Consider the following 55,919-nt stretch of genomic DNA (forward strand, 5'->3'; position numbering starts at 1 on the left):
GCCCTGCGCGGGTCACATCCTCCACCGACCAGCCGGCCACCGCAGCCACGTCCTCAGCGTTTCGAGGGTTGTGGCTGGGCGGCAGCCGTGGAGGGCTGCCGCCTTCTCATGGTGCCCGAGGTTAGGCGGCGAGGAGGTGTTCCTTTCCGTATTCGCGAGCGCGTCCAGGTCTGGGCGTTCTTCGACGCCGGCGCGTTGAAGTTCGGTGATGAGGTCTGTCCAGTCTCCGGCGTGGGCGGACATGCGGCAGTAGATGCAGGGGAGGCGTTTGTCGCCGTGGATGCGGCAGGTGCCTTCTGATGGGCGGCGCCTGGCCTTGGTTTGGGCGCGGACGTGGGCGAGGTCGGCGGCGAGCGCGCCCGGGTCGCGGCCGTCGATCCACTTGTCGATGCGGGCGATCGTGGTGCCGCGCTGGGTGGCTTGGGTGCGGATGTGGGTGAGGATGGCGCGGGCTTCGTCCTCGGTGGGGGAGTGGTCGGCGAGGCGGTCGAGGACGACGCGGATGGCGCGGTCCTCGGGTGTCTTGGTGCGGGGTGTCTCTGAGTCACCCCGCTTCTTCTTGTTGGTCGTCTTCTTCTCTTCCTCCTCCTCTTCTTCCTTCTCCGAGGACGGTCGAGGACGGGGCGTCGCAGGCTTCACGCCTGCGCGCGGAGAAGAGGATGACTCTGATGGTTCTTCTAATGGATAGGGGGCACCTGGTTCACCTGGTAGGTGCACGTGGTGCACCTTGGCTGGTCACCCCTGGTGCACGTGGTGCACTTTGGCTTGTCAGACCGGGTTTCCGGCGGGTCGGTCTTGAAGTCCAGTTCAGCGATCACGTCGTCGCTGTAGGACTTCTCGGCGCGGCGCAGCGCTTCGAGACTGGAGAGGTTGACCCGGGTGATGTTGGTCTTGCGGACCCCGTTACGGCCGACGCGGGAAGCGGTCGCCAGCAGGCCGCGGTCGATGAGGGCCGGTTCATCCCCACGTGCGTGGGTCTTGGGGCCGGTAGGTACTGGCGGTCGCGGGAAGCGACGGTTCATCCCCACGTGCGTGGGTCTTGGCCTGGCGCTGCTGGTGTGCCATCGTGGTGGTGCGGTTCATCCCCACGTGCGTGGGTCTTGGATCCCGCCCCCCTGCCCTGGTCAAGGGGGGCGGTTCATCCCCACGTGCGTGGGTCTTGGGCGCCGAGCAGGAACGCGAGCCAGGGGAACAGCGGTTCATCCCCACGTGCGTGGGTCTTGGAGCGTCGCAATGTCCTTATCCGTGAAAAGCCGCGGTTCATCCCCACGTGCGTGGGTCTTGGCGTTTTTGCCGCGTTCCGAGCGCTCCGCACGGTGGTTCATCCCCACGTGCGTGGGTCTTGGTGGTCCAACCTGGACACGGACGCGCGCGCGAACGGTTCATCCCCACGTGCGTGGGTCTTGGGCGAAGCGCCACGGCCCCGGACTCGGCACCTACGGTTCATCCCCACGTGCGTGGGTCTTGGCCGGGTGAGGATCTGCTGACGCAGCATCCGCGCGGTTCATCCCCACGTGCGTGGGTCTTGGATCTCGCGCGCTGGGGGCGACCGGGACCACTACGGTTCATCCCCACGTGCGTGGGTCTTGGGGGGGCGCGTTCGCCCAGGGGTTCAGGAAACGCGGTTCATCCCCACGTGCGTGGGTCTTGGGTGACCAGCCGCTCGGTGTACACGCGCAAGCTCGGTTCATCCCCACGTGCGTGGGTCTTGGCCGAGCCCGCCGACCGCGGGGCCGGTCGCGCTCGGTTCATCCCCACGTGCGTGGGTCTTGGAGCGGGAATCGCGCATTGAACGGATCCCTAATCGGTTCATCCCCACGTGCGTGGGTCTTGGCGGCGGTTCTCGAACGAGTTGCCGCGGCAGGTCGGTTCATCCCCACGTGCGTGGGTCTTGGGGCTACCTGCTGATGCAGCAGAAAGACCTCAGCGGTTCATCCCCACGTGCGTGGGTCTTGGCTGGACCTGTCCGGGACAGGTCTGACCAGGGAAGGTTCATCCCCACGTGCGTGGGTCTTGGAACAGCGGCTCCCGGGATAGCATCGGTGATGCCGGTTCATCCCCACGTGCGTGGGTCTTGGTCGTGCAAATCGTGCCCCCGGGCGGGGTGATCCGGTTCATCCCCACGTGCGTGGGTCTTGGGATCTCGGAGACCGCCTCGACCGCCGGCCGCCCGGTTCATCCCCACGTGCGTGGGTCTTGGTTGTTCGCCGCGGTCTTCGACGGGCACGCCGCCGGTTCATCCCCACGTGCGTGGGTCTTGGATCGGCGCGAGCGACGCCAAAGCCGAGAAAGTCGGTTCATCCCCACGTGCGTGGGTCTTGGCCGGCAGCCCAGCCCCGGACCGTCGCGCATTTCGGTTCATCCCCACGTGCGTGGGTCTTGGGCGAGCTGGTCCGCGACCGGGTCCCCGACCTGCGGTTCATCCCCACGTGCGTGGGTCTTGGCGAGCACGCTCAGCACCCAGTTCGTCGACGCGCGGTTCATCCCCACGTGCGTGGGTCTTGGTACACGATCACGTGGGACGGGGCGCACTGGCACGGTTCATCCCCACGTGCGTGGGTCTTGGGGCCTCGGCACGCGTGGCGGGGAGGTGATCGCAGGTTCATCCCCACGTGCGTGGGTCTTGGCCGATGGCGTTGCCGTCCAGCCATTCGACCAGCGGTTCATCCCCACGTGCGTGGGTCTTGGGGGGGACGGCCGGGCGGCGGCGCGGCGTCCTCCGGTTCATCCCCACGTGCGTGGGTCTTGGGCCGCGGCCGGGATGGCCGTGGCGTGCTACCTCGGTTCATCCCCACGTGCGTGGGTCTTGGTTCATCGGAGTCGTCGGTGCCGAGCAGCGCGGCGGTTCATCCCCACGTGCGTGGGTCTTGGACCCACACCGCGCCGTCGGGCACGTCCCCCGTCGGTTCATCCCCACGTGCGTGGGTCTTGGCAGGGCGGCGACCTCGGCGGGGGTCAGCAGCGCGGTTCATCCCCACGTGCGTGGGTCTTGGCCCGGCGCACGTCCGCAACCGTCTGTCCCCGCCGGTTCATCCCCACGTGCGTGGGTCTTGGATGCGCCGATTTCGACAACCAGCCAGTCCCGGCGGTTCATCCCCACGTGCGTGGGTCTTGGCCTTCGTCAAGGCCACGGGCACCTCACCAGACCGGTTCATCCCCACGTGCGTGGGTCTTGGAGCCGGTCGAGGTCGATGTGTCCGAGGTGCGGCGGTTCATCCCCACGTGCGTGGGTCTTGGTCGGTGTCGATCGGCGCGAACTCGACTGATGCCGGTTCATCCCCACGTGCGTGGGTCTTGGAGGAACGGCGTACCCGCTCGGCGGCGTTGGCGCGGTTCATCCCCACGTGCGTGGGTCTTGGTCCGGAATCGCCTGGCGGGCGCGCGACCCGCGCGGTTCATCCCCACGTGCGTGGGTCTTGGTTAGTCGACTCGGTGGTACTGGGACTGGATTCGGTTCATCCCCACGTGCGTGGGTCTTGGGTTGGGACGGTGGCAGTACGGCAGGGACTCGACGGTTCATCCCCACGTGCGTGGGTCTTGGACCCCGGTCCTGGGGAGCAGCACCTCGACGTCCGGTTCATCCCCACGTGCGTGGGTCTTGGCCGGCACCGGGTTGCCCGTCGATGATGTGGAGCGGTTCATCCCCACGTGCGTGGGTCTTGGAGAAGCTGACCTGCGACTTTGCGGCGCGTTATCTTCGCGTTATCTAACTTGCAGGCAGACTGTCCCAGCCCCACTCTAAACCAGTTTCTCGAAAACACCCCGCCTGTGGCGGTTCGTCCACTACGTTCTGCGCATACGCCAGGACAACAGAGGGGCGGGAGGGAATGTGTCCGAGCACGGCCGCACGGGCGAGAAGTACGACACCCCGTTGGTTGATCTGCGGTTCTGGGCAAAGGAACGCGGGCTCCGAGGGAAGGTGTACCCGCTCGCCTGCCATTCCCTTGATGCTGCTGCCGCAGCACTCGTCCTGTGGCACGAATACCTCTCTCCCGGGCTGCGGGAGACGATCGCCATGGCCATGGAGACGGACGAAGAGCATGCGGGACGCTGTATCGCTTTCTGGGCAGGGCTGCACGACATCGGGAAACTGACCCGCGAGTTCCAGCAGCAGCTCGATATGGACCTGTCCGACTATCCCGGAGAGGAACTCAGCGGCGAACGACGGTCTCACGCCGCTGCCACCGGACAGTGGCTGCCGTTCGTGTTGTCCTCGGTCGGCTATCCGGACGGACAAGTCACGTGGCTGGTCGCCCAGTTGCTCGGCGGCCACCATGGTCGTTTCCACGAACATCCCGCTTCCCATGGTCGTAATCCGCTGGCGAAGCTTGGCTTCTCCTCCACCCAGTGGGAGGAGCAGCGCCGCGCCCTGCTGCACGTGGTCCTCGACGTGGTAGGCCGTCCCGGGCCGCCGAAGGAGCTGGACGGGTTGACTGCCGCGGTTGTGTGCGGACTGGTCATCCTCGCCGACTGGCTGGTCAGCCAGGAAGACTTCATCCTGGAGCGCCTCGGTTCTCTTCCTGCCGACGGTTCTGCGTCCGCACTGCGCAGCCACTTCGAGGAGTCGAAGCGACGAATCCCCTCCTTGTTGGACGCCGCGGGTCTGCGGCCGATCACGGTTCCACCGGCTACGTTCACCGAGGCGTTTCCCCACATCAGCGAACCCAACGGCTTGCAAGCCTCACTGGCCGAACATCTGCCGTCGCTGTGCACCGGCCCGGGACTGGTGCTGATCACTGCCCCCATGGGGGAGGGAAAGACAGAGGCCGCGTACCACGTGGCGGACCTGCTCGACGCGGCGACCGGACGGCACGGCCGCTTCCTGGCGCTGCCCACAACGGCTACCGCCGACCAGATGCACTTCCGTTTCAAGAAGTACGCGCGGCACCGTACCGAAGGCGCTGATCCAGCCCGCCCTTCGACCTTGGCCCTGCTGCACTCGATGGCGTGGCTGAACTCCGACTACGCCCCCGCCGACGTGCCGGGAGTGTCGACTGTCCTCTCCGACGGTGCCGACCACCGCGACCCGTTCGCTGCGACCGAGTGGCTGATGGGCCGCAAACGGGGCCTGCTCGCCTCTTGGGCGGTGGGCACGATCGACCAGGCGCTCATGGCAGTGTTGCGCGCCAAGCACAATGCACTGCGCCTGTTCGGACTCGCGGGGAAGGTGGTCGTCGTCGACGAGGCGCACGCGGTCGACCCCTACATGCAGATCCTCTTGGAGCAGTTGCTGCGCTGGCTGGGTGCGCTCGACACGCCCGTCGTGCTGTTGTCGGCCACCCTGCACCACAGCATCGCAAACTCGCTGGTCAAGGCGTACCTGGAGGGTGCCCGAGGATACCGCTGGAGCAAGTCTGAGCCGCAGCCTGTCCCCGAGATTTCCTATCCCGGCTGGCTGCACGCCGACGCCCGCACCGGAAAGGTGACCCGCAGTGCCGACGTCGCCCCTGTTCCTATCGCCACGACTCCACGCAAGCCGCTGGCAGTGCGGCTCGTCGAGGTGCCGGTCGAGAAAGGAAGACCCGACCGGTCGGAGGCACTGCACAGAGAGCTGACCCCGCTGGTGGAGGGAGGAGGCTGCGCGGCGGTCATCTGCACCACGGTCGCCGAGGCCCAAGAGGTCTACGACCTTCTCGCAGACTGGTTCGCGGAGCGGGGCGGCAACGCCCCAGAGCTGCACCTGTTGCACGCGCGCTTCCCCAACCGACAGCGCACCGAGATCACCGAGACTGTCGTCGACCTGTTCGGCAAGGACGGTGCGAAGAACGGGCGACGGCCGACGCACGGTGCTGTTCTGGTGGCCACACAGGTCGTGGAACAGTCTCTCGACCTCGACCTGGACCTGATGGTCAGCGACATCGCGCCGGTGTCGCTGCTGCTGCAACGCGCGGGCCGCTGCTGGCGGCACGAGCACCTGGACGTCGTCGAACGTCCCGCGTGGGCCGAGCGTCCCGAACTCGTGGTGCTCACTCCCGAGCAGGACGCCGAGGCCGACGGTCCGCCGCGGTTCCCCCGTTCCTGGCAGGCGGTGTACCCGCTGTCGCTGCTCCAGCGCACGCATGCGCTGCTGCGCCGCCGGGACGGGGAACCGGTGCGGATTCCCGAGGACGTGCAGTCACTGGTGGACGACGTGTACGACGACGACTCGCTCGCCGAGGACCTGGACGCCGACCTGGAACGCATGGGGGACGAGCTGGCCAAGCGCGGCCTGGCCCGCAACGCGGTCATCCCCGATGTGGACGAGGTCGAGATTAGTCTGCACGGGCTCACCCAGTTCGACTTCGACGTGGACGAGCACCTGCTTGCGACCCGCTTCGGTGCCGGTTCGGTGCGGGTGCTGTGCTACTACGTCGACACGGCGGGGCAGCGTTGGCTTGACCCCGACTGCACGGTCGAACTTCCTGAGAAAGGGACGGGCAAAGACGGCCGGTTCACCGTAGCGGACTGCCGTGACCTGGTAGCTCGCACGATTCCGGTGCGCATGGGGCTCTGGTTCGGTCGGCTGTCCGATGCCAACCGGCCACCCGAGGCGTGGCGGGAGTCGTTCCACCTGCGCGACCTGGTGCTCATCCCCCAGCAGGTGACGGAGGAGGGCACCGTGCTCCCCACCGAGGCGGGCGGGCGCGAGTGGCTGCTCGATCCGCGTAAAGGGCTGGTCTTCTAGCCAACGATCTTGGCACCGCGGTCAGATTCGCTGGCTTTTCTGACCGCAGCGCCAGAAACGTGCGGGCCCTTCCTCTCACTGTCCTTCCAGCAGACGCGGGGTGGCGTAGACCCACCGGCCGCGGACCTCCTGGTAGAGGCCGGAGACACCATGACGGGTGAGGAAGCAGAAACGTTCGGTGCCGTAGTCCTGGACCAGCGCGGCAAGGTCGGTTGCGGGGATGGCCAGACCGTCGAGCGGTCCGGCATAGAGGGTCACGAGGTCGATGTCGTTGTCCATGCTGTCGGGGGTGGTGGGGCAGGGCTGGGGAAAGAAGAGCCCCTCCCCTGTCTCGGAGCCGGCCGTGCGCGTGTTTGTCCGCGGGCGGCCGGCTGCCTGGGCGGTCAGGGACGCGGGTACCGCCAGTAGCGGCGGTGGGGGTCGCGTCGGGGCAGCCCTGGTCGCGGCTGGGCGCTGAGGATTTCGGCCAGTTCGGTGACGGTGGCGGCGCAGACCAGTACGGCCAGGTCGCTGTGCCGGTAGGAGGGTTTGAGCACCGCTGTCACCTCGGGCAGTCCGGCGGGGTCGTGGAACTGGCAGATCTCGTAGTGCGGGAAGGCGTCGCGGGCGGCGCGCAACTCCTCGGGAGGCACGAGCTGGTACCTCACTCGCCCACCGCCCATTCGTCCCCGAAGCCAGGGCTGGTGGGGTCGTCGTTCCAGGTGAGGTGGAAGTAGACGCCGTCCTCCCAGGGGGCGAGGGTGCCCCAGGTGGTGGCGAGCCGCTCCACGAGGAACAGGCCGCGGCCGTGCTCGCGGAACGGGTCGTCGGGGACGACCACGTGTGGGAAGGAGTTGCAGCGGCGCGGGGCGCGGGTGCGCACCTCGGTCCACACGCCGCAGGCGTCCACGCGCACCCGGACGGTGAACGTCTCACCGGGGTCGCCGGAGTGGGTGTGGCGCAGGGCGTTGGTGGCCAGTTCCGAGGTGATCAACTCGGCCCGGTCCACCACCTCGGCCGGGGCGCTGGCCTGCGGGCACAGCCGGATCGCCGCGACGACGAACCGGCGGGCGGCGGCCACACTGTCGGGGAGTCCGGGAAAGGACGTGAACGCGACGGTCACCGGGCCACCCCCGGCACACGGTACGGCACGTAGGGACGCACCCGGGGAACGCACCGGGGTGGGGGAGTGGGGCGGGCAGTAGCCTGGGGCATGAGTCCTCGACCTGCTCTCTTCAGGTTGGGGGCTAAGGCCTCAACCCAGTGCGCTACCACCGGGTTGAGGCCGCTTGTGTTGCGGCTTCAGGGGTCGCGTGCACTAAGGAACCGCAGACCCGTAGTTACAGTCCCACCACATAGAAGGCCCTGCCAGAGGTTCCACGTGTCTGAACTTTTTGGTCGGAACCGGTGGCTAACTCGGTTGGCTTGTGTTGTTCTGTAGAACATGGTGGAGAAACCGCACCCGGTATGGATCAGGTTCGGCTCCGAGGTTCGACGCTTCCGGCAGCTAGCTGGGCTGTCGCAGGCTCAGTTGGCCAAGAACACCAACATTTCCCCCTCTATGTTCAGTGCTATTGAGCGCGGAACACGCATCCCCAAAAAGGACTTCGCGGAAGCGCTGGACGCCCTCCACGACACAGGGGGCTCGTTCACGCGGCTATGGATCAACCTCACCAACAAAGAAGAGATCCCTGACTGGTTCGCCAACATCCTCGTCCTCGAACAGTCGGCGACAGAGATCCGGGAGTACCAGACGGTCCTCATTCCTGGGCTGCTTCAGGTGGAGGGCTATGCGAGGTCAGTCATTCGTGAAGGCCTGCCTTGGGCCAGTAGAGGCGAAGTGGACCGACTCGTAGAAACCCGGATAAAGCGTCACGAAGTGGTCACAAAGCCTGATAGGCCATTGATGTGGTTTGTTGTGGACGAGAACGCCCTTCGGCGCAGGATCGGGACACCTGAGATTATGCGGGAACAGTTGCGTCGTGTAGCGAGTGCAGTTGAGGACGAACTCATCAGGTTCCAGGTGATCCCAGAGGATGCCTGGATACCTCACCCTGGACTCTCAGGGCCGTTCCGCATCATGGCCTTCCCTGATCGCCCTTCGATGGCCTATGCGGAGCACATGCTGGGAGAAGCCATCATCGACACTCCTGAAGATGTCCAACGGTGCAACCTTGTCTTCGGTGCGCTGCAGGCAGAGGCACTGTCCCGGCGTGAGTCCCTCAAGACCCTTCATGAAGTGATAGGAGAACTCTCATGACTGAGAGGCTTGACTGGCGCAAGTCCAGCTACAGCGGTAACGCGGGAGCCTGTGTCGAGGTGGCTGTCTCCTGGCGCAAGTCCAGTTACAGCAGTGACACGGGAGGCAACTGTGTCGAGGTCGCCGAGACCCTCAGTGCGGTCTTGGTCCGCGACACCCAGCACCGCGACCTGGGCCACCTGGGTTTCGCTCCGGCCGAGTGGGTTGTGTTCCTCGCTGACCTCAAGGACAACCGGCTCTAGCAGGACAGCAGAGCGTCCGCCGAGCCGCGGCCAGGCGCTCTTGTCTGTCCGCAAGCGCGGATTGGTCGGCACTGCCCGGGGGGCGTGAGGTATTCCGCCTGGGAGTCCGGGGCGGGCCGCCCCGGGTTGGCAGCGGATAGGGACCGTCGCGGGCCGGACCGGAATACCTCGACTCGGGAACCGGCGCGCGGCCTCCATGAACCCAACGTCTCATGAAGATCTCCGCTGCCAAAGCTCAGCAGCGGGCCCTCTGCCTCGCGGGGCCTGAACAGGGAAGCTCTCGGGGCCTGTGCAGACAGGGTCCAGCTACCCACAGACGGAGAAACATGAACAAGAAGGGTGATTCCTCGCACAAATAAAGCATCCCCAAAAACGGACGGTCTCGACCCCTGGTCGAGACTGTCCGTTTTCCCGTTGTGCGGAGGAGTGAGGGGGTCTGTGCTACTGTGAGCCCCGCGAAACTGTCTAATCTCGCTTAACTCTTCTTATCTACCTTTGGAGGTGCTCGCTATGCTGCGGGTCTCGCTCACGCTCGAAGCAGTACTGACCTGTGGCTTCCTGCTCTTGGGGGGCATATTCCTGGTTGTGGCGACCAATCTCATCTCCCTCATCCTCAGATGAGGTGCCCTGGGCGCAGCCAGCTTCGCCTGGCTGCGCCCATCCCCACATGCGTGGGGCTCACGACACAGGCTCGCCTACCTGTTCCTGTCTACCGGTACATCCCCACGTGCGTGGGGCTCTCTGGCTGACCAGGCAGCACCTGCTTGGGATCAGACTACCGGATGGATCATCCGGAACTTGACGCACGGTCCTGCCTTGGGGAAGAGCTTCGCGGGAAGTCCGGCGCGTACCCAATTGATGGGATTTTCTCGCTTTCCCGCACCATTCGCCGCCTGCGGTGCCATTCTTGTCACCGCAGGCGGCTACCGTACCGTCCATCTCATCCGATTCAGTCGACCGTGCCTGTCGGCTGCCCTGTTTTTCCTGTTGGAGGAGCCATTCCTTCACCACCGTCATTCGATCTGACCACCGCGCCCTGGCTCGTCGCGCGTGGTCGCGATGTCCCGTCCGCGCCTGAGATGCTGGGGCTACGCGACGTCCTCGTCCGTTCTCACGAACTCGCCGACGTGGAGCTCCCGCTTCCTCCTGCCTCGGCAGTGCTGTGGCGGGTGCTCGCGCTGGTCACCGCCCGTATCACCGGGCTCGACCAGGCACTGGGCAAGAAATCGAAGTCCAGGTGGCTGGCCCGCCGCGCACAACTCCTCAGCGATGGCTGCCTCGATCCGGCAGCGGTCGACGCGTACTTCGCTGAGCATGCGGGCCGATTCGACCTGTTCCACCCGGAACGCCCCTGGATGCAGGACCCCCGCCTGCGTGAGGAGTGCTCGAAGAGCTCGGGCGTCAACAAGCTGGCGTGGGGACGCACCGCCGGGCAGAACCAGGTGTGGCTCGGCGGCCACCACCACGACCTCGACCCGCAGCCGCTCGCCAGTGCCGAGGCCGTCTGGCACCTGCTGGCGACCCTGGGCTACGGGCCGTCGGGGCGCTGCACCTCCCGTGTGGTGCGCGGACGTAACGAGGCGAACGTCACCGCTGGTCCGCTGCGCGGCACCGTCTCCTACCACCCGCTGGGCCGCACCCTGTTCGAGAGCCTGGTCCTCAACATCCCCTATCCCGGCACCGGCGAGGTCGACCTCGCACCGTGGGAGCGGCCCGACCTCAACGACCCGCTCGGCCTCCCGGAGGAGCCCACCGGCCTGGCCGGGCTCCTGGTCAACCAGTTCCGCCACGCCGTCCTGGTGCAGCCCTCGCCCGACGGCTCGCAGGTGGTGGACGCCTGGGTGACCTGGGCGTGGCGGGAGCGCGGCGCTCCACCGGAACTCGACCCCCACTTCATCCACCAGACCAGCAAGGAAGGACGGGTCTACCCGCGCCCCGCCCAGGCCGAGCGTGCCGTGTGGCGCGACCTCGACTCCCTGCTGCGCCACGGTGAGGATGACGGCAACTACCGCCCCCGCATCCTGGGTGACTGTACGCGCATGGCACAGGTCCCCCAAGAAGTGCTGGACGCGCTGCGACTGCGAGCCTTCGGCTTCGACCAGGACGGCCAGACCCGCGACAAGCAGTGGTTCACCGCCACCACCCCGGCCGTGCTGCGCTGGCTGGAGGACAACGAGACCGACGACACCGAGAACGCCCGCATCGTGCACCGTATCGGCCTGGCCCGCAAGTCCGCCGAGGCGCTCGGCCGCCGCTTGGAGAAAGCGTGCCGGGAGGCGTGGAAGGAAAGCAACAGTCCTGGTTCGGGAGGCTCTTCCGGCAAGGGTGTCAAGACCGAGACCGGTGTCGGGCCGTGGGCGCACCACGGTATGAGCCGCTACTGGTCACAGGCCGAATCGGTCTTCTGGGACATCGTCTACGACCGACCCACCCCTGGCTACACCCCTGGCACGGCGGGGCCCGGCAACGCCTTCAACCTGGTGGCACTGGCCGCCTACGACGAGGTGACCGGCCCTTACTGCGAACGCCCGCGTGTGGCCAAGGTCGTGGAGCGGCACCGCAGCGCCCTGTTCGACCACTGGACACCGCGACAGGAGGCCGCATGAACAGTAATTACGTACTCCAACGAGCCGACGCCCTGGTGGAGCGGGTGGGCAAGCTCGTCGCCGAGGAGCCGGCGGCACGGGCCGCACTGCGGCGCGGCGTGGGGCTGACGCCCGACGACCCGCGCATGCTGGCCGCCCACCGTGTGGTCGCGCCCTACGTTCCTGTCACCCGAAGCGACGAGGACCGCCGCGGTTCTGGGACCGAGCAGGAGGCCCAAGCCGTGGAACGCGCTTTCTACGCAGTGGCGGCGATCATGGCCGCCCAGCCCAGAAGCGCCCGGGACCAGGACGCGAAGACCGCCGAGGAGGAGCAGGACGGCGCGGCAGCCGCCGAGACACCTCCCGTTGAGCAGAGCGGTGGCGAGAGCACGAACAGGAAATCGCGGCAGCGCCCCAACCTGGGAGTCTCCCTCGCTGAAGCAGTCTTCAGGCGAGGACTCAACGCAGACACCACCGAGCAGCGCCTGCACCTGCTGGCCCGCCAGAACCTCGACGGCGTCCACCGCCACCTGCCGCGCCTGATACTGCAGCTGCGCGGTGACGACGTCCACGTCGACTGGGGCGTTCTCGCCCGCGACCTGGCCCGTTGGGGACGCACCCCCCGACAGGTCGCCAAGGAGTGGGTGCAGAGCTACCACCGCACCCTGGAGACCCTGCGCCGCGAAGCTGAACGAGCCAAGAAGGACAGCACCACCGAGGAGACCGAAGCCGCATGACCTACCTGGACATCCACGCCATCCAGACCCTGCCCTACTCCAACATCAACCGTGACGACCTGGGCTCCCCCAAGACGGTCGTGTACGGCGGCAGGGAGCGCACCCGCGTGTCCAGTCAGAGTTGGAAACGCGCGGTCCGCCACGAAGTGGAGACCCGCCTCGGCGACAAGGCGGTCCGCACTCGCCGCATCATCAGCAAGATCGCTGAACGGCTTCAGGAACGCGGCTGGGAGGACGACCTCGCCGAGGCCGGGGCACGCCAGGTCGTACTGTCGGTCGGCAAGGGCGGAATCAAGCTGGAGAAGGAGAAGGACGGCGAGCCGCCGGCCACCTCCGTCCTGTTCTACCTGCCGCTTCCCGCGATCGACGAACTGGCCGCCATCGCCGACGAACACCGGGAGGCCGTCGCCAAGGAGGCAGCCAAGAAGACCCCCAAGGGGGTGCTCCCCGCCGACCGCATCACCGAGGTCCTCAAGGGGCGCAACGTCTCGGTCAACCTGTTCGGCCGGATGCTCGCCGAACTTCCCTCCACCGAGGTGGACGGCGCGGTGCAGTTCGCCCATGCTTTCACCGTGCACGGCACAAGCGTGGAGGTCGACTTCTTCACCGCCGTGGACGACGTGCCCAAGGACAACGACCGCGGCAGTGGCCACATGAACGCCGGACAGTTCAGCGCCGGAACGTTCTACCGCTACGCCAACGTCAACCTCGGCCGACTGGTGGAGAACACGGGTGACGCCGACGCGGCCCGCACCGCTGTCGCCGAGTTCCTGCGCGCCTTCGTGAGCACCGTGCCGTCGGGCAAGCAGAACGCAACCGCAGCCATGACCCTGCCCGATCTGGTGCACGTCGCTGTGCGATCCGACCGGCCCGTCTCGTTCGCACCCGCGTTCGAGACCGCGCTGTACGGCAGCGACGGCTACACCGTTCGTGCCTGCCAGACACTCAACGACTACGCGGAGCGGCTCCGCGAGGTGTGGCCCGACGACGCGGTCCGCGGCTACGCGACGGTGGAGACCAAGAGCGACTTCACTGCGCTGGGTGAACGGCACGGCTCCTACCCGGCGCTCATCGAGGCGATGGTCGCGGCGGCCTTCGACGAGGACCAGGCGTGAGCGGATTCCTGATGCGTCTGGCCGGGCCCATGCAGAGCTGGGGGGAGCACAGCGCTTTCGGGGAGCGCGACACCCTGCCCTATCCGAGCCGCTCCGGCCTGGTCGGCATGTTCGCCGCAGCCCAGGGGGTGCGCCGTGGCGACCCCTTGGACCGCTACGCGGAGTTGGAGCTCACCGTCCGAGTCGACCGGACCGGGGTACGGCTCAGCGACTTCCACACGATCGGCGGTGGTCTGCCCAGGGAACGTACCGTGCCCACCGCTGAGGGCAAACGCCGTCCGGAAGGGCAGACGACCATCGTCACCCACCGTTCCTACCTGGCCGACGCCGTATTCACCGTCGCCGTCTCCGGCCCCGGCGCGGACGAGATCGCCGATGCGCTGGCCGCGCCGCACTGGCAGCTCTACCTGGGAAGGCGCGCGTTCGTGCCCGATCCGCTGCTGGTGCTGCGCAGTCGCGTCGCCGACCCGGTACGGGAACTGGTGGAGGCGGTCCCGCTGCCTCACCGCAGGGTGGGGGAGGAAACGGCGACCGTGGTCGTGGACATGATCCACGAACGCGGCGAGCACACAGCCGCGCGCAGTACCGCCGTGCTCAGCGACGTGCCTCTTTCCTTCGAGAGCAGGAGCCGCCGTTACGCCCTGAGGCAGATCAGCGTGGTGCCCACCGAGGTCCCCGCAGCCCTGGTAGCCGGCCCCGGTAGGGACTACCAGGAAAAACTCTTCGCATATGTCAGACGGTACGCCGGGGAGGCGGCATGACGTGGCTGACGAAGATCGTCCCTGACCTGCGGAACCACCAGACACGGGCCGATTTCCGCACGGCCGGGGATCTGCACCGCAAACTGGTCCGCCTCTCCTCCGATCTCGGCGAGGAACGGGTCGCCAACCCCAGCCAGCAGTCGGGCCTGCTGTTCCGGGTCGAGGAGACTCGGGCCGGTCTGCACCTGCTGGTGCAGAGCCGCTCCCCGCTGCGGCTCGACCGGATCGGCCCGGGATACTACGACGTCCAGACCCGCGACCTCGACCCCTTCCTGGCGCGGCTGGAGAAGGGAAACTACGTCCGGTACCGGATCGTGGCCAGCCCCACCAAACGGCTCGGCAAGTCCGAGAAGAACACCCAGCGTCTCGAATTGACGGAGGCGCCACCGAAGCCCAAGGAGTACACTCGGGCGCTTCGCGGTGCGGAGGCCGACGAGTGGTGGCGCTCTCGCGCTGCTGCCAACGGGCTGGAACTACGCAGCGCCTACTCGCAGGCCCTCGACGACGTTCGCGATCCCGGTACCACTTACCGCAGCCGCAAGATCTGGTACCCGGCCGTGCGGTTCGAGGGAGACGCCGTCATCTCTGACGCCGACGCGGTACGTGTCGCCGTGCTCAAGGGCATCGGGCGCGGCAAATCCTACGGTTGCGGGCTGCTCAGCCTTGCCTTGGTCGAGGGATGAGATGAACGTCGACAGCGCTCGTAAGGCGTTGGCCCGTCCGACACTCGCGATGCTGCCGCGAGTGTCGGACGGCCTTTCCTTCCTGTTCGTGGACATCTGCCGAGTGGTGCAGACCGACACCGGGGTGTGCGCGGAGATCGAAACCGACGCCGGCGGCATCCACCGCGTCCCCATTCCCACCGCGTCACTGGCGTGCGTCCTGCTGGGGCCGGGAACCTCGATCACCAGCCCGGCCATGGCAACCTTCATGCGCCACAACACCACGGTCGTGACCTGCGGCGCGGGCGGCATTCTCAACTACGGGAGCTTTCCCGCGCCCAACCGCACCACGAAGTGGATCGACCGGCAGGCCCGCGCCTACTCCGACGACAACCGCCGTCTGGAGATCGCCACCCGGATGTACGAGATGCGGTTCGGCGAGGAAGCGCCTCCCGGTGTGTCCATCGAGAGGCTGCGACAACTCGAAGGGGCACGCATGAAGGCTCTGTACCGGAGCCTGGCGGCCAAGAACCGGGTGAAGCCGTTCAAACGCAACTATGATCCCCACGACTGGGACAACCAGGACCCCGTCAACAAGGCCTTGTCGGCAGGCAACGCCGCCCTGTACGGAGTGGTGCACTCGGTGCTGGCTCACCTGGGATGCCATCCCGCGCTTGGGTTTGTCCACTCGGGCAAGCAGGACGCCTTCGTCTACGACATCGCCGACCTCTACAAAGCGAAGACCACTGTTCCTCTCGCTTTCTCCCTGAGCCGGGCGGACAATCCGGAACGGGAGGCGCGCTTCCGGCTCCGCCAGGATCTGAAGCTGTTCCGCCTGATTCCGCAGATTGTCCAGGACGTGCAGACTCTCCTCTCCCTGGACTCCCCCGACGAGGTTCACGCTGAAGAAGAACCGCAGAGGTCAGGAGGTCCTTGGAAGGTCGTCGACCTATGGGATCCGCTGGCAGGAGCCGTCGCCGGAGGGGTGAACTACGCGGAACACACTGTCGATGACGGGGAGCCCTGATGACCCGGCTCGTGATGATCGCAACGACGGCCGTTCCCGACCACGTACGGGGCGCACTGTCGCGGTGGATGCTCGAACCGGTTGCTGGCGTGTACGTGGGCACGATGAGTGCCCGAGTCAGGGACGAATTGTGGTCTGCGGTGAGTGCCTCGGTAGGGGAGGGAGCCGCCGTGTGCGTCCACCCCGACGACAACGAGCAGGGATTCACCGTACACACGGCGGGAGAACGTCGCCGCACAGTCGTCGATTTCGACGGGCTCCAACTGATTCAGATGTCAGCACTGGAACAAGTCGAACAAGGGATGCCTCCCATTCCGGAAGGATGGTAACGCCAAGATAACGCCCTGCAAATTGGCAGGTCGTCAACTGTGAGCCCCACGCACGTGGGGATGAACCGCCCCACCTGACCCACAAAACCGAGTAGAACAGGTGAGCCCCACGCACGTGGGGATGAACCGCGCGGGTCGCGCGCCCGCCAGGCGATTCCGGAGTGAGCCCCACGCACGTGGGGATGAACCGCCACTGCCTGGTCGTCGCGGTCCACCGCCTCGGTGAGCCCCACGCACGTGGGGATGAACCGGCACTCGCCGCCGCGCTCGGCGTTCCGCAGTCGTGAGCCCCACGCACGTGGGGATGAACCGGAGCCCTCCGTGACGAACCCCGCCCCGTACTGGTGAGCCCCACGCACGTGGGGATGAACCGAAGGTTCCCCCCCTGAACTGGGGGAAGCAGCCGTGAGCCCCACGCACGTGGGGATGAACCGATTCAGACACGGCAGACGAATTCATGCCGCACACAAAAAAGACACCTGGCCTGCGATAAGCACAAAATGCCACGTCTCTCGGGGGCGGCCGTAGGATTTTGGCCGCCCCACACCCCTGGCATAGAGGAGAGTGACAGGTGGCCGTCAGTCCCGCTCTGCGCCGCCGCCGAATAGCCCGGACTCTCCTGCACCTCCGTGAATCCCGGGGACTCACCGCCCGCCAGGCCGCCGCTGAGGCGAAGAGACGCGCACCCGCCCTGTCCTGGTCGGAGTCGAAGGTCACCCGGCTGGAGACCTGCCGGGTTCGGCGTCCCCGCGCCGTGGACGTGGCCGCCCTCCTCGACGTGTACGACGTCACCGACCCCGCCACGCGCGCCGCCTACCTGCGTTACGCCCGCGAAGCCGCGCAGACCGGGTGGTGGGACGGCTACCGTGACGTGCTCGGCGATGCGGCTCTTCACGCTGATCTGGAGACCGGGGCGTCCCGTATCCGCGTGTTCGGGTTGGCTGCCCTCCCCGAGGTGGTGCAGACCGACGGTTATGCGCGGCTGCTGGTGGACGCCACTCTCGACGTTGATGAGGAAACGGCGGAGCGTCACGTCGAGGCGAGGATGCTGCGCAAACAGATCCTGGCCCGTCCGGATGCGCCCCGCCTCACCGTGGTCATCGACGAGTCGGCGCTGCGTAAGATCCCCGAACCGGTCCGCGACGAGCAGCTCCGCTACCTCGTGCAGGTGCAGCGTCCCGGGGTGCGTGTGCACGTCCTGCCGGACCGGGTCGGCCTGCACCCCGCGGTGTCTTGGTCGAGGACCCCGACGAGGTCGAGCACTACAGCCGTCTCCACGACGCCCTGCAGGGGCGCGCGCTGCCCCTGGGGGAAACGCGCGCCCTGCTGCTCAGCCAGACCCGCTAGTCCAGCCTGGGGGCCACGCGAACCACGGCTGTTTCGGGGCGCTGCGGTCCGCCCACCGTTCCCGGCGGTCGCGGCGCTCCAGCAGGACCGCGCACTCGGAGAACGCCTCCGACAGGCGCCGCAGCAGGTCAATGCTGGTGGGACCGTGCTCGGACGGGCGCAGCACCAGACTGCGCATCCCGAAATGGAGCACGATGATGTCGGGGTTGGGCACGTGGATGTGGACCTCCCCCGGCCAGCTGAGCGCTTCCACCACGGACTCGTCGAGATCGACGGTGTCGTCGTAGATGTAGGGCCACCCTCCCCTCGGTGCACTGTGGTCTGGCGGTTCCGGGTTGTCCCGGTCCCAACCGCGCAGCCTGATGAACTCCTCCAGACGAGACGTCCGGTAGACGAATCTTCCGTCGGGTCGCAGTTCGTGGGGGATGTAGGGCCGCCACTTCTGGAGCTGGTGAACGGTAATCCCCAGCATCCCCGCGGCTTTGCGGGCGCTGATGACGTCGTCATCGGTGGTCGTCTGCTCCGTCTCCATGAGGGGGAGCGTAACCCGCGCGACCAGAGTTAACCGCAGTTAACTGCACACGTATGCGCTTAGGGGCGCTGGTCTGAGGTTATCTAGGGTCGCGCCATGGAATGGACTGTCCCGAGTGACCGTTACGGCCCCGACACCGACATCGACGCGGAGGCCGCAGACCCGGTGTGGGTGCAGCTCGCGTCGATCCTCGCGGCGCGGATCGTGGCTGGCCGCTACCAGCGGGGCCGGGTGATTCCGTCGGAGAACCAGGTGATCGGGGAGTTCGGGGTGGCCCGCTCCACGGTCCGTAAGGCCGTGAAGCTCCTCGTGGAGGAGGGCCTGGTGCGCACGGTGCACGGTCGCGGCTCCTACGTCAGAGAGGACCTGGACGTGTGAACCCGGGCGGCAGGCCGTGGTCGGGGACGTGGACCCACTGCCCGTTCACCAGTCGGTAGACGCCGGTGCGTCCGTCCGGGGTGGCGAACCGGATCACGGAGCACCCCGGGAAGCCGGCCTTCCGTACCAGCCGGTCCAGTTCGGCGCGGCCGAGTACGGCCCCGTCCAGCGGGCCGCCCCGCAGCACGATCTTGTCGCCCACGGTCACTCCCTGCGCCGGGACAGTTCGAACCAGACGCTGGTGCGGCCGTCAGCGTGCCGTGCCGTCCCCCACTGGGTGGCGGTGGTGTGCACGAACCACAGCCCGAAGCCGCCCTCGCTGTCGGTGTCCGGCAGCCGCGGGACGGGGAACCGCAGCTCCCCGTCGGGTTGGCCGTCGTCGATGACGCGGACCTGTACCCGGTCGGACAGGGTCACCAGGGTCACGGTGACCTCGCCCCCGGACAGGCCGGAGGCGGTGTGGCGGATCGCGTTGTTGAACAGTTCGCTGGCCAGCAGTTCGATGTTCTCGCGGAGGCCGGCCGGGAGGGCGGCGGTGAGCACCGCCAGGCGGCTGCGCATCTCGGTGGCCTGCTCGGGCCGGCCGGGGAGGGTTACCGAGCGGCCGTCCACGGTCGTGTCGAGCACCACGGGGGCACGGTCGGCCGGGTCGGTGGTGCGGCGGGGCAGGAGCACGGTCACCGGGCCACCCCCGCGGGCAGTGCGGCCAGGTGGGCCGGGGCGGCCTGGGGCAGGCGCCGGTGGGTGATGCCCCAGCGCAGCAGGAAGGCCAGCTCGGCGTCGAGCCGCCGCTCGGGAGGCAGGTGCTGGATGGCCCGCCAGGCCACCCATTCGGTGCAGTTGCGCGGGCAGAGGGTCACTGGGAGTTCTCCTCCCCCGCGTCCTGGGCGCCGTGGTCTGAGGGCGGTTCGGGGGGCTCGTCCGGCCAGGGGCCGTGCAGCAGGTCTCGTTCCTCTTGGCGATCTCGTCTCATGTGTCCACCTCCAGTAGGTGGACGCTACACACCGCTCATCAGGGGTGACAGTAACAGAGTGCACCCGTTCGAGGCAGGTGCGCTCCTGGTGTGTATGCGGCGTACCAACCCGCAGGTCAGAGGTTAGGCGGGGACGCCGAGGAAATCGGCGAGGTCCCGCTGCTCGGCCGAGGGCATGCGGGTGCGGGCGGCGAGGATGTCCTCGGCGACCTCGCGCGCCGCCTGCTGGTGGCGCAGCCACCCGGGCACGGCGGACCGCAGCTCGGCGAGAGTGGCGGTGGCGGCCTCGGCGTCGCCGAGCAGCACCTGGGACTTGGCCACGTCGATGCGGTGGCGGTGGACAGCGAGCGAGTAGGTCAGCCCCACGTCTCGCGGCAGCTGTTCGGCGAGCTGGAGGGCCCGGTCCGGTCGCCCCGCGATCAGAGTGTTCTCGACCTCCTTCATCGCCACGGTCAGCGGCCCGAACGGGCGGCGGCCCGTTACCTCGGCCTCGCGGCCCAGGCGGGCCGCGGCCGCCGCCGCTGCCCGTAGGTAGTCCTCGGCCTCCTCAGGCCGGTTGTTGCGGGCGGCTGCCGCGGATGCCCACAGCAGCAGGTGGCCCCACGCGCCGAGCTCGTCAGGGGTGGCCTTGGACAGCTTGGTGGGCTCCACCTTGTCCGCGGTGCGTTCACACAGCTTCTCGACCTCGTCGAAGCGCGCCTGGCGCAGCAGTGCCCAGCTCTGCACGGGCACCACGGCTGCGGCGAACACCGGGTCGTCCGCGGTCAGCGCGTCGGTGAGCGCGTCCCGTAACGCCATCAGCGCCAGGTCGTGCTCGCGCACCTGGATCAGGTACTGGCCCGCAGACACGAGGATGTCGGCGCGTACCCGGTGGGCGCGCACCTTCTCCTCCCCGTCGAGGGCCTGGACGTGCTGGTGGGCTGACTGCACCACGGCGGGCAGCAGCGACGCCAGCTCGTTGTAGGTGCCTCGGGCGTAGTGCCCGGCCAGGGCGTCAGCGGCACCGGCCAGGACGTCCAGGTTCGGTTCGGCGTCCTCCACGGCGGGGAAGAGCAGGCCGCCGTCCACGGAGACGGGCGGGTTGATGACGGCGCGGATCTGCGCCAGGGCCGTGTCGCGGTGAGGGTCTGCGACCGGCTCGGGGTCCTGGGGTGAGACGAACATCAGGGTGCGCACGCCCAAGGCGCGGGCGAGCGCGTGATAGGTCGCCATGCGTGCGGTGCCGCCCCGCTCGATCTTCGCGATGACTTCCCGGGAGAGGCCGGCTCGGGCGGCGAGTTCCTCTTGCGTCCAGCCGCGCCGCTGGCGCAGGGATCGAATCTTGTCGCTGATTTCCGTATCCTTCACTTAAGCCCCGCTCCTGTTCTGTATGGGTCCCACCGTCAGGATAGGGCGGGGCTGTACGTCTGTCAGGGGCTTTCAACCAGCCAGCTCCACCGTGAAAACACCCTCCCCCGCGTCCAGCAGATCGGTGTAGGTGCACACGACCTCGTCACCGTCCCGGACCGCATGGGACTGCACGACCTCCCACCCGCTACAGGTGCGGCGGATCACTGCGTGCGCCCCGGCACCCAGCAGTATCCACCGGTACCGAAGGGGCACGGACAGCAGCAGGCGAGCGGTTTTAGGCACGACCGACTCCGTCAACAGGGCTCAGGGGATGGGGTGATTGTCGCAACAGGCGGCGACGGTCGACAGGGACGGTGTCACACCTGTGGGCAACACCGTCCGAGACCGGCGGCCACTGCCTCTACGACGCGGGGAACCGGCTACACGTCACACCTCGTGACACGCATTGTCGCAGGTCACGGGCGTGACACGGTGTAACAGCGGGTGTGACGTCACGGCCGTGTCACACCGCATGTCACACCCGGTGTCACAAGGGCGGGGACCAGTCCGCCACCTCGTCGGGCACCCCCCGGTGGCCTTCGCGGATCTCGGCTGCCGCAGCCTCGACGGCCTGACGCGAGTAGCCGCGGCCCGTGCCGCGTCCGGGCATGCGGAACGGGGTCGGCAGCGGGGCGATGCCGACGGCCTTGAACAGGGCCGTGAGACGGTCCTTGTCGCCTCCGGTGAGCCGTTCGGCGAGCACCTGGCGGTGCACCTGGTCGGTGTCCTCCTCGTCGAACACGGCCAGCGCGGCGGTCAGCAGCAGCGGCAGCGTCCCCTCCGGTGCCAGGCCGGCGACGATTTCGGAGAACCGCTGGTCGACGTCGTCGATCTCGTGGCCGTTCTCGTCCAGCAGCGGCCTGCCCGACAGGCGACGCAGCCGGTTGCGGACCTCGATGGCCGCCTGCCTGCGCTCCTCGCTGGAGCGCCGCGGCCGCGTCGGCTCCGGCGGGGTGGCGGGGCGCGCCGCAGGCGAGGAGGGGGCTGCTGTGCCGGGCAGGGACGGCACGCCCAGCCACCCGTGGGCCAGAGCGCGCTGCCACCGCTCCTCGTAGACCCGGCGCACCTCCCCTTCCCCGAGGGTGATCTCGTCCATGGCGGGCCGCCACTCGTCGCAGGTCAACGCGTCCTGGTAGGCGTCGGCGTCCTGGCTGCGGGACGCCTTGTACAGCATCGGCCGCTGCCCGGCGGTGGCGACCGCGTGCCCCCACCCCGGCGCGGGCGCGGCCGTCACCCTCGTGCCCTGCCCGAACAGGCGCTGCAGTTCGCTCTGCGCGTTCACGCGCACGCTCAGCCGGGTCTCGGACTGGGCGAGCAGGTCCGTGGGCAGGCCCTCCATGCCCTGGGCGACCGCGCGCAGCCACGAGGTGAGCATGCTGATCGACGCTGCCCCGCACCGGTCGTTCAACTCCACCAACCGTGTCTTCACCGACCTGGGCAGGGACTTGGACTCGTCGGTGAGCAGCAGGATGTGGGGGATGTCGTGGGACACGGCGAGTTTGTCGTCGCCGCCCTTCTGCCACATGTAGTCGGAGTAGCCGGCGCGGCGCCGCTCTACTGCGCCGATCAGCCAGGTCAGCATGAGCTCGGCCTCCTCGGCGGTGGTGGCGACCCAGTCGATCGCCGGACGCCGGGTGCGGCCCTCCAGCCAGGGCCGCAGGAACGGCTTGAACACCGCACCGCCGTTGGGGTCGATGCCCATGACCAGCACGTCGTTGCAGCGCAGCGCCTGGCGCGCCACCGTCTTGAGCAGGTTCGACTTGCCCTGGCGTTTCGCGCCGACCAGCACCGCCGAGGTCCACCGCAGCGGCAGGCTCACCAGCGACCCGTTGGAGTACAGGCCCACGGGAAGCGGGGCGTCGATCGTCGCGGGCAGCGTCTCGGGCTCGACCAGGGGAATGTCGCCGTCGAGGACGTTGAGGGTGGTGACGTCGACGAGGGCGCGCCCCAGGTCCACGCCCGGCCGCACCTCCAGGCCGCATCCGTGCGGCAGCCTCAGGTCAGCGGCGAGCCGGGTGGCGAACATCGCCAGGTTCTCCCACGACACCCCGCCGAGCGGCAACTCCACGTCCACGGTGTAGCCGGTCTGCCGCTCCCTGCCGGGCCGGTCCGGGTCCGGGTGGATCCACGGCTCGATCGCGACCACCCGCGCGCCCCTGATGTTCGCGACCCGCTCCAGGCGCGCCGTCCACTGCCGGGCCTCCGACCAACGCTGCTGCTCTGCGGTGGCCTGCCGGGCGTGTTCGCGGACGTGGTGCTGGCGCAGGGCCACGGCGAGGGCGAGCAGCCCGGCCGCCAACGCCGCCCCGCCCCCCAGCAGCAGGGTGTTGACGTCCCACACCCCGTCGTGGAGGGCGTACGTCGTCCATGCTCCCGCCCCGGCCCAGCAGAACAGCCGGTAGGCGCGCACCGCCCGGCTGGCGTTCGTGGCGCGGGCGTGGACGTAGGACGCGGCCGCGCCGACCCCGGCCAGGCCGGCCGCCCACCACGGGGAGATACCCCAGGTGAACGCGTCGTTGGCGGCCGTGAACGCGCCGAGGCCCAGCGCGGTGTTGATGCTGCCGGACACGGGGCCGTGCCGCGGCGACCAGTCGATGCGCCTCGCAGCCATCTCAGATCTCCTCGTTGAGGAGCTTGTCCCACTCCTCCTCGGCAACCCGAGGGCTGCGGAGGCGTTCCAGGTCGATCTCGTGCGCCTTCTCGAACACGGGCTCCAGGTCGTCGCCGATCTGCACGGCATCGTTCAGGCCGTTGCCCATCTCCCGGAGGGCCTCGACCACAGCGGGGTTGGCCGGCCGCTCCTCCTCCAGGGTCGCGGCCATCTTGTTCACGCCGTCGCGCATCTGCTCGACCACGTGGGTCAGCGCGGACATCAGCTGTCCGAGCTGCGACATCGGCACGGCCTGGGCGTAGGCGGCGATCTTGGCGGCCAGCTCCTCGCCTTCGCTGCGCAGGTCTTCGATCTCCACGGACATGTCGTGTGCTCCCTCGTCGTGCGGTGTGTGATCAGAGGTGGGGTGGCTGGGGCGTTCGGCCCGGTCGCCGACCCTCCTGGGCGGCGGCTCCTTGGCGAAGACCTCGACGATCGGCTCCCACATGCCGATCAGGAACGCCACGATCCACTGCTCTCGCGGGGAGAGCTGGCCGTACTTGGCCCTCCAGAACGGGTCGACCAGCCGTTCCGCCCAGCCGCGGGGCGTGGTCAGGACGATCCAGGCGCGACGCAGGCGGCGCTTCACCGCCCGGGGGGTGGAGGTGCGGGCGATCCACCAGGTGACACGGCTGAGCGCGCACACCCCCTGCCAGGCCACGCTGCCCGTGGCGAGCAGGACCCGGCCGCCCCGGACCGATCCGATTCGGCGCCTCATCTTCGCCAGCTGCCCGGTGATGACCGGTTCGGCTCGGGCAGCCAAGCCGACCCGGGGCCCCCTGGCCCGGTTCGATCCGCTTCGAGCCGCTCCACCGCCGGCCCGGCTCGGTCCGGTCCGAACCGAACCGCGGTTCGACCAGCCCTCCGAACCGGACCACGCCGATCCGGGCCAGCTCGGTCCGATCCGACCCGAACCGCGCGCCGCCCCGGTCCGAACCGAACCGGTCCGGTTCGATCCGAGCCGAGCCGGGGCCTGGCTCGGCTTCACACTGCTGCCGGTTCGAGCCGATCCAGTCCGGGCCGGTCCGCCGCCCCGAACCGCTGTCCGCCCCCCGAGCGGTAGCCGACCTCCGAGCGGGGGCCGACCCTTCCGGCTCGGCGACGCCGCCCGGGAGCCTCCCCCCGACGAGGAGGCACTGCTCCGTCTCGCCGGTCGGCTGGCCCCGCTGCGGGCCGCTCCCAGCCACCTGCGGCGTGTCCTGCGGCGGCCGCGACGCGCCCCGTAGAGCGCTGCTCCGGTGCCCACCGCAGCCACGACCGCGGCAGCCCCCAGGGGCCCCGCGGCGGTCATCGCCCCGGACACGGCCATGCCGAGGGCGCCTGCGGCTCCCAGGGCAGCGGGGACCGGGCGGAACGGCTGCGGTTCGGGAGCCGGTTCGGGGCGAGCCGATCTGGTTCGGTCTGCCGATTCGGGCCGGTCCGGTCCGGTTCGATCCACCGGTTCGCCCGAGCCCGGTTCGATTCGGTTCGATCCGGTGTCAGTGCGGGTCTGCATGTCTCATTCCCAGGTTGGGGTGGGTCGCTGACGTCTCCCCACCGCCCCGGCCACCGGGGCGGCAGAGGCACCTCAGCGCGCTGTTTCCTGCTGTGCCTGCTTGTCGGGGTCGAACAGGCCCACCTCGTTGGCCCAGTCGCGGAGCTGGCGGCCCCGCTTCTTCCCGATCCGCAGTTCCCGGCAGAACCAGTCGACGACGTTCGCGGTGATCCGCCCGGACTCGACTGCGGCTCGCAGCTCCTCCCGGAGCTGTTCCATCGAGCGGTGGGTGCTGATCGGTGTCGGGGCGGGCAGCGGATTCGACTCGACCCGGTTCGGCTCGGTCCGATCCGGCTCGGGCTGGTCCGGTTCGGTCCGGTCCGCCGGTTCGGGCTGCTCCTCCGACTCGGTGTGCTCTGCCTCGCCCCGGTCCGATCCGGTCCGGTCCGGCTCGGCCCGGTCCACCAGTTCGACCCGATCCGGTCCAACCCGGTCCGGTTCGACGTCCTGGACCGGACCGGACCCCAACTCCAGCGGCTGCAACCGCTCCAGGGTGATCAGCCCAGCCATCGCCCGCCGCGCCTCCGCCGTCGACGAGTAGTCCATCCCCGCGAACCGGGGGGCCAGAGTCATCACCTGCAGAGTGCGCAGCACCTCCGCCACCGTCTCCGGGGAGTCGGCGAGCCCGGCCCGGAAGATCGCCTCCTGGGCGCGGGACTCCCTCCTCCTCTCCACCAGGTCGACCAGCCACCCGAACCCCCACGGGCGGTGCGCCAGCTGGGCCCGACGCAGCCGCCACTCCGCGCGGGTCACCTCCCGCAGCAGACGCTCCCGCCGCGCCCGCTCGGCCTGTTCCCGCACGATCCGCGTGGCCTCCTCCGCCGACAGCGTCTCGTCACGCGCCAGCTCCAGCGCCACCCGCACCCGCTCAACCGGGTGCAGCCACCGCACCAAGGCGAGCCTGCGGTTCGTCCACGTGCCCGCCGCCTCCCGAAGCTCCCGCTCACGGTTGGCCCGCTTGGCGGACATCCGCAGCTCATAGGAGCAGCCGGCCAGCAGAGTGATCGAGGCGTACACCACCCGTCCCGCCCACGTGTCGGAATGGGTGGCGTTCAGCGCCGCGGCCAGGCCGATCACCGCCCAGTACCCCGCGCGCAGCCCCATAGCGGGGATGCCCTGCTCGGCACGCTGGTTGATCAGCGTCATGATCACCAGCGCGAACCCCTCGAACACCGCGAACAGCAGCCAGTTCGCAGGAACCGGCACGTCCGCGTGGACACGGGCCACCGTGGCCATGCCGTAGGCGGAGAAGCTCATCGCGATCACGAACTGGATGGCGATGAGGTGAGCCCCACGCACGTGGGGATGAACCTCGGAGGGCGAGGAGGAGGTCGACGCGACGGATGTGAGCCCCACGCACGTGGGGATGAACCGTCAGCGTTCTTCTCGCTGACCTCGCTCACGGCGTGAGCCCCACGCACGTGGGGATGAACCGGCCGGGCACGGTCCGCTGAGCTGGACGGAGTAGTGAGCCCCACGCACGTGGGGATGAACCGCGGACCTGGAACGCGACGTTCCGCCGGTGTGGGTGAGCCCCACGCACGTGGGGATGAACCGGAGACAACCATGACCGTCACGAACCCCCACCTGTGAGCCCCACGCACGTGGGGATGAACCGGGGGTGGCTGCCCCGGCACTCCTCGCACTCCAGTGAGTCCCACGCACGTGGGGATGAACCGACACAGGACCTGGAGGAACCTACTCTCGCCTTGTGAGCCCCACGCACGTGGGGATGGTCCGACCTCGCCTCAGCCCTGGCCGCGGAGGCCAGGGTGCTCCCCATGCACGTGGGGATGGTCCGGAGATGTACCTGAGCCTCGAGCGGCCCGGGTGGTGCTCCCCACGCACGTGGGGATGGTCCGGAGGGCCGCCGGTGACCCAGCACGACGAAAACGTGCTCCCCACGCACGTGGGGTGAACTGTTCCTGGTGATTTTCGGGAGACAGCAGTTCGCCGCTTCTTGCGTGCGACGGGAGGCAACAAGAACCGGACGACTTTAAATTGTGAGAAGTCGGGGCTTGTGTGTCTGTGAGGAAAAACTGTCTCGGGGCAACAGAACCGTCCATCGGTGGGTAGGGAACTGTGCGCCGAACCGCTTCTGCAGAAGGAGTTTCCTTGCCTGCCTCAGTGCCGAGAATTGCGCTGGACGCCGACGGCGGTGTCACCGAGAGCGACATCCACACCCTGGCTGCTCTGGGCCCCGTGGTCCGGCTCGACGTGATGGGGCTGGACGTGTGGGCCGTGACCGGATACGAGGAACTGCGGTCGCTCATGGCCGACCCCACGGTCAAACGCGGTGTCGAGCACTGGACCGCCGCGGCCCGGGGGGAGGTCCCCGCCGAGCACCCGTTGGTGAAGCTGGTCTCCATGGGGTCGATGCTCAGCAAGAACCCGCCCGAGCACACCCGGTTGCGCCGCCTCGTCCAGCATGCGTTCACCGCCCGCCGGGTCGAGGGGCTGCGCCCTGCGGTGCACGACCTCACCCGGGCCTGCCTGGACCGGATCGACGCCACGCAGCCGTTCGACGTCGTCGCGGCCCTGGCCCACCCGGTGCCCACGGGGGTCATCGGCTCTCTGCTGGGCGTTCCCGAAGCGGACCGGCCCGCCCTGGACTCCCTGGTCACCCGGCTGCTGTCGGGCACCGACACCACGGTGCACGAGGAGCTGTACGCCTACGTCGCGGACATGGTGGCGGCCAAACGGGAGAACCCGGACGACGGGCTGATCAGCGCCCTGCTGCGGGTCCACGACGAGGACGGCTCCACCCTGTCGGAGGAGGAGCTCGTCTGGACGTCGGTCCTGCTCGTCGACGCGGGATTCGAGACCACGGTCGGGCAGATCACCAACTCCGTCCGGCTGCTGCTGGAGCATCCCGACCAGCTCGCCCTGGTCACCTCCGGCAAGGTGCCGTGGGAGCGGGCGGTGGAGGAGTGCCTGCGCCACAGCGCCTCGGTGGTGATGCTGCCGTTCTGCTTCCCCACCCGCGACTTGGAACTGGGCGGCCAGACCATCGGCGCGGGCGAGCCGGTGATGATGGTCTTCCTGGCGGCCAACCGCGACGTCCGGATCCACGCCCTCCCCGACTTCTTCGACGTCACCCGGTCCGACAGCCGCCACGTGGCGTTCGGGCACGGTCCCCACCACTGCCTGGGCGCTCCGTTGGCCCGGCTGGAACTCAACGTGGTGCTGCCCGAACTGTTCGCGCGCTTTCCCCGTCTGCGGCTGCTCGACAGCAGACCGGAGCCGGTCACAAGCCTGTTCGTGAACCGGCCCCGCGAACTGTGGGTGACCGCGGCCCCCGAGTGAGCCACGGCCGGGGCACCCACTCGGGCAGGACGACCGGCTCTCCCGAGGCCGCGCCAATGCGGCAGCCCGGTGGAGGGGGCGGGAGGCGTGCTGGCGTAGGGTCGGAGGCCGGGCCGGTCGGCGGCCGCATCCGCCGGAGTCCGAACCGCACCGTGATCCCCCACCCCCGAGGAGACGGCGATGCCGGTCATCTATCTCGTCCGCCACGGTCAGGCGTCCTTCGGCGCCGACGACTACGACGTGCTGTCCGACCTCGGCCGCCGCCAGGCGGAGGTGGTCGGCGCGGAGCTGGCCCGGCGCGGCCTGCGCTCCCCGCTGGTGGTGTGCGGGACCCTGCAGCGGCAGCGCGAGACGGCGGAGATCCTGATGAAGGCGGCCGGGCTGCCCGGGCGGCCCCGCACCGACGCCCGGTGGAACGAGTACGACCACGTCGCCCTGGTGGAGCGCTACGGGGGCGCGTCCGGGGCGGGGCCGGTGGACTCGCGCGTGATGCAGGTGCTGCTGGACCGGGCGCTGCGGGCGTGGATCGAGGACGACGCCGAGGACGGGTGGCGGCGGTTCGCCGCGCAGGTCGCCGGAGCGCTCGACGCGCTGGTGGCCGACCTCGGCCCCGGGCGCGACGCGGTCGTGGTCACCTCCGGCGGGGTGCTGGCCGCACTGTGCGCCGGTCTGCTGTCGGCGCCCGCGGAGGGGGTCGTGGCGCTCAACCGGGTCGCCGTCAACGCCGCCGTCACCACGCTGGCCGCGGGCGGCTCGGGGGTGAGCCTGCTGGCCTTCAACGACCACGCGCACTTCTCCGGTGAGCGGCGCGAGCTGCTCACCTACCGGTGACGTGCCGGTAGCGGTCCGGGGAAGGCGCGCCGGGCGAGGCGGGGCCGCCGCACGGCCGGGGAAGCGGGCGTCCTAGGGTTTCGGTGCTGCCCGGCGGCCGCCGCACCGCGGGGCCGCGAGGGGAGGGGCGGCGCAGACACGAAGAGAGGTGGGGTGATCGGATGAGCGGTGTGCGCTGTGCCGTGGACGGAGGAGTCGCACGGATCACGCTCGCCCGTCCGGAGGCGTCGAACTCCGTCGACATGGCGACCGCGCGGGCCTTCGGCGAGGCCGTCGACCAGGCCCGCGACCCGTCGGTCCGGGCGGTCCTCGTCACGGGCGAGGGGCCGCGGTTCTGTGCGGGCGGCGACGTGGCGTCGATGGCGGCGGCCGAGGACCGGTCGGCGTACCTGCACGAACTGGCCGCCGTCCTCGGCGGCGAGCTGCTGCGCCTGGCCGAGCTGGACAAGCCCGTGGTGGCCGCCGTGCACGGCGCCGTCGCCGGTGCCGGGCTCGCCTTCGTGCTCACCGCGGACCTGGTGGTCGCGGCGCGCTCCACCAGGTTCCTCATGGCCTACTCCGGGGTCGGCCTGACCCCCGACTGCGGGGTCTCCTACCTGCTGCCCCGGGCTGTCGGGCAGCAGCGCGCCCTGGAGATGGCCCTCCTCAACCGTGCGCTCACCGCGGCGGAGGCCCTGGAGTGGGGACTGGTCACGCAGGTCGTCGAGGACGACGAGGCGCTCGGCCGCGCCGAGGAGATCGCCGCGCGGCTCGCGGCAGGTCCGGCGTTCGCGCTCGGCCAGGCCAAGCGGCTGATCCGCGGCTCCTGGGAGACGACGCCGCAGCAGAGCGTCGCCGACGAGGCCGCGACGATCGGCCGTGCGATCACCACCGGGGACGCGGCCCGGCTGATCGACGCGTTCCTGCGGCGCTGACCTCCCCGCCCGGTGTTCCGGTGCGCCCGGAACGCCGGGCGCACGCCGCCGCTAGGGTGGGCCGGACGGCCCCGAGCACGAGGAGGCGGACGTGGCAGGTCAGAAGGAGCGCATGCTCGCCGGTGAGCCCTACATCGCCGACGACCCCGAACTGGCGGCCGACATGCTGCGCGCGGCCAGGCTGATGGAGCGGTTCAACGCCCCCGACGGCGGGGACGCCGAGGAGCGGCAGAAGGTCCTGCGGGAGCTGCTGGGCGAGGTCGGCGAGGGCGTGGTGGTCCGCCCGCCGCTGTACGTGGACTACGGCTACCAGATCAGCATCGGGCCGCGCACGTTCGTCAACTTCGGCGCGGTCATGCTGGACGTCGCGCGCATCCGCATCGGCGCTGACGTGCAGATCGGCCCCAACGTGCAGCTGCTCACCCCCACCCACCCGCTCGACCCCGAGCAGCGGCGGGCCAAGTGGGAGTCGGCCGAGCCGATCACCGTCGGCGACAACGTGTGGCTGGGCGGCGGGGTCATCGTCTGCCCCGGCGTGACCATCGGCGACGACACGGTGGTGGGTGCCGGATCGGTGGTCACCCGGGACCTTCCGCCCGGCGTGGTGGCGGTCGGCAACCCGGCGCGCGTCGTCCGGGAGCTGTAGGCCGGTGCGGGGCGGCCGCGCCGCCGCCCCGCCAGAGCGGGTCAGTGCAGCAGCTTGAGGCCGACGATGCCGCTGACGATGAGCAGCAGGCAGCAGATCTTCGCCACGCTCACCGTCTCGCCGAGCCAGGCCATGCCGACGACGGCGGTGCCGACCGCGCCGACGCCCACCCACACCGCGTAGCCGGTGCCCACCGGGATGGATCTCAGCGCCAGGGCCAGGCCGCCCATGCTCGCCGCCATGGCGACGAGGAAGACCAGCGAGGGCCACAGCCGGGTGAAGCCGCGTGACGCGGCCAGCGCGACCGCCCACACGGTTTCCATGAGTCCGGACAGGATGAGGATCAGCCAGGCCATCTCCGCCTCCGAGTCGTAGGAAGTACCGCGCCGTCGTGTCCTGACCGGGTACGACGCACCTCGTCCGGGGCCGAGGCCTGCGACCTCGCCGACGCACAGGATAACGGTGCCGGTCGGGCGGTGATTCCCCGGCGGCCCTTCGGGAGCCCCGCGCACGGGTGCACCGGGGGCGGTCAGGTGGCGCGGCCGGCCGCGACCCGGTGGTCGGGCAGCTCCACGGCGTTGGCGGCGCGCTGGATGCCGCTGCCGAGCCGGCTGAGGACGGGAAGGCGTGCGGCGAGGCGCAGCATCTGGTCGCGCAGCCACAGGCGGGTGCGGGTGGTGGGGAGGAGGAAGCCGCCTCCGGAGGAGACGAGGGCCTGGTTCTGGGCGACGTAGGGGCGCATCCGGGCCTCGTAGCGGGGGAGCGCGGCGCGGTGGTCGCCGTCGGCGGCGGCGAGTTCGCAGGCGAGGACGTAGGCGTCGACCAGCGCCAGGCTGGTGCCCTGGCCGGACAGCGGGGAGGGGCAGTGCGCGGCGTCGCCGAGGAGCGCCACCCGCCCCCGCCACTAGCGGTCCATGCGGATCTGGCTGATGGAGTCGAAGTAGAAGTCCGGGGTGCTGCCGTCCAGCAGCCGCAGCGGCCTCGGCGTCTCCCAGCCCATGTCGGCGAAGACGGTCGGCAGGATCTGCTTCTGCGCGGAGGTGTCGCGGGGGCGAAGGGGAGCGGGGCACGGGAGGAGAACGCGAAGACCGCCTTGGCCTCCGGGTTCACCCCGGGGGCGGCCTCCTTTCCCGGGCGGGCGGTGCGACGCGGCCGGTGTGGGGAGCGGCGCTGTAGAGGCCGACGAGCCTGCCGGGGACGTTGTGCAGCACCACCTCGCGGTCCAGGCCCAGGTGGTTGGGCACGCCGAAGACGGAGAGGTAGCGCCCCAGGTCGTGGCGGAACCGCTCCTCGGGGCCGAAGGCGGTGCGGCGGACGGTGGAGTGCAGGTCGTCCGCGCCGACGACGAGGCCGAAGGTGCGCGGTGCGCCGCGTTCGAAGCCCACGCGCACCCCGTTGGCGGTCTCCTCCAGGGCGGTGACCGAGTCGTCGAAGACGTATTCGACGTCGTGTTCGGTCGCGGCGTACAGGATGCGGCCGAGGTGGCCGCGCATCAGTTCGACGTCGCGCCTGTCGGTGTCGGCGCCGAACAGGGTGGTGTCGACGTCGACGCGGCGGCGTCCGGCGGAGTCGGCGACGGACATCCGGCGCAGGCCGGTGGCGGCGCGGCGGACCTGCGGCAGCAGGCCCATCCGGTCGACGACCTCGACGGCGGCGCCGCGGACGTCGACGGCGTAGCCGCCGTCGCGCAGGCGGGGGCGCGCTCGACGACGACGGGGGTGAAGCCGAACCGGTGCAGCCAGTAGGCGAGGGCGGGACCGGCGATGCTCGCCCCGCAGACGAGGACGGTGCGGTCGGCAGAGGACATGTCCTCCTCCTTTCTGGAGTGGCGGCCCGGGCGGGGCCGCGCCGTGGACCGCTCACCGTCCAGGGTGAGCGCTTTACTTGCCGGTCGGCAAGTAAGTTACCGGCCGGCCGGTTTTCGATAGGGTGGGGGCGAAGCGGTGAGGCTGCCGTGCGAGGAGGTGGGGGAGTGGTGAGGCAGCGCAACGACACCAGGGCGGAGATCCGTGCGGTCGCCCTGGAACTCTTCGCGGAGAAGGGGTTCGGCAAGACCAGCCTGCGCGAGATCGCCGATCGCCTCGGTATCACCAAAGCCGCGCTGTACTACCACTTCCCGGCCAAGACCGACCTGCTGCGGGAGCTGGTCCAGCCGTTGCTGGACGACGTCGCGGCGCTGCTCGACGCGGCCGAACGGGCCGACGAACGGGATCCCCGTGCTTTCCTGGGGGACTACTTCGACGCGATCTCCCGCAACCGCACCGTGTTCATGGTGCTGCTCAACGACATCGGGACACTGGAGGAACTCGGCCTCGTCACCGAGATCTTCGCCTGGCGCGGCCGGGTCCACGGTGTGCTGCTCGGTCCCGACCCCACCGCGGTGGACGAGGTCCGGGCGACGGTCGCCACGGGCGGCCTCCAGGACGCCGCGATCCTCGCGGCCGACCCCTCGCCCGAGGTGCGGCAGGCCGCCGTCGAGGCGGCCTGCCGGGCGCTGTCCTCCTGACTGCGGCCTCGACGCCCATCGCCTTCCGGGCCTGCCGAAGGGGCGCGGGGCGGCTGCCGGTGGTGCGCTGCCGCCCGCCGCGGACCCGTCCGGCGGCGGGGCTCTTGGGCGGGCTGCCGTGCCGTGCACGGGAGGGGCGCTGGTGCTCCACAGACGGGCGGGGTCTTTTGTCCGGGTCGGGGAACCGGTGCGGGGAGAAATGGCCGACAGGGGCGGGCGAGCGTTTTCCCGCGTGCGGACAATCGGTCTTCTGCACCATAAAGCGAAATTTCAACTACGGTTAATAGAATGGTGCGTAATGGCCGATGAGCGGCGGGGGCGAAGGTAGGGTTTTCCCGTGTTCTTGGGGTGAGGGGGAGACCGTGAAAGAGGCAGACGCGCACGCGATCACCGACAGGTTCGTGATCCGACCGCCGCGTCAGGAGCGGAGCCGCAGGGCGTGGGCACGGGTCCTGGACGCCGGTGTCGCCCTGTTCGAGGAGGGCGGCTACGAGGCGTTCACCATCGCGGCCGTCTGCGAGCGGGCCAGAGTCGCCCCCCGGGCCATCTACGACCGGACTCCCAGCAAGGAGGTCCTCTTCGTCGCCGTCTACGAGTACCGGACCAGCCAGATCTGGGAGGAGCTGAGGGTCTTCGACGACGAGGAGCACTGGACCGGCCTCGACGCCCCCGAACTGATCGCGGCGCTCTTCGGCGAGCTCGCTGCCGTCCTCCGGCGCCACGAGGCGTTCCTGAGGGCGCTCATGACCGTCTCACCCGCCGGTAACACCAGGGTCTACCAGCAGGCCCGCCGCCACACCGCCCAGCTCGCCGAGAAGATCGTCGGCCTGCTCCTCTCGGCCGGGCCGCACATCGCCCACCCCGACCCGGAGACGGCCGTGCGGGTGTGCTTCAACGCCGTCTACTCCGCCCTGGTCACCCGCATCGGCTGCGGGAAGGACCTCATCCTGTCGGTTCCGGACCACGACGTCTTCGTCGGCCAGCTCGTCGAGATGGCCGCGCGCTACCTGCTCGGCAGCGCAGCCGACACGGCCCGCTCCGCCGGACCGGACCCGGGCGACGGCACCGGTCCGGCGGAGCGGCCGGTCAGGCCGGAGGCCGCCAACTGAGGATCTCGTCCGCGGTGGTGAGCATCAGATCCGGGTTGATCCGTCCGCCCAGCGCCATCGCCGCCTCCCGCAGCCGCACCGCCAGCGGGTTGCGCAGCTTCGTGATCCGGCAGACCGAGTCGGACGCCTTGACCACCGTGGTGGTGCGGGGCAGGCGGGCGGCGGTGTAGGCGGCCAGGCCGTCCGGCCGGTCGGCCAGGTGGGCGAGCACGACCGCGTCCTCGATCGCCTGGCAGGCACCCTGCCCGAGGTAGGGCGTCATGGCGTGCGCGGCGTCGCCGAGCAGCGCGATCCTGCCCCGGTGGAACGCGGGCAGCGGGGTGGCCAGCGAGTACAGGTCGGTGCGCAGCACGCTCCCCGCCTCGGCGGCCTCGAGCAGTCGGGGGATCGGGTCGTGCCAGTCGCCGAACAGGCGCAGCAGCTCGGATCGCTCGTCGTCGGCACGGCCGCCCGCGGGCACGGTGTCGGTGCCGTAGCAGTACGCCAGGCCGTCGGCGAGCGGCACCACACCGAAGACCCGCCCCCGCCCCCAGGTCTCGGAGGCCGGGCAGGACAGGCCATCGCGCGGGACCAGCAGCCGCCAGCTCGTCACGCCCGAGTAGAGGGGGCCGGGGTGGTCGGGGAACAGGGAGTGGTGGATCGCGGAGTGGATGCCGTCGGCGGCCACCACCAGGTCGGCGGTCACCTCGCCCGCGCCGGTGGCCACCCGTCCGGTGTCGGGGTCGGCCGAGTGGACCGCGGTGCCCAGCCGCAGTGTGCCGGGGGCGAGCCGGGAGGCGAGCAGGTCGACGAGGGCGGCGCGGGTCAGCAGCACCACCGAGTCGCCGTAGCGCGCCGCGGCCGTCTCCTCGGTGGTGCGGATCAGCCAGCGCCCGTCCTGTCTGCGGATCCCGCCCTCCCCCTTGAGGGCCGACAGCTCGCGCACCGCGTCGCCGACGCCGAGGACGTCCAGGGCCTTCAGGGCGTTGGCGGCCACGGTCAGCCCTGAACCGATCGGGTCCAGCGACGGGGCGCGTTCGTAGACGGCCACCTCCCAGCCCCGCTGCTGCAACGCCAGCGCCGCTGTCAGGCCGCCGATGCCGCCGCCGATCACCACTGCGTGGGACATGCCCCCTCCTTCACTACGTCTGTAGTGAAATTTACTACAGGCGTAGTTTCACTGCAACTGTAGTATCCCTGGTGTGAAGCGAGCCGAAGTCATCGCGGAGGCGGCCGTCGCGCTGCTGGCCGAACGGGGGATGCGCGGACTCACCCACCGCGCGGTGGACGAGGCCGCGGGCCTGCCGCCGGGGTCCACCTCCAACCTGGCCCGCACCCGTGCCGCCCTGCTCGAACTCGCCCTGGAGCACCTCACCGAGCAGGAGGCCGCCCTGTTCGCGCCCATGACGGCGGCGGGCCCGCCCCGGGGGGCCGAGGAGCTCGTCGAGCTGATGGCGCGCCTGGCCCACCTCCAGTTGACCGAGGGCCGGGAGCGCACCGTCGCCCGCTACGAGCTGGCGCTGGAGGCCACCCGCCGCCCCGAGCTGCGCGCGATCTACGACCGGGCCGGGCAGCGCTTCCGGGAGGCCGCCGTCGCCGTGCTCGCCGCTGCGGGCTCTCCCGACCCGCTGCGGCACGGCCACCGGCTCGTGGCGTTCGCCGAGGGCCTCATGTTCGACGCGATCGTCGGCGCGGGAAGCGAGCCGACGCTGGACGAGCTGCGCACGTGCCTGCGGGAGCTGCTCGACGGGATGCTCGGTCGGCCGGACGCCGCCGACCGACCGCGGTGAGCGGAGGTGCGGGTGTTTTTCCCGAGCCTCCCCTCCCGCCGCTCGACGATTTCCCGGCGGCGTCCCCGCCCGCGGGAATTCGGAAGGGGAACGGCACGGGCGGCCGAGTGCAGGCGGATTTATCCCGGTTGTCGGGAATTTCTATGGAACGGAACTCCTTGGGCGAGAAAAACCGGGAGATTCTCATGAATGGTTCCGCGGGGGAAGAACGGGGCGCCCGGGAATTCTCGCGGGGAACGGGACGCGCGCACCGGCGCGGCCCGGGGGAAAGCCGCGGACGCCGGTCGGCTCCGGGGAGGAGGAAGCCGTGGGCGGCGGGACACGGAGTGCTTCGGGCCTGGGTAAACCGATCGGAGGCCGCGTTCCCGGAGAGCGATTGAGGTCGGTTCCTGTCCGCTGGAGAGTGCAGGGCCGCTGCTTCCTCCGCTGCGGTGCGCGACGGGGTCGGCGGTCCGGGGCGTCCCGCCCCAGGAACGAAGCGGAACAGCGGATCCGTCGGCGCGCCCGGCCCTGTCCGACTAGAGTCGGAGGGTGGATGGCGCACTCCTCAGCCGGGTGCGGCGGTGCCACCGGACCGCCGCCCGGCGGACCGCAGCTCCCGGGCCTCTCCCGGACAGGCGTGCCTGCCGAGCCAACCCCGCTTCCCGCTGCGTCCGGGCGCCGACTCCCCCACCGGATGCGCCACGCCCCGCAGGCCGACGCGCTGGCGACGGCCGGCCGGGCCGCAGCGCCGGCGGACCGGCCCGCCCCGCCGCTGTGCCCGCTCGACGGCCGCCGACGAGCCTGCCCGGCGGCCGCCAGGACCGAGGCGGAACACCTGCTGGTCGCCGCCCGGCATGCCGTCCCGGTCCGCGCACGGCGGGAGCGGCTCGCATGCCGGACCGGAGACCGGGCGGCCGCCCGCGGCGTCCACCCCTGAGACCGGCGACCGGCCCGGCACTGCCGAGGCGGCTGGTCCGTACCGTTGCGCCGGATGCCGTGAGACGGACCCCACCGGCCGCCGGTCCGCGAAGACCCTCGACCGCCCCCCGTTCGGACGACTGAGAGGACCGACATGAAACCCGAGGAGTTGAACCGCAGGTTCGCGACATTGACCACCGCCCACCTGGCGGACGCGTGCATCCGGGCGGGCGTGCCGGTGCGGTGCGGCCCCGCCGGACTGCGCGCCGTGGCCGACGGCAGCCGCCTCGCCGGACGGGTCGTCCCCGCCCGGCACACCGGGAGCGTGGACGTGTTCCTGGAGGCGTTCGAGCAGGCCGACCCCGGTGACGTGCTGGTGGTCGACAACGGCGGGCGGCTCGACGAGAGCTGCGTGGGCGACCTGGTCGTCCTGGAGGCCGCGGCCGCCGGCCTCGCCGGGGTGGTGATCTGGGGGCTGCACCGCGACACCGCCGACATCCGCGCCATCGGACTGCCGGTGTTCAGCCTGGGCACGCTGCCCACCGGCCCGCTGCGCCTCGACCCCCGGCCCGCCGACGCCCTGACACGCGCCACCGTGGGGGAGTGGACCGTGGACCGCACCGACCTGGTCCTGGCGGACGAGGACGGCGTGCTGTTCGTCCCCGCCGACCGCGTCGAGCAGCTCCTCACCCTGGCCGAGGGCATCCGCGACACCGAGCGCGGCCAGGCCGACCGCGTCCGCGCGGGCACCACGCTGCGCGCACAGTTGCGCTTCGCCGACTACCTCGCCCGGCGCGGCGAGGACCCCTCCTTCACCTTCCGCGACCACCTGCGCGCCGTGGGCGGGGCCGTCGAGGAGTGACCCGGGGCCGTCACCACTGCGGGGAGTCGGGCCAGGCGCCGCGCTGCACCAGGTGCAGCACCAGTGCGGCGATGTTCCAGGCGTCGTCCTCGCCCCGGTGGTGGCGGTCCTCCAGGGGCAGGCCCGCGAACGCGAGCGCCTGCGCCATGCCGGGCTTGCGGCGCAGGCCGTGGGCCTCGGTGAAGACCGCCTTGGCGTTGGTGTGCCTCCCCCCGAAGGGGTAGGGCGTGCCCGTGGCCGAGCACTGCCGGAGGAACTGTTTGCGGTCGTAGTCGCCCCAACTGGCCCACGGGCGTTCGGCGGCCCGGTGCTCTGCCGCGAGCAGGCGGCAGGCGTCGGCGAAGCTGACGCCGGTGTCCACCTCCTCCTGGGTCAGCCCGGTCAGTTCGGTGCAGAAGGCGCTGACGGTGGAGCGGGCCGGGCGGACCAGGATGCGGTGCCGTTCCAGGCGCCGGCCCGCAGCCAGGTCGACGACGGTGAGTCCGATCTCGATGATCTCGCTGACCTGTCCGGGAGGCGGTCTGCCCTCCCAGCAGGTGGCCTCGACGTCGACGACGTTGAGCAGTTCCGTGGAGTTGTCCATGGCGCGGCAGCATACGGGGGCCGCGGTCCGAGGGCATCCGGTTTTTGCGCCGCCCGGTCACCGGCGCGGGGACAGCACCACCTCGGTGACGGCGTGGCCGGACACGGCGGTGACCGTGGCCGTCCAGGACCCCAGGTCCACCCGCTCGCCCGGCCGCTGCGGGATGTGGCCGAGCCGGGCCAGCAGCATCCCCGCCACGGTCACGTAGCCGCCCGGAGGAGCACCGGTGAGGTGCACGCCGACGTCGGGCAGGTCGTGCACGGGAAAGGCGCCGGGCAGCCGCAGCGAGCCGTCGGGCAGCCGGGCGGCGGTGCGCACCTCGGAGTCGGTCTCGTCGTAGATGTCGCCGACGATCTCCTCCAGCAGGTCCTCCAGGCTCACGATGCCGTCGACCGCTCCCGTGCCGTCCACGACCAGCGCCAGTTGCTGGCGTTCGGCGATCATGCGCTCCAGGGCCAGCGACACCGGAAGGGAGTCGGGCAGCAGCAGCGGCGGACGGGCCGCCGCACCGGCGCTGCCCGCGCCCCGCAGCAGGTCCGACCAGTGCACGACGCCCACCACGGTGTCGCGGTCGCGGTCGGCCACGACCGGGGCGCGCGAGTGCCCGTGCTCGGCGAGCAGGCGCGCCGCGTCGGCGGCGGAAGCGGACTCGGGCACGGTGACGACGTCGCGGCGCGGCACGAGGACCTGCCGCAGCCTCCGCTCGGAGATCTCGAACGCGCCGGTGAGGATGGTGCGCTGCCCCCGGGTCATGCCGGGCCGGGTGGTGATGATGTCGCGCAGCTCCTCCTCCGACATCTCCTCCCGGGTCGCCGCGGGGTTGCCGCCGCTGAGCCGCACCACCAGGTCGGTGGAGACGCTGAGCAGCCACACCGCGGGCCGGGAGACCACCGAGACCAGGGTCAGCGGCCGGGACACCAGCAGCGCCCAGGTCTCGGCCCGCTGCATGGCGATGCGCTTGGGGGCCAGCTCGCCGAAGACCAGGGTGACGAAGGTGAGCGCCACGGTGACCAGCACGATCGCCGCCGGTCCGGCCGCCGCCCCCAGCAGCACGCCGAGAGGGGCCACCAGGGGCTGGGCCAGGGAGACGGCCGCCGTCGCCGAGGCCAGGAACCCCGCCAGGGTGATGCCGATCTGGATGGTGGCCAGGAACCGGTTGGGGTCACGGGCCAGGCGCGCCACCGCGCGGCCGCCCGCACTGCGCCCCGCCAGCTTCCGCAACTGGCTCTCGCGCAGGGTGACCAGCGCGATCTCGCTGCCCGCGAAGACCGCGTTCACCAGCACCAGCACCAGGACGAGGCCGAGTTGGAGCGCGTAGCTGTCCATGGCACCGATCTTCGTTCGGAGGAACTCTCCGCCCCTCTACCCGGGCGGGCCGCGCCCCAACACCCGGCGGCGAGGCCCGCCCGGCACCGGGACGGGACGATTGGACCGGCCCGCCCCGGGCAGCCGTGCCAGGGAGCACGGGACGCGCCTCTGCGGCGCGCGGTCCCGTGGACGGACGAGCCCAGGGAGGCGATGATGAACGGTCCCGAGTTCGACGCTCCCTCCGGCGGTGTCCCCGCCCAGCGGGGACAGCGGCTGGTGGCGAGCTATCCCACCTACGTCGAGGCCCAGCGCCTGGTGGACCGGATGTCCGACCGGGGTTTCCCCGTGGAGCACGTGCGCATCATCGGCGACGGAGTGCGCACCGTGGAGCAGGTCACCGGGCGGATGACCAAGGCCAAGGCCGCCCTGGCCGGAGCCGGGACCGGCGCCTGGTTCGGCCTGTTCATCGGCCTGCTGTTCGGCCTGTTCGCGGTCGGCCCGGCGTGGTTCTGGGTGATCCTGGTCAGCGTGGCCATCGGCGCGGTCTGGGGCGCGGTCTTCGGCTTCATCGCCCACTGGGCGACCCGGGGGCAGCGGGACTTCTCCAGCGTGCAGACCCTGCAAGCGCAGCGCTACGACATCTACGTCGACGCCACCCACGCCGGGCAGGCCGAACGCTTCCGGCAGGAGGCCGGCCTGTAGCCGGAAAGTCCCGGTGCCGGGACGGCTGCCGTCCGTACCCGGCGGGCCCCGCGAAGCGGGCAGGCGGGGCGGCCCCCGTCGGCTCCGCTGACGGGGGCCGCCCGGTTCCGGGGCGCTTCGCATCCGCCCTCGACCACCCGACGGTTCCCACCGGTGCGGCCGGTCGCCCGGCGCCTCCGGTGCTTCGGGGAGGGAGCCCGCCGACCGGCGGTCCGCCCGTGGTCCACTGGACCGAGCACGGGATGCGCGGCGGTCGGCCGCACCGGGCTGTGCCCCTCGGCCGCCGCGCGCCGCGCGCCCCGAACCGACCGAGTGGAGAGGAAGCGCAGCGACATGGCCCGCATCGCCTTCATCGGACTGGGCATCATGGGCAGTCCCATGGCCGTCCACCTGCACAACGCCGGACACCGTGTGGTCGGCTACAACCGCACTGCGGCCAAGGCCGCGCCGCTGGTCGAAGCGGGCGGGACCGCCGCGGCCAGCATCGCCGAGGCCGTCGCCGACGCCGACGTCGTCGCGCTGATGGTCACCGACACCCCCGACGTCGTCGACGTCCTCACCGGCGGGGGAGGCGTCTTCGAGACCGCCCGCCCCGGCACCCTCGTCATCGACTTCTCCACCATCCGCCCCGACACCGCCGCCCGCCTCGCCGAACAGGCCCGCGCCAGAGGGCTGCGCATGGTCGACGCCCCCGTCTCCGGAGGCGAGGCGGGAGCCCGCGACGCCACGCTGTCCATCATGGTCGGCGGTACCGAGGAGGACTTCGCCGCCGCCCGGCCCGTGCTCGACGTCGTCGGCCGGACCGTCGTGCACGTCGGCCCCAGCGGCGCCGGCCAGACGGTTAAGGCCGCCAACCAGCTCGTCGTGGCGGGAAACCTCGCGCTGCTCGCGGAGGCTCTCGTCTTCCTGGAGGCCCACGGCGTGGACGCCGCGACCGCGGTCGAGGTCCTCCGCGGCGGGCTGGCGGGTTCGGCGATCATGGAGCACAAGGCGGCCAAGATGATCGACCGCTCCTTCGACCCCGGCTTCCGCCTCGAGCTGCACCACAAGGACCTCGGCATCGTCACCTCCGCCGCCCGCGAGGCCGGCGTGGTCCTCCCCCTCGGCGCGCTCGCCGCCCAGCTCGTGGCCGCGGCCCGCGCGGGAGGGGACGGCGCGCTCGACCACTCCGCGCTCTTCCGCACCGTCGCCCGCCTCTCCGGACGCGACTGACCCCGGCGCGCCGCGCGGCGCCGGACCAGCCACGGCAGGGGGCGCCGCCGACCCGACCGGACCGGGTCGGGAAAGGTCGGGTGCGGCGGCCGGCCCGCTGCCTAGCGTGGGTGGCGCAAGGGAGGGAGATCCGGGATGCTGGACCGTCTCAACCAGGTCATGGAGTACATCGAGCGCCACCTCGACCAGCCGATCGACGGCGCCGAGCTGGCGCGGATCGCCGCCACATCCGAGTACCACCTGCGGCGGCTGTTCTCCGCTCTGGCGGGCCTGCCGTTGTCGGAGTACATCCGGCGCAGGCGGCTCACCGTGGCCGGGGCCGAGGTGCTCGCGGGGGAGCGCACCCTGCTCGACATCGCGGTCCGCTACGGCTACGGCTCGGGCGAGGCGTTCGCGCGGGCGTTCCGCGCCGTGCACGGAGTGGGCCCCGGCGAGGCCCGCCGCACGGGCGCTGCGCTGTGCTCCCAGCCCCGGATGTCCTTCCGGCTCGTCGTCGAAGGGAGTCGTGACATGCGGTACCGGATCGTGGAGAAGGACGCCTTCCGGGTCGTCGGGAGGAAGGCGCGGGTGCCCCTGGTGTACGAGGGGCACAACCCGGCGATCGTCGAGTTCGTGCGCAGCATCGACGCCGCGACGCTGCGGAGGCTGGCGGAGCTGTCCGACCAGGAGCCGCGCGGGATCGTCGCGGCCGTCCACAACTTCGCCGCCGCCCGCCTGGACGCGCCGGAGGGCACCGAGCTGGACTACTACCACGGCGTGGTGACCGGCGCGGACGCGCCCGGGGACATGGACGTGCTGCCCGTTCCCGCGGGCACCTGGGCGGTGTTCGAGGTCTCCGGAGAGGCGCCGCAGGCCATCCAGTACCTGTGGCGGGACGTGTTCACCGAGTGGTTCCCGTCCAACCCCTACCAGAGCGTCCCGGGGCCGGAGATCCTGCGCACCGTGCTGTCGGAGGACGGCGCCCGGGCCGAGGCCGAGCTGTGGATCCCCGTGGAGCGGACCCTCGCCTGACGCACCCCGCTGCCGCGGGCCGGGCCGTCCGCGGCAGCGCTTCCGGCCGGGCGTCCGGGTCGGGAAGAACCCGCGCGCACGGGGCGTTGGTGCGGATGTTCGACCCGATGATGGTGAGGATTTTGCCGTGGATCAGGTAAGTGAGGCCGCCATGGACACACCGCAGCCCGCGCCCGCGCCGCCCCCCGCGCCCCCGGAGGAGCGCGGGGACGCCGGGGCCGCGCCCCGGGCGGTGCCCGGACTGGCGCTGCTCGGCGGGGCGGACGCCCCCGCCTGCACCGACGGGGTGTGCCGGTGAGCGCCCCGGAGGCCACCGTGACGGTGGAGGTCTGGTCGGACGTGGTGTGCCCGTGGTGCTACATCGGCAAGCGCCGTCTGGAGCGCGCCCTGGAGCAGTTCGAGCACGCCGACGAGGTCGAGGTGGTCTGGCGCAGCTTCCAGCTCGACCCCGCCTTCCCCGCGGGCGTCCGCCAGCCGGTGCCCGAGATGCTGGCGAAGAAGACCGGCGGTTCGCCCGAACAGATCCGCCGGATGAACGCGCAGGTCACCGAGTTGGCAGCGCGCGAAGGGCTGGACTACCGCCTGGACCGCGCCACCATGGTCAACACCGTCGACGCCCACCGCCTGGCCCACCTGGCCAAGGCGCGCGGCCTGGGCGACGCGGCCCACGAGCGGCTGCTGCGCGCCCAGCTCGTCGAGGCGCAGGTCCTCGACGACGTCGACACGCTGGTCCGGCTGGGCGTGGAGATCGGGCTGCCCGAGGAGGAGACCCGCAGGGCCCTCCGGGGAGACGACCACGTCGAGGACGTCAGGGCCGACCTCGCGGAGGCCCGCGCGCTGGGGATCAGCGGGGTGCCGTTCTTCGTGCTCAACCGCGCCTTCGCGGTCTCGGGGGCCCAGCCCGTGGAGACGTTCCTGTCGGCGCTGCGCACCGCCTACGGGCACGCGCGCGGCTCCGCGGCCTGAGAGGGCCGCTCCGCACGCGGACCGGCGCCCCGGCGGTTCCGCGTCCGGTTGCCGTGCGGGTGGGCCGTTCACCCGCACGGCGGTCCGGAGCGGCGCCGGGGCGCCGGCTCTCCCGGGAGCGGTGCCGGGCCGCGGTCCCGCCGACGCGGAGGTCGGCGGGACCCGTGACGTGTCGGCCCGGGCCGGCGGATCAGACGAAGTTCACGTCACTGCACAGGTAGTAGGTCTGGTCCATGTGCGAGGCCTTCCAGATGGTGAAGACCACGTGGCGGCCGCTGCGGTTGGGCGCGTGCACCGTGAACTGGATGTTCTGGCTGGGCGCGTAGCGGCCGGTCCGGTGGACCAGTTCCAGGCTGCCCCAGGTCAGCGGCTGGGTGGTCGGGTCGAAGCCCTGGCGGGTGACGTAGACCTCGAAGTAGTCCGCGCCGTGGCTGGCCTGGTCGTACAGGTGGATCGTGAAGGTGTTGCCGATGTCGGTGGTCTTCCACGGACCCACGGCGTCCATGGAGCGGTAGCGACCGCCCTCGGCCAGACCGCCGCTGCACAACTGGCCGTCGGGCAGCGCGGCCCGGTGGTTGCCGCCGACCCCGTCCCGGTACAGGCCGTTCCAGTTCCACATGGCGTTGGGGTTGTCCTGCCACGCCTGCCAGCACATGGGGTCCTCGTGCCGCATGTTGGGGTTGAGGTGGTCGCTGCCCCAACGCAGCCAGCAGCCGTAGTTGCGCGTCGCGGGGTTGATCACCGACCCGTGGGCGGCCGCGGGGGCGGTCCACTGGGTCAACCCCAGCACGGCCGCGAACAGCACGGCCAGGGCCCGCACGGTCCACCGGGAGCTCCCGGTGCGAACATGACGATGCATGGTCGATCTCCAATTTCCGGATGTGGGGGTTCCGGGCGTGGGAGCGTTCCCACGCTAAGGCAATGTTACACAGAGAGATTGATCAAAAACAGTGTGTTACTGAAATGGTGGGATATGCCCTGATTGGTCCATTGGAGAACGTGGCCGATGTGTAACGCACAAGGCCGAGATTTTGCTCAGACGTCCAGAAAACAGCCGGAGGGCTCGACGGGATGTACGGTCGGAGCGCCGGGGCGGGAGACCGGTGGGGCGAGGCCGTGCGGGAGCGGAGGGAGAACGGCGTGACCGAGCGCAAACCGTCCGGAGAGCGGTTCGAGTCGTGGGTGGACCGCCAGATCCGTGAGGCGATCGAGCGGGGCGAGTTCGACGACCTGCCCGGACTGGGCAAGCCGATCCCCGACATCGACCGGCCCTACGACGAGATGTGGTGGGTCAGGCGCAAGCTCCAGCGCGAGGGCGTCTCCGCGCTGCCGCCCGCGCTGGCCCTGCGCAAGGAGGCCGAACGGGCGATGGCCGAGGCGATGCGGGCGGACTCGGAGGACGAGGTGCGCCGCATCGTGGCGGACCTCAACGACCAGATCCGCGCGCTGATGCGGCGCCCGCTGCCCGGCCCCCCGCTCACCCTCCTCCCCTACGACGTGGACGAGGCCGTCCGCAGGTGGCGGGAGGAGCGGCGGCCGCGCTGAACGGGAGCCGGGCAGAGCGGCGGCCCCGCCCGGCGGTCCGCCCGCGGGCGCTCACCGGCGGCGGACCTGCGCTCCCGGGCTCCTGGGCCGGGGCGCGGAGGCCTCCGCCATCCCGGTGCGGCGTGCGACGAGGTCCAGCGCCTGCCTCAGGTATCCGGCGAACCTCGGATAGTTCTCGCTCATCGGGAAGTGCCCGATCTCCGTCATCTCGATGAACTCGGCCCCCGGGATCTGCTCGGCGGTGCGCCGGCCGGCCTCGGGCGGGGTGAGGTAGTCGTACGCCCCGGTCAGCATGACCACCGGGCAGCGCGAGGTGTCGATCTCCCCGCAGCGGCCCCTCAGGTCGTGGTCGACCGAGTAGAAGTAGAGGTCGCCCCGGAACGCCTCGGACCCCTGGGAGTAGTAGAACCAGGTGCGCCAGCGGTCGTGCTCCGGAGACTGGGGCGCCATCAGGTCCCACACGCCGCTCGCGCACACCTGCGCGGCGTTGGCGTGCGGGTGCTGCCACCAGTCGAGGAAGAAGCCGGGGGAGTGGTCGGCCGCCTCCACCGGGATGACCGCCCTGAACCGGTCGGGGTGGCGCAGCGCCAGTTGCAGGGCGACGTTGCCGCCGAAGGAGGAGCCCATGAAGATCGGCTCCTCCAGGCCGAGCGCGTCGCAGAAGGCCACGATGAACGCGACGTAGTGGTCGGCGGTGAGCCGGTACTCCTCCTTCCACCACTCCGTGTTCATCGGCGGGTCGGACTTGCCGTGCCGGGCCAGGTCGTAGGCGATGATCCGGTAGTCCCGGGTGAACTCCGGGTCCTCCAGGAGCCCCATCCACTGGTGGTTGTGGCATCCGGCGGTGTGCTGGCAGACCAGCGGCTGGCCGGTGCCGTTCTCCAGGTAGAAGACGCGGTAGCGCGCTCCCTCGACCTCGATGGTGACGTAGTGGCCGGTGACCGGGGAGATCTCTGTCTGCGTGGGCATGGGTGTGTCCTTCCGGGTCAGACCAGGGGGCCGGTGGTGCGCAGCAGTTCGATCTGCCGGGTCACGCAGCGCAGGTTCTGCATGAGCACCAGCAGGTCGCCCTCCAGGCGCATGTCGCGCCGGAAGGTGGCGGCCCAGATGCCGTGGAACATCGGGGCGGGGACCGGCCGTCCGAACTCCCGCCAGGTGTCGGCGCTGGCCCGGACGGCGAAGTCGTAGCCCTCCAGCGGCCCGGGATCGACGACCAGCTCCTCGATCTTCCCCCGGTGCATGCGGAACAGGAACGTCTTCTCCTCCATGTCCCACAGGAACGAACAGGAAAAGTACCTCCCGTGGGCCTGGATCTCCGGATCGGAGTCGCTGAGGCGGCGGAACTCCGCGACGGCGGACTCCGTGTCGGTCGTCGTGGTCATGGCGGTCCCTTCCCGGGTGACGGACAGGTGCGCGCCCCGAGCGGCAGGGCTACCTCGGGTGCTCTCCCCGGAGCGGGCAGATATACGGCGCTTGACGGTGACCTGCCCCTGGATCACCTGATTTTTGGGGCCTGTTTTGTACGGGGAGCCCGAACCGCCGCGGGGCCGCGGCCGACCGGGTAGCACCCCTGACGGGGCCTTCCGCGGCTTCCGCCGCCGACCGCGGGGCCGGACGGCCGGAAGAGCGGAACGGCCCCGCCGGAGAACGCGCCGGAGCGGACCGGACACCGGCAGGCCCCGGCGCGACGAACCGCACAGGACAGGGGGAGAGCAGTGGGTGAGACCGAGATCGTCGTCGAACCGGGCCGCCAGGACATCGTCATGACGCGCGTCTTCGACGCGCCCCGCGGCGCGGTGTTCCGTGCGCTCACCGACCCCGACCTCCTCACGCGGTGGTGGGGGCCCGGGGAGTTCGAGACCGTCGTGGACCACATGGACGCGCGCCCGGGAGGCTCCTGGCGGATGCGCCACCGCAGCGGCCGGGGCGAGGAGTACGCGTTCCACGGCGTCTTCCACGACGTCGCGGCCCCCGAGCGGATGGTGCAGACCTTCGAGTTCGAGGGCGCGCCCGGGCACGTGTCGCTGGAGACCGCCGTGCTGGAGGAGGTCGGCGGCGGGAGGACCCGGTACGTGGCCACCTCCGTCTTCCCGTCGACGGCCGAGCGTGACGCCATGGTCGGGTCGGGAATGGAGGAGGGCGCCCGCGAGAGCATGGACCGCCTCGCCGCTCTGGTGGAGAGCACCTGAGCGGACCACCGGAGGCGGGCCCGCCCGTCAGACGCCCAGCCGGTGGCGTTCGGCCAGGACGAGCCGCTGCTCCAGCGGAACGGCCGGATCGTCGAGTACGGACGGCCGGTACTCGCCGGCGTCCACGGCGCGCGCGTCCGCCTCCTTGGCGGCGCTGCGGCGCGCGAACGCGTCGAAGAGCAGGCGCTTGTGCTCCTGGAGCTCCCGGATCCGCTCGTCGACGCTCCCCCGGGCCAGCAGGTGGTGCACCTGGACCGTGCGCACCTGGCCCATCCGCAGGACGCGGGCGATCGCCTGCTCCTCGGCCCCCGGCGTCAGTTGCGGTTCGGCGATGACCACCACGGAGGCCGCCTGGATGTTGAGCCCCACCCCGCCGGCCTCGATCTGGCTGAGCAGGACGGCGGGACCGGGGTGGGCGGTGAACTCGTCGACGAGCTGCTGCCGCCGTCCCCCGGGCACCGAACCCGTCAGCGGTCCCAGGACCCGCAGGTCGGCCGGGTACGACCGGCTGTGGGAGCCGCACCCGGGGAAGAGGTGCCGCGACAGGCTGTCGAGGACCCCGCGGAAGTAGGAGAAGACGACCACCTTGCGCCGGTCGGCGAACGCCCCCTCCAGGATCTCGCGCAGCCGCTCCGTCTTCGCCGAGCCGGGAAGGCCGAACCCGTTCTGGCGCATGCGCATGAAGTGGCCCGCCGCGACCGCCCGGCGGTACTCGGCCTCGTCGTCGGAGGTGAGGTGCACCCAGGCGGGGACGTCGATCCTGTCGGGCAGCTCGGTGAGCACGTCCTCCTGGTTGCGGCGCAGGTACACGGACGCCACGGCACGCCGGAACGCCCGGGCGTCGGCGAATCCGTCGGCGCCCAGGCGGCGTGCCAGGGAAGGGCTCAGGTGGCCGACCAGGGAGCGGAACTCCTCGACCCGGTTCTGCATGGGGGTGCCGGTGAGGAAGAGGACGTGCTTCGTCCGGTCGCCCACCTCGCGGACGTTCGAGGAGCGCCGGGTGGCGGGGTTCTTCACGTAGTGGGCCTCGTCCACGACCAGCAGGGCGATCTGGGACTGCCGCACGCACTCCAGTCTGCCGAGGGTGTCGAAGGTGGTGACCGCGACGCCGCCGTCGCGCAGCCAGGCCCGTCCCGCGGCCTCGCGGTGGGGGCCGTGCAGGCTGTGGGCGGCCAGCAGGGTGTGCCGCTCGGTCTCCTTGATCCAGTTGACCTGCACGCTGGCGGGGCACACCACCAGGAAGTGCCGGTGCCCCTGGGCGGCGAGGTGGGCGACGGCCGCGAGGGCCTGCACGGTCTTGCCCAGCCCCATCTCGTCGCCGAGCATGCAGCGCCGCTGCCGCAGCGCGTACCGCGCGCCGAACGCCTGGTAGTTGCGGAGGACGAGGCCGGGGCGCAGCAGGCGGGTGTCCAGCCGGACCCTGGCGACCTCCCGGCGCAGCGGTTCGGGAACGAATCCGTAGGCCGCCTCGTCGACGGGAACGGCCGTGACGCTGCCGGGGGAGGGGCGCAGTCGGCCGGTCCCCGGCCGGTCCTCGGCGGCCTCGCGGCGCGGCTGCGCGGGAGCGAGTCCGTAGGCCGCCTCGTCGACGGGGAGGTCCGTGCCGCCGAGGGTGGAGAGCAGGGCGTTGAACGAGGCCGCGTCCGCCTCGTAGTCCCGCCACAGCCGCTGCTGCGCCGCCTCGTGGAAACGGGGGTCCGACCACTGCTCCGCCCGGACGAGGGCCGAGCGGAGCTGGAGCGCCCACGGCGAGGCGAGCAGGACCTCGAGGTGGAGCAGACAGGTCAGGGCGGCCTGCTTCGTGGCGCGGCGTGCAAAGAGCATCCGCCAGCGGCTGGTCGCGCGCCTGGCCGCTGCGAGCAGCGGGCCGAACAGTCGGGCGAGGCCCTGGAGGGGGTCGCGCAGTGCGGCCACGGCCTGGTCGGCACTGCGGATCGCGGCCAGGAGCGCCAGGAGCCGGGTCGAGTCGGGGGAGCGGTCGTCGGGAGTCAGCCGGATCCGCACTCCTCGCACGGTCTGCGCCTCGACGCGGCGTGCCGCGGCGAGGACCTGCCGGGCGGTGAGCGCTCCCACCCCGGGCAGGGCGAGCAGCGAGGGTTCCGGGAAGTACAGCACGGCGCCGACCGTGGTGAGCCCGGCCCGTTCCAGCGGACCGAGCCGCAGGCCCGGGGGTGCGACGGCACGCAGGTCGCCGAGAGGGCGCTGCCACAGCAGCGCGTCGGCCTGCTTGCGGACGAGGGAGGCGACCAGGTTCCGTGCGGCCTCGCGCAGCCGGTGCACCGCCGTCGGCAGCGCCTCCGCGCGGCCGACCAGCTCCTCGGCCGCGGCGATCGTCGCCCGCGCGGGCGCGCCGATCCGGGAGCGCGCCGCGTCCAGTGCGGTCGGCGGCGGGGGGTACAGCGGGGGAGGAGGGGGCGCGGGGGGAGCGGTCATGCCCTTCTCCGTGGCAGGGCGGGCGGTGGCGGGAGAGGACCCGGTGCGGGCGGTGCAGGGGCCAGGGTACTTCGGCGGCGGCCGACGGGAGGCGGGAACCGGAAACGGCGCCGCCGAGGGGATTGTGGAACCGAATCTGATTCGGTAATATCGCCGTACCTAGTCAGTTGGAAATCCAAACTCACGGGCTCGGATGGGGAGAACCGGGTTCGGCTGGTGAGTTGGAAAAACCAATCGAGGGAGGTTGTCATGCGCGACGCGGTGATCGTCGAAGCGGTCCGCACCCCGGTCGGCAGGGGCAAGCCCGGAGGGGCGCTCCACGGGGAGCACCCCGTGGACCTGCTGGCCCGCACCCTGCAGACGCTGGTGGAGCGGGCCGGGATCGACCCCGCCCTGATCGACGACGTCATCGCCGGGTGCGTGACCCAGGTGGGCGAGCAGGCGCAGAACATCGCCCGCACCGCGGTCCTGGCCGCCGGGTTCCCCGAGAGCGTGCCCGCCGTCACCGTCGACCGGCAGTGCGGCTCCTCCCAGCAGGCCGCGCACATCGCGGCCCAGGGGGTGATCAGCGGCGCCTACGACGTCGCGGTCGCCTGCGGGGTGGAGGCGATGTCGCGGGTGCCGATGGGCTCCAACGTGCCGCCCGGAGCCGACCCGCGGGGCGCCCTGCTGGCCGAGCGCTACCCCGACGGGCTGGTCGGACAGGGCATCAGCGCCGAACTGATCGCGGCCCGATGGAAGATCAGCCGCGAGGAGCAGGACGCCTACGCCCTGGAGTCGCACCGGCGCGCCACCGCGGCCTGGCAGCGCGGCGAGTTCGACCGGGAGGTCGCCTGGGGCGGCCGGTGGGACGAGAGCGTGCGCCCCACCACCTCGGCCGAGGCGCTGGCCGGGCTCAGGCCCGCCTACCACCACCCCGCCCTCGCCGAGCGCTTCCCCGAGATCGGCTGGACCGTCACCGCGGGCAACGCCTCGCCGATCAACGACGGCGCGGCGGCACTGCTCGTCATGGGCTCGGACGTGGCCCGGAGACTGGGACTGCGGCCGCGCGCCCGCTTCCACAGCTTCGCCGTGGCCGCCGACGACCCGCTGCTCATGCTCACCGCGATCACCCCGGCCACCGGCAAGGTCCTGGCCCGAGCCGGACTGAGCGTCGACGACATCGACCTGTTCGAGGTCAACGAGGCCTTCGCCTCGGTCGTGCTGGCCTGGCAGCGCGAGACCGGCGCCGACCTGGAGCGGGTGAACGTGCGCGGCGGCGCGATCGCGATCGGCCACCCCCTGGGGGCCAGCGGCGCCCGCATCATGACCACCCTGCTCCACCTGATGGAGGACCGCGGCGCCCGCTACGGCCTCCAGACCATGTGCGAGGCCGGGGGAATGGCCAACGCCACGATCCTGGAACTGCTCTGACCGCGGCCCGGCCGCAGGTCGCGGCGGCTGACCTAAGATGGGAGCATGGCGAAGCGCGTGGCCCCCCGCAAGTGCTCGGTTGCCGACACGCTCGAGTTGGTGGGCGACCGCTGGTCGCTGCTGGTCGTGCGCGAACTGAGCCACGGCTTCCACCGCTTCGACCAGATCGTGTACCACACCGGGGCCTCCCGCGACATCCTCGCCGCCCGGCTGCGCAAACTGGAGGCGGTCGGCATCATCAGGCGCAGGCTCTACAACGAGCACCCGCCGCGCTACGAGTACCGCCTCACCTCCGCCGGCTGGGAGCTGTGCGACGTGCTGCTGACCCTCATGAAGTGGGGGGACCGGCACCTCAACCCCGACAACCCGCCCCTGCGCTACCACCACTCCTGCGGCGAGGTCCTGGACCCGGTGGTGGTCTGCGCCCACTGCGGCGGCCCGGCCGTGCGCGGCGCCCACTCGCCGTTCGGCCCCGCGCTGGCCCAGGACTGATCCCCGGTATCGGCCCCGACTGCGGATTCCGCGTGCTGTCCGGGCCGGTGCCGGGGCGCGGTTTTCCGAGGCGGCGGGGGCGCTCGGCGTCCGTCCCCGGACCAGGGCGGCGGACCGTTCAGCGGGAGCCGACGCCCTCCCCCGAGGACGCCGACCCCCCGTCCTCGGCGACGCGCAGGGCCAGCAGGGCCACGTCGTCGTTGTCGGAGGGGCGGACGCGTTCGATGAGGCCCTGGCACAGGTCCGTGAGCGGGCCGCGCGCCAGTTCTGCGGCGTGGCGGCGCAGCGCGGCCAGGCCCGCGTCGATGGGGCGGGAGGGGGACTCGACCAGACCGTCGGTGTAGAGCACCACCGTGGCCGACGGCTCCAGCACGAGACTGGCGCTGTGGCGGCCGGCGGAGGGGTCGATGCCCAGCAGCAGGTCGCTGTCGTGGCCGAGGAAGCGGGCCCCGCCGTCGGAAGACACCAGCAGCGGCGGCGGATGCCCCGCATTGGTCCAGTGCAACCGCCAGGAACCGTTCGCGAGCCGGTCGATTCGGGTGAGCACCAGGGAGGCCATGGTGGGGACGCCGATGGCGGCCAGCGCCCGGTCCAGCCGGGAGACGATCACTCCGGGAGGCGACTCGAAGTCCCAGGCGAACGCGCGCAGCATGCTGCGGACCTCGGCCATGCGGGCCGCCGAGTGCAGGTCGTGGCCCATGACGTCGCCCAGCACCAGGGCGAGCGTGCCGTCGGGCAGCACGAACGCGTCGTACCAGTCGCCGCCGACCCGGGAGGAGTGCGGCGCGGGATGGTAGCGCGCCGCCAGAGCCATCCCCGGGACCCGGGGGAGCTGCGGCAGCAGATAGCGCTGCATCGCCTCGGCGACCCGGCGCTGCTGCTCGTAGTCGAGCGCCAGTCCCGCCTGGAGCGCGATGTCGTCGACCAGCATGATCTCGGTGGAGTCGAAGTCGGGGCGCTGCCCGGAGCGCCCCAGGGTCAGCACGCCCAGCACCTCGTCGCCCCGGCCGCGCAGTGGCGCGGCGATCGCCGAGCGCATGCCTGTTGCCTCGAACAGCCTGCGCTGCACCACCGCCATGTCCGAGTCCAGGGGGTCGGTGTAGTCGTCGGGGCTGAGCCGGGTCACGGGCGCTCCCATCAGCACCCGCGACAGCGGCATCACGGAGTGCGGGGACACCGATGGCAGCGGGCCCTCCAGTTCCTCGACGCGCACGTGCTGCTCGTCCTGGTAGTGCATCACGGCGACCCGCTGCAGGTCGCCGTCCTCGTTGATCAGGTCCACCACGGCCCAGTCGGCCAGGTACGGCAGGACCAGCCGCACCAGGCGGCGCAGCGTCTCCGCCATCTCCAGGTTGGAGGCCAGCACCGTGGTGGTCGCGGAGATCAGGGACAGGCTGTCGGCGAGGGCCGACAGCGCCGCCACGTGGTCGGCGGACTCCACCGAGCCGAGCGCCTTGGACTGCTCCGCGGCGCGCTCGTGGAACAGCACCGCCACCCCGGTCGACCCGTCGGCCAACTGGTACGGGGTGATCAGCCAGACCACCGGCAGCAGGGTCCCGTCGCCGCGCACGAACCACTTGCTGCCGCCGTGGCCGGCCCTCCCCCTGCGGAAGACCTTCATCAACTGGCACTGGGCGCGCGGCAGCGGGGTGCCGCCCGCCCCCCGGTGCAGCAGGTCGTGGGCGTTGCGGCCGACGAGGGACGCCGCCGGCCGGACGAGCAGCTCCTCCGCACGCGGGTTGACCGCGACGATCCGTTCCTGCTCGTCGGTCACGTACACGCCGACGTCCAGTCGGCTCAGGACCTTCGGGAGCAGCAGCGGGTCGGCCGTGGCCGGTCCGTCGGGGCGTCGGCGGTGCTCTGTCCGGTGCGTCATAAGGAACTCTCCGCGCGGGTGGGTCCGTTCCCCAACGCTGCCCAACTGCCCCCGCCGACGTGCGGTAACCCCGGCGGCCGCGGGGCGGTCCCGCCCCGCGGCCGGACCGCTAGCCGCAGTGCTCGTAGACGCTGACCCCGGACAGCTCGTCGTTGCCGACCTTGCCGTACGGGAAGTTGCCCGCCCGGTTCTTCGGGAAGAACGCCGCCGGGCGGGTGCCCGGGGCGTGGACGTGGAAGTAGCCGCAGAACCCGTAGGAGCCCCACGCGCTGGCCTGGTCGTTGAACCGCTGCGGGATGTAGTACAGGCCGGGCTCGACGAAGTAGAGGTGCCAGCCCTGGCGCTCGGCGCGGGACCCCCACGGGCCGTGCTCGGTCACGACCACGTAGGAGACGTGGTCCCAGTCGTCGTGGTCCCGGCCCCGGTCGCGGCCGCCGGCCGCGGAGTGCTCCCGCAGCGGCTGCAAGCACTCGGCGACGTCGATGTCCCCGCCGTCGGGCACGAAGGTCACCGCACAGCCCGGCAGGACCACCGGTGCGTTCTCGGTGTCGGCCGAGGCCGTGGACGCGCTGGTGGACAGCAGAGCACCGGCCAGCGCCCCGGTGAGGACGATCGTCGTGAGACGACGCATGACTCCCCCCAATGTCATGTCGTTTGGTGACTGTATAGTTACACAACGTATCTGTGTGGTGCAGTCTCCGGCACCGTGTCGGCTTTCGCGCGGGGGGAGCGGAAAGTCCTCGCTCAGGTCGGCGGGGCGGGCAGCAGACGCAGCACCGGCACTTCCGCCCCGGGGGCGGCCAGGTCGGCTCCGGCGACCACCACGAGTCCGGTCCCCGGGGGCACCGCCGCCGCGGCCTCCCCCGGAGGGAGGACCCGCCGGAAGCGGAACTCCGGCTCGGCGGACGCCTCCTCCGACGTCGCCGCGGTCTCCGCCGGGCCGGGCGGCCGGGCCACCGAGCGGCCGGTGCGGCCCACCGCCCGGCCGAAGTCGGCCTCCGCCACGGGGTCGTGCGGCGGGGGTTCGGGCGGCGGCCTGCCGGGGACCAGCCACAGCGTCGTCCCGGGGGTGCACAGCCCGGCCAGCAGCGCCACCGCGGCAGGGGCGTGCGGATCGGGGACAGGCACGGTCGCGTCGGCTCCGGCGGCCAGGCGGCGCACCGCCGCCACCTGCTCCGGCGGCGGGTCCGCCCAGTCCAGCAGGCCAAGGGCCGCGGCGAGCGGCAGCGGACCGTCCCCGGAGCGCCGCAGCGGCCAGCGGGGAAAGACCGGCGGCGGCCACACGTAGGGCAGGTCGGCGGGCACGTCGCCGAAGAGCGGCCGGTAGTGGTCGGGGTCCTTGCGGACCAGGGCGGAGCGGTGCGACCGGTGCAGCTCCTCGTCCCCCAGCCACGGCGGCAGCAGGTCGCGGGCGGCCAGGTCCGCCTCCCGCGGCACGCGGCCCCCGGTGAACTCCAGCAGCGCGGGCAGGACGGCGTCCGCGCGGCCCCGCAGCCGCCACTCGGCGCAGACCGCCACCCCGTAGGCCGCCAGCGCCGGGACGAAGCCCCGCCACATCGCCACGGCCGGGTGCCGCTGCCAGCCGTAGGAGGGCCACACCAGGGCGCGCAGGATCTGCAACGTCTCCACGCGCTGCTTGCCCAGACGGCGGTCGTCCAGGGCCGCGGCGCAGGCCGCGAAGGTGGGAAGCGGCAGGAAGGTCTGCATGCGCAGCCCCCTACCCGGTTGTGCACCGCACACCGGGCAAGGGGCCGCGGGGGAGGCGGTCGGCTCCGTACAGGGGTGCGGGAGGCGGAGCCGACCGTCCGGGGCTACTTCCCGCGGGAGGGCGCGAGTTTCGCCTCGGGGTCGCGCAGCGCCGCCTCGTCGGGGCGGACGCCCGCCTGGATGGCCATCCGAGCGTCGACCATCTGGCGCGGCGAGTCGATGCTCAGGTGGGCGGTGAGTCGGCCGTCGGGGGTCAGCCAGGCCGCGGACCACCGCTCCCCGCCGTCCCCGCGGACGACCAGGGTGTCGTCGGGGCCGTGGTGGCCGACGTACTGGATCTTGTGCCCGAACTGGTCGCTCCAGAAGTAGGGGATCGGGTCGTGCACGGGCAGCGGCTCCCCGCAGGACGGGTCGTGCAGCGCGACACCCGCGACGGTGCGCGCCGCCTCCCGGGCGTCGTCCCAGTGCTCGACGC

At 71.1% G+C, this 55,919-nt stretch carries 55 protein-coding genes, 1 pseudogene, 2 CRISPR repeat arrays and 1 riboswitch (1 of these 59 cut by a window edge); of the genes and pseudogenes, 29 read left to right on the forward strand and 27 right to left on the reverse strand.

Annotated features, from left to right (window positions below; translation table 11 throughout):
- Positions 1-12: 12 nt before the first annotated feature.
- Positions 13-639 carry a hypothetical protein gene (locus AC529_RS07920; protein ID WP_068755159.1) on the reverse strand — a complete coding sequence of 209 codons (627 nt, stop codon included), beginning with the start codon at positions 637-639 and terminating at the stop codon, positions 13-15.
- A 314-nt stretch (positions 640-953) separates the two neighbouring features.
- A CRISPR array of direct repeats spans positions 954-3,663; the repeat unit is 29 nt; unit sequence CGGTTCATCCCCACGTGCGTGGGTCTTGG.
- Positions 3,664-3,829: 166 nt separating this feature from the next.
- Between AC529_RS07920 and AC529_RS07925 the strand changes: the two genes are divergently transcribed.
- Positions 3,830-6,664, forward strand: coding sequence for a CRISPR-associated helicase/endonuclease Cas3 (locus AC529_RS07925; RefSeq protein ID WP_083948036.1), 2,835 nt, complete (start codon positions 3,830-3,832; stop codon positions 6,662-6,664).
- Between the two features lie 75 nt (positions 6,665-6,739).
- Here AC529_RS07925 and AC529_RS07930 read toward each other — a convergent pair whose 3' ends face one another.
- From AC529_RS07930 to AC529_RS07940, 3 genes are all read right to left on the reverse strand, one after another.
- Positions 6,740-6,943: a hypothetical protein gene (locus tag AC529_RS07930; RefSeq protein ID WP_068755161.1), complete on the reverse strand. Its 204-nt coding sequence runs from the start codon at positions 6,941-6,943 to the stop codon at positions 6,740-6,742.
- 104 nt (positions 6,944-7,047) lie between these two features.
- On the reverse strand, positions 7,048-7,311 hold the full coding sequence (locus AC529_RS07935; protein ID WP_068755163.1) for a hypothetical protein: 264 nt from the start codon (positions 7,309-7,311) through the stop codon (positions 7,048-7,050).
- Positions 7,308-7,766, reverse strand: coding sequence for an ATP-binding protein (locus AC529_RS07940; protein WP_068755165.1), 459 nt, complete (start codon positions 7,764-7,766; stop codon positions 7,308-7,310). Before AC529_RS07940 ends, AC529_RS07935 begins: the two co-directional genes overlap by 4 nt.
- Positions 7,767-8,087: 321 nt before the next feature.
- Here AC529_RS07940 and AC529_RS07945 point away from each other — a divergent pair, with 321 nt between their 5' ends.
- The 10 genes and pseudogenes from AC529_RS07945 to AC529_RS21320 form a co-directional block, all read left to right on the forward strand.
- A complete protein-coding gene (locus AC529_RS07945; protein WP_068755167.1) occupies positions 8,088-8,903 on the forward strand; it encodes a helix-turn-helix domain-containing protein in 816 nt (271 codons plus the stop codon).
- Positions 8,900-9,145 (forward strand): DUF397 domain-containing protein, encoded by a 246-nt coding sequence (locus AC529_RS07950; RefSeq protein WP_083948037.1) that lies wholly within the window; start codon positions 8,900-8,902, stop codon positions 9,143-9,145. Before AC529_RS07945 ends, AC529_RS07950 begins: the two co-directional genes overlap by 4 nt.
- A gap of 959 nt (positions 9,146-10,104) precedes the next feature.
- Positions 10,105-11,751: a type I-E CRISPR-associated protein Cse1/CasA gene (casA, locus tag AC529_RS07955; RefSeq protein ID WP_083948038.1), complete on the forward strand. Its 1,647-nt coding sequence runs from the start codon at positions 10,105-10,107 to the stop codon at positions 11,749-11,751.
- Positions 11,748-12,467, forward strand: a complete 720-nt coding sequence (gene casB / locus AC529_RS07960) for a type I-E CRISPR-associated protein Cse2/CasB (RefSeq protein WP_068755169.1) — start codon at positions 11,748-11,750, stop codon at positions 12,465-12,467. Before casA ends, casB begins: the two co-directional genes overlap by 4 nt.
- Positions 12,464-13,582 (forward strand): type I-E CRISPR-associated protein Cas7/Cse4/CasC, encoded by a 1,119-nt coding sequence (gene cas7e / locus AC529_RS07965; RefSeq protein WP_068755171.1) that lies wholly within the window; start codon positions 12,464-12,466, stop codon positions 13,580-13,582. Before casB ends, cas7e begins: the two co-directional genes overlap by 4 nt.
- A complete protein-coding gene (gene cas5e / locus AC529_RS07970; protein ID WP_068755173.1) occupies positions 13,579-14,343 on the forward strand; it encodes a type I-E CRISPR-associated protein Cas5/CasD in 765 nt (254 codons plus the stop codon). Before cas7e ends, cas5e begins: the two co-directional genes overlap by 4 nt.
- On the forward strand, positions 14,340-15,026 hold the full coding sequence (gene cas6e, locus AC529_RS07975) for a type I-E CRISPR-associated protein Cas6/Cse3/CasE (protein ID WP_068755174.1): 687 nt from the start codon (positions 14,340-14,342) through the stop codon (positions 15,024-15,026). Before cas5e ends, cas6e begins: the two co-directional genes overlap by 4 nt.
- Before the next feature lies 1 nt (position 15,027).
- Positions 15,028-16,032, forward strand: a complete 1,005-nt coding sequence (gene cas1e, locus AC529_RS07980) for a type I-E CRISPR-associated endonuclease Cas1e (RefSeq protein ID WP_068755176.1) — start codon at positions 15,028-15,030, stop codon at positions 16,030-16,032.
- Positions 16,032-16,361, forward strand: coding sequence for a type I-E CRISPR-associated endoribonuclease Cas2e (gene cas2e / locus AC529_RS07985; RefSeq protein WP_068755179.1), 330 nt, complete (start codon positions 16,032-16,034; stop codon positions 16,359-16,361). Before cas1e ends, cas2e begins: the two co-directional genes overlap by 1 nt.
- Positions 16,362-16,400: 39 nt before the next feature.
- Positions 16,401-16,795: a CRISPR direct-repeat array (repeat unit 29 nt; unit sequence GTGAGCCCCACGCACGTGGGGATGAACCG).
- Between the two features lie 137 nt (positions 16,796-16,932).
- Positions 16,933-17,583 (forward strand): annotated as a pseudogene (locus AC529_RS21320) (Scr1 family TA system antitoxin-like transcriptional regulator); the annotation flags it as partial.
- Positions 17,584-17,691: 108 nt separating this feature from the next.
- Here AC529_RS21320 and AC529_RS20825 read toward each other — a convergent pair.
- Positions 17,692-18,240, reverse strand: a complete 549-nt coding sequence (locus AC529_RS20825; protein ID WP_068755182.1) for a hypothetical protein — start codon at positions 18,238-18,240, stop codon at positions 17,692-17,694.
- A gap of 96 nt (positions 18,241-18,336) precedes the next feature.
- Between AC529_RS20825 and AC529_RS08000 the strand changes: the two genes are divergently transcribed.
- Positions 18,337-18,618, forward strand: coding sequence for a GntR family transcriptional regulator (locus AC529_RS08000; RefSeq protein WP_068755184.1), 282 nt, complete (start codon positions 18,337-18,339; stop codon positions 18,616-18,618).
- On the opposite strand, the gene AC529_RS08005 is transcribed toward AC529_RS08000, so the two are convergent.
- From AC529_RS08005 to AC529_RS19555, 8 genes are all read right to left on the reverse strand, one after another.
- The gene (locus AC529_RS08005) at positions 18,596-18,820 is read right to left on the reverse strand and encodes a hypothetical protein (RefSeq protein WP_068755187.1); all 225 of its coding nucleotides are present in this window, start codon (positions 18,818-18,820) and stop codon (positions 18,596-18,598) included. The genes AC529_RS08000 and AC529_RS08005 overlap by 23 nt on opposite strands.
- Before the next feature lie 2 nt (positions 18,821-18,822).
- On the reverse strand, positions 18,823-19,299 hold the full coding sequence (locus tag AC529_RS08010; RefSeq protein ID WP_068755189.1) for an ATP-binding protein: 477 nt from the start codon (positions 19,297-19,299) through the stop codon (positions 18,823-18,825).
- Positions 19,296-19,478: a hypothetical protein gene (locus AC529_RS20415; RefSeq protein WP_068755191.1), complete on the reverse strand. Its 183-nt coding sequence runs from the start codon at positions 19,476-19,478 to the stop codon at positions 19,296-19,298. Before AC529_RS20415 ends, AC529_RS08010 begins: the two co-directional genes overlap by 4 nt.
- A gap of 236 nt (positions 19,479-19,714) precedes the next feature.
- Positions 19,715-20,938, reverse strand: coding sequence for a helix-turn-helix domain-containing protein (locus tag AC529_RS08020; protein WP_232306630.1), 1,224 nt, complete (start codon positions 20,936-20,938; stop codon positions 19,715-19,717).
- A 72-nt stretch (positions 20,939-21,010) separates the two neighbouring features.
- Positions 21,011-21,223, reverse strand: a complete 213-nt coding sequence (locus AC529_RS08025; RefSeq protein ID WP_068755193.1) for a hypothetical protein — start codon at positions 21,221-21,223, stop codon at positions 21,011-21,013.
- Between the two features lie 244 nt (positions 21,224-21,467).
- Positions 21,468-23,591 (reverse strand): hypothetical protein, encoded by a 2,124-nt coding sequence (locus tag AC529_RS08030; RefSeq protein WP_068755195.1) that lies wholly within the window; start codon positions 23,589-23,591, stop codon positions 21,468-21,470.
- A 1-nt stretch (position 23,592) separates the two neighbouring features.
- Complete coding sequence (locus tag AC529_RS08035) at positions 23,593-24,348, reverse strand: hypothetical protein (RefSeq protein WP_157080114.1); 756 nt, start codon at positions 24,346-24,348, stop codon at positions 23,593-23,595.
- An 849-nt stretch (positions 24,349-25,197) separates the two neighbouring features.
- Positions 25,198-26,463, reverse strand: coding sequence for a DUF2637 domain-containing protein (locus tag AC529_RS19555; protein ID WP_449353668.1), 1,266 nt, complete (start codon positions 26,461-26,463; stop codon positions 25,198-25,200).
- Between the two features lie 816 nt (positions 26,464-27,279).
- Between AC529_RS19555 and AC529_RS08040 the strand changes: the two genes are divergently transcribed.
- The 4 genes from AC529_RS08040 (at position 27,280) to AC529_RS08055 (ending at position 30,861) form a co-directional block, all read left to right on the forward strand.
- The gene (locus AC529_RS08040; RefSeq protein WP_157080116.1) at positions 27,280-28,470 is read left to right on the forward strand and encodes a cytochrome P450 family protein; all 1,191 of its coding nucleotides are present in this window, start codon (positions 27,280-27,282) and stop codon (positions 28,468-28,470) included.
- 180 nt (positions 28,471-28,650) lie between these two features.
- Positions 28,651-29,301 carry a histidine phosphatase family protein gene (locus AC529_RS08045; RefSeq protein WP_068755201.1) on the forward strand — a complete coding sequence of 217 codons (651 nt, stop codon included), beginning with the start codon at positions 28,651-28,653 and terminating at the stop codon, positions 29,299-29,301.
- A 161-nt stretch (positions 29,302-29,462) separates the two neighbouring features.
- Positions 29,463-30,215 (forward strand): enoyl-CoA hydratase/isomerase family protein, encoded by a 753-nt coding sequence (locus AC529_RS08050; protein ID WP_068755202.1) that lies wholly within the window; start codon positions 29,463-29,465, stop codon positions 30,213-30,215.
- 112 nt (positions 30,216-30,327) lie between these two features.
- Positions 30,328-30,861 (forward strand): sugar O-acetyltransferase, encoded by a 534-nt coding sequence (locus AC529_RS08055; protein WP_068755205.1) that lies wholly within the window; start codon positions 30,328-30,330, stop codon positions 30,859-30,861.
- 41 nt (positions 30,862-30,902) lie between these two features.
- Here the strand turns inward: AC529_RS08055 and AC529_RS08060 are convergent, their stop codons facing one another.
- From AC529_RS08060 to AC529_RS21255, 3 genes are all read right to left on the reverse strand, one after another.
- A complete protein-coding gene (locus tag AC529_RS08060; RefSeq protein WP_068755206.1) occupies positions 30,903-31,217 on the reverse strand; it encodes a DMT family transporter in 315 nt (104 codons plus the stop codon).
- Between the two features lie 24 nt (positions 31,218-31,241).
- Positions 31,242-31,307, reverse strand: a riboswitch (guanidine-III (ykkC-III) riboswitch).
- Positions 31,308-31,390: 83 nt separating this feature from the next.
- On the reverse strand, positions 31,391-31,753 hold the full coding sequence (locus AC529_RS21250) for an FAD-dependent monooxygenase (RefSeq protein ID WP_332307046.1): 363 nt from the start codon (positions 31,751-31,753) through the stop codon (positions 31,391-31,393).
- A gap of 214 nt (positions 31,754-31,967) precedes the next feature.
- On the reverse strand, positions 31,968-32,492 hold the full coding sequence (locus AC529_RS21255) for a Rossmann-fold NAD(P)-binding domain-containing protein (protein ID WP_198156347.1): 525 nt from the start codon (positions 32,490-32,492) through the stop codon (positions 31,968-31,970).
- A 344-nt stretch (positions 32,493-32,836) separates the two neighbouring features.
- On the opposite strand from AC529_RS21255, the gene AC529_RS08070 reads away from it, so the two are divergent.
- Positions 32,837-33,367 carry a TetR/AcrR family transcriptional regulator gene (locus AC529_RS08070; protein ID WP_232306631.1) on the forward strand — a complete coding sequence of 177 codons (531 nt, stop codon included), beginning with the start codon at positions 32,837-32,839 and terminating at the stop codon, positions 33,365-33,367.
- A 362-nt stretch (positions 33,368-33,729) separates the two neighbouring features.
- On the forward strand, positions 33,730-34,476 hold the full coding sequence (locus tag AC529_RS08075) for a TetR/AcrR family transcriptional regulator (protein ID WP_232306632.1): 747 nt from the start codon (positions 33,730-33,732) through the stop codon (positions 34,474-34,476).
- Here the strand turns inward: AC529_RS08075 and AC529_RS08080 are convergent.
- On the reverse strand, positions 34,454-35,584 hold the full coding sequence (locus tag AC529_RS08080) for an FAD-dependent oxidoreductase (RefSeq protein ID WP_068755210.1): 1,131 nt from the start codon (positions 35,582-35,584) through the stop codon (positions 34,454-34,456). The genes AC529_RS08075 and AC529_RS08080 overlap by 23 nt on opposite strands.
- A 73-nt stretch (positions 35,585-35,657) precedes the next feature.
- On the opposite strand from AC529_RS08080, the gene AC529_RS08085 reads away from it, so the two are divergent.
- A complete protein-coding gene (locus AC529_RS08085; protein WP_068755212.1) occupies positions 35,658-36,245 on the forward strand; it encodes a TetR/AcrR family transcriptional regulator in 588 nt (195 codons plus the stop codon).
- Between the two features lie 1,054 nt (positions 36,246-37,299).
- Complete coding sequence (locus AC529_RS08095; RefSeq protein ID WP_068755216.1) at positions 37,300-38,007, forward strand: RraA family protein; 708 nt, start codon at positions 37,300-37,302, stop codon at positions 38,005-38,007.
- Positions 38,008-38,017: 10 nt separating this feature from the next.
- On the opposite strand, the gene AC529_RS08100 is transcribed toward AC529_RS08095, so the two are convergent.
- On the reverse strand, positions 38,018-38,590 hold the full coding sequence (locus AC529_RS08100; RefSeq protein WP_068755219.1) for a 3'-5' exonuclease: 573 nt from the start codon (positions 38,588-38,590) through the stop codon (positions 38,018-38,020).
- Positions 38,591-38,647: 57 nt separating this feature from the next.
- Positions 38,648-39,916 (reverse strand): hemolysin family protein, encoded by a 1,269-nt coding sequence (locus AC529_RS08105; RefSeq protein WP_068755221.1) that lies wholly within the window; start codon positions 39,914-39,916, stop codon positions 38,648-38,650.
- A gap of 195 nt (positions 39,917-40,111) precedes the next feature.
- Here AC529_RS08105 and AC529_RS08110 point away from each other — a divergent pair, with 195 nt between their 5' ends.
- From AC529_RS08110 to AC529_RS08125, 5 genes are all read left to right on the forward strand, one after another.
- Positions 40,112-40,600, forward strand: coding sequence for a YflT domain-containing protein (locus AC529_RS08110; RefSeq protein WP_068755925.1), 489 nt, complete (start codon positions 40,112-40,114; stop codon positions 40,598-40,600).
- Positions 40,601-40,912: 312 nt separating this feature from the next.
- Complete coding sequence (locus AC529_RS08115) at positions 40,913-41,812, forward strand: 2-hydroxy-3-oxopropionate reductase (protein ID WP_332307047.1); 900 nt, start codon at positions 40,913-40,915, stop codon at positions 41,810-41,812.
- A gap of 135 nt (positions 41,813-41,947) precedes the next feature.
- Positions 41,948-42,823 carry an AraC family transcriptional regulator gene (locus AC529_RS08120; protein WP_068755225.1) on the forward strand — a complete coding sequence of 292 codons (876 nt, stop codon included), beginning with the start codon at positions 41,948-41,950 and terminating at the stop codon, positions 42,821-42,823.
- Between the two features lie 151 nt (positions 42,824-42,974).
- Positions 42,975-43,121 (forward strand): hypothetical protein, encoded by a 147-nt coding sequence (locus tag AC529_RS20020; RefSeq protein WP_157080118.1) that lies wholly within the window; start codon positions 42,975-42,977, stop codon positions 43,119-43,121.
- Positions 43,118-43,789, forward strand: a complete 672-nt coding sequence (locus tag AC529_RS08125) for a DsbA family oxidoreductase (RefSeq protein WP_083948086.1) — start codon at positions 43,118-43,120, stop codon at positions 43,787-43,789. Before AC529_RS20020 ends, AC529_RS08125 begins: the two co-directional genes overlap by 4 nt.
- A 190-nt stretch (positions 43,790-43,979) precedes the next feature.
- Here the strand turns inward: AC529_RS08125 and AC529_RS08130 are convergent, their stop codons facing one another.
- Positions 43,980-44,648, reverse strand: coding sequence for a lytic polysaccharide monooxygenase auxiliary activity family 9 protein (locus AC529_RS08130; protein WP_068755227.1), 669 nt, complete (start codon positions 44,646-44,648; stop codon positions 43,980-43,982).
- A gap of 281 nt (positions 44,649-44,929) precedes the next feature.
- Between AC529_RS08130 and AC529_RS08135 the strand changes: the two genes are divergently transcribed.
- The gene (locus AC529_RS08135; RefSeq protein ID WP_068755930.1) at positions 44,930-45,334 is read left to right on the forward strand and encodes a DnaJ family domain-containing protein; all 405 of its coding nucleotides are present in this window, start codon (positions 44,930-44,932) and stop codon (positions 45,332-45,334) included.
- A gap of 51 nt (positions 45,335-45,385) precedes the next feature.
- Here the strand turns inward: AC529_RS08135 and AC529_RS08140 are convergent, their stop codons facing one another.
- Both AC529_RS08140 and AC529_RS08145 read right to left on the reverse strand, forming a co-directional pair.
- Complete coding sequence (locus tag AC529_RS08140) at positions 45,386-46,303, reverse strand: alpha/beta fold hydrolase (protein ID WP_068755229.1); 918 nt, start codon at positions 46,301-46,303, stop codon at positions 45,386-45,388.
- A gap of 17 nt (positions 46,304-46,320) precedes the next feature.
- A complete protein-coding gene (locus AC529_RS08145; RefSeq protein ID WP_068755232.1) occupies positions 46,321-46,716 on the reverse strand; it encodes a hypothetical protein in 396 nt (131 codons plus the stop codon).
- Positions 46,717-47,049: 333 nt separating this feature from the next.
- Here AC529_RS08145 and AC529_RS08150 point away from each other — a divergent pair, with 333 nt between their 5' ends.
- Positions 47,050-47,523, forward strand: a complete 474-nt coding sequence (locus tag AC529_RS08150; protein WP_068755234.1) for an SRPBCC family protein — start codon at positions 47,050-47,052, stop codon at positions 47,521-47,523.
- A gap of 27 nt (positions 47,524-47,550) precedes the next feature.
- Here the strand turns inward: AC529_RS08150 and AC529_RS08155 are convergent, their stop codons facing one another.
- Complete coding sequence (locus AC529_RS08155; protein ID WP_068755236.1) at positions 47,551-49,956, reverse strand: DEAD/DEAH box helicase; 2,406 nt, start codon at positions 49,954-49,956, stop codon at positions 47,551-47,553.
- Positions 49,957-50,205: 249 nt separating this feature from the next.
- On the opposite strand from AC529_RS08155, the gene AC529_RS08160 reads away from it, so the two are divergent.
- On the forward strand, positions 50,206-51,369 hold the full coding sequence (locus AC529_RS08160; RefSeq protein WP_068755237.1) for a thiolase family protein: 1,164 nt from the start codon (positions 50,206-50,208) through the stop codon (positions 51,367-51,369).
- Positions 51,370-51,414: 45 nt separating this feature from the next.
- Entirely contained in the window at positions 51,415-51,861 is a 447-nt protein-coding gene (locus AC529_RS08165; RefSeq protein ID WP_068755239.1) for a winged helix-turn-helix transcriptional regulator, read from the forward strand.
- Positions 51,862-51,979: 118 nt separating this feature from the next.
- Here AC529_RS08165 and AC529_RS08170 read toward each other — a convergent pair whose 3' ends face one another.
- The 4 genes from AC529_RS08170 to AC529_RS08185 all read right to left on the reverse strand — a co-directional run.
- Entirely contained in the window at positions 51,980-53,737 is a 1,758-nt protein-coding gene (locus tag AC529_RS08170) for a SpoIIE family protein phosphatase (RefSeq protein ID WP_068755241.1), read from the reverse strand.
- 109 nt (positions 53,738-53,846) lie between these two features.
- Entirely contained in the window at positions 53,847-54,368 is a 522-nt protein-coding gene (locus tag AC529_RS08175) for a hypothetical protein (protein WP_068755244.1), read from the reverse strand.
- Between the two features lie 113 nt (positions 54,369-54,481).
- A complete protein-coding gene (locus AC529_RS08180) occupies positions 54,482-55,444 on the reverse strand; it encodes an MSMEG_6728 family protein (protein ID WP_068755246.1) in 963 nt (320 codons plus the stop codon).
- 104 nt (positions 55,445-55,548) lie between these two features.
- Positions 55,549-55,919, reverse strand: partial view of an NAD(P)/FAD-dependent oxidoreductase gene (locus tag AC529_RS08185; RefSeq protein WP_068755247.1) — the end only. It continues 820 nt past the right edge of the window; only the last 371 of its 1,191 coding nucleotides appear in the window; its start codon lies beyond the right edge, outside the window; its stop codon occupies positions 55,549-55,551.

Source organism: Thermobifida cellulosilytica TB100 (assembly GCF_001517975.1).
GTDB lineage: Bacteria > Actinomycetota > Actinomycetes > Streptosporangiales > Streptosporangiaceae > Thermobifida > Thermobifida cellulosilytica.

What these genes read in the sequence shown, in the direction of transcription:
- AC529_RS20020 (WP_157080118.1), top strand. Translation starts at nt 42,975, where the DNA reads ATGGACACACCGCAGCCCGCGCCCGCGCCGCCCCCCGCGCCCCCGGAG.
- AC529_RS08170 (WP_068755241.1), bottom strand. Translation starts at nt 53,737, where the DNA reads ATGACGCACCGGACAGAGCACCGCCGACGCCCCGACGGACCGGCCACG.
- AC529_RS08145 (WP_068755232.1), bottom strand. Translation starts at nt 46,716, where the DNA reads ATGACCACGACGACCGACACGGAGTCCGCCGTCGCGGAGTTCCGCCGC.
- cas7e (WP_068755171.1), top strand. Translation starts at nt 12,464, where the DNA reads ATGACCTACCTGGACATCCACGCCATCCAGACCCTGCCCTACTCCAAC.
- AC529_RS08045 (WP_068755201.1), top strand. Translation starts at nt 28,651, where the DNA reads ATGCCGGTCATCTATCTCGTCCGCCACGGTCAGGCGTCCTTCGGCGCC.
- AC529_RS07930 (WP_068755161.1), bottom strand. Translation starts at nt 6,943, where the DNA reads ATGGACAACGACATCGACCTCGTGACCCTCTATGCCGGACCGCTCGAC.
- cas2e (WP_068755179.1), top strand. Translation starts at nt 16,032, where the DNA reads ATGACCCGGCTCGTGATGATCGCAACGACGGCCGTTCCCGACCACGTA.
- AC529_RS08180 (WP_068755246.1), bottom strand. Translation starts at nt 55,444, where the DNA reads ATGCAGACCTTCCTGCCGCTTCCCACCTTCGCGGCCTGCGCCGCGGCC.
- AC529_RS08060 (WP_068755206.1), bottom strand. Translation starts at nt 31,217, where the DNA reads ATGGCCTGGCTGATCCTCATCCTGTCCGGACTCATGGAAACCGTGTGG.
- AC529_RS08165 (WP_068755239.1), top strand. Translation starts at nt 51,415, where the DNA reads ATGGCGAAGCGCGTGGCCCCCCGCAAGTGCTCGGTTGCCGACACGCTC.
- AC529_RS08105 (WP_068755221.1), bottom strand. Translation starts at nt 39,916, where the DNA reads ATGGACAGCTACGCGCTCCAACTCGGCCTCGTCCTGGTGCTGGTGCTG.
- AC529_RS08110 (WP_068755925.1), top strand. Translation starts at nt 40,112, where the DNA reads ATGAACGGTCCCGAGTTCGACGCTCCCTCCGGCGGTGTCCCCGCCCAG.
- AC529_RS08100 (WP_068755219.1), bottom strand. Translation starts at nt 38,590, where the DNA reads ATGGACAACTCCACGGAACTGCTCAACGTCGTCGACGTCGAGGCCACC.
- cas6e (WP_068755174.1), top strand. Translation starts at nt 14,340, where the DNA reads ATGACGTGGCTGACGAAGATCGTCCCTGACCTGCGGAACCACCAGACA.
- AC529_RS07950 (WP_083948037.1), top strand. Translation starts at nt 8,900, where the DNA reads ATGACTGAGAGGCTTGACTGGCGCAAGTCCAGCTACAGCGGTAACGCG.
- AC529_RS08055 (WP_068755205.1), top strand. Translation starts at nt 30,328, where the DNA reads ATGCTCGCCGGTGAGCCCTACATCGCCGACGACCCCGAACTGGCGGCC.
- AC529_RS08140 (WP_068755229.1), bottom strand. Translation starts at nt 46,303, where the DNA reads ATGCCCACGCAGACAGAGATCTCCCCGGTCACCGGCCACTACGTCACC.
- AC529_RS08155 (WP_068755236.1), bottom strand. Translation starts at nt 49,956, where the DNA reads ATGACCGCTCCCCCCGCGCCCCCTCCTCCCCCGCTGTACCCCCCGCCG.
- AC529_RS21255 (WP_198156347.1), bottom strand. Translation starts at nt 32,492, where the DNA reads ATGGGCCTGCTGCCGCAGGTCCGCCGCGCCGCCACCGGCCTGCGCCGG.
- AC529_RS08080 (WP_068755210.1), bottom strand. Translation starts at nt 35,584, where the DNA reads ATGTCCCACGCAGTGGTGATCGGCGGCGGCATCGGCGGCCTGACAGCG.
- AC529_RS08050 (WP_068755202.1), top strand. Translation starts at nt 29,463, where the DNA reads ATGAGCGGTGTGCGCTGTGCCGTGGACGGAGGAGTCGCACGGATCACG.
- AC529_RS08130 (WP_068755227.1), bottom strand. Translation starts at nt 44,648, where the DNA reads ATGCATCGTCATGTTCGCACCGGGAGCTCCCGGTGGACCGTGCGGGCC.
- AC529_RS08035 (WP_157080114.1), bottom strand. Translation starts at nt 24,348, where the DNA reads ATGAGGCGCCGAATCGGATCGGTCCGGGGCGGCCGGGTCCTGCTCGCC.
- AC529_RS20825 (WP_068755182.1), bottom strand. Translation starts at nt 18,240, where the DNA reads ATGGAGACGGAGCAGACGACCACCGATGACGACGTCATCAGCGCCCGC.
- AC529_RS07945 (WP_068755167.1), top strand. Translation starts at nt 8,088, where the DNA reads ATGGTGGAGAAACCGCACCCGGTATGGATCAGGTTCGGCTCCGAGGTT.
- casB (WP_068755169.1), top strand. Translation starts at nt 11,748, where the DNA reads ATGAACAGTAATTACGTACTCCAACGAGCCGACGCCCTGGTGGAGCGG.
- AC529_RS08175 (WP_068755244.1), bottom strand. Translation starts at nt 54,368, where the DNA reads ATGCGTCGTCTCACGACGATCGTCCTCACCGGGGCGCTGGCCGGTGCT.
- AC529_RS08095 (WP_068755216.1), top strand. Translation starts at nt 37,300, where the DNA reads ATGAAACCCGAGGAGTTGAACCGCAGGTTCGCGACATTGACCACCGCC.
- AC529_RS08030 (WP_068755195.1), bottom strand. Translation starts at nt 23,591, where the DNA reads ATGGCTGCGAGGCGCATCGACTGGTCGCCGCGGCACGGCCCCGTGTCC.
- AC529_RS08000 (WP_068755184.1), top strand. Translation starts at nt 18,337, where the DNA reads ATGGAATGGACTGTCCCGAGTGACCGTTACGGCCCCGACACCGACATC.
- AC529_RS08160 (WP_068755237.1), top strand. Translation starts at nt 50,206, where the DNA reads ATGCGCGACGCGGTGATCGTCGAAGCGGTCCGCACCCCGGTCGGCAGG.
- cas1e (WP_068755176.1), top strand. Translation starts at nt 15,028, where the DNA reads ATGAACGTCGACAGCGCTCGTAAGGCGTTGGCCCGTCCGACACTCGCG.
- AC529_RS08120 (WP_068755225.1), top strand. Translation starts at nt 41,948, where the DNA reads ATGCTGGACCGTCTCAACCAGGTCATGGAGTACATCGAGCGCCACCTC.